Annotated in this window: 52 protein-coding genes (2 of these 52 only partly in view); 17 read left to right on the forward strand and 35 right to left on the reverse strand. The window is 73.3% G+C overall.

Translation table 11 applies throughout. From position 1 onward, the window contains the following. Window positions 1-828, reverse strand: the 5' portion of a protein-coding gene (locus tag O7607_RS05335; RefSeq protein WP_269701396.1) for a glutamine synthetase family protein. 537 nt of this gene lie to the left of the window's left edge; 828 of the gene's 1,365 nt are visible here — the first part of the coding sequence; its start codon is at window positions 826-828; its stop codon lies beyond the left edge, outside the window. A gap of 86 nt (window positions 829-914) precedes the next feature. On the opposite strand from O7607_RS05335, the gene O7607_RS05340 reads away from it, so the two are divergent. Further along, window positions 915-2,093, forward strand: coding sequence for a PQQ-dependent sugar dehydrogenase (locus tag O7607_RS05340; RefSeq protein ID WP_269701398.1), 1,179 nt, complete (start codon window positions 915-917; stop codon window positions 2,091-2,093). Between the two features lie 42 nt (window positions 2,094-2,135). On the opposite strand, the gene O7607_RS05345 is transcribed toward O7607_RS05340, so the two are convergent. Next, complete coding sequence (locus tag O7607_RS05345; protein WP_269701399.1) at window positions 2,136-3,095, reverse strand: ArsR/SmtB family transcription factor; 960 nt, start codon at window positions 3,093-3,095, stop codon at window positions 2,136-2,138. A 58-nt stretch (window positions 3,096-3,153) separates the two neighbouring features. Between O7607_RS05345 and O7607_RS05350 the strand changes: the two genes are divergently transcribed. Continuing rightward, window positions 3,154-4,434: an MFS transporter gene (locus tag O7607_RS05350; RefSeq protein ID WP_269701400.1), complete on the forward strand. Its 1,281-nt coding sequence runs from the start codon at window positions 3,154-3,156 to the stop codon at window positions 4,432-4,434. A gap of 33 nt (window positions 4,435-4,467) precedes the next feature. Here O7607_RS05350 and O7607_RS05355 read toward each other — a convergent pair whose 3' ends face one another. The 6 genes from O7607_RS05355 to pcaF form a co-directional block, all read right to left on the reverse strand. Beyond that, window positions 4,468-4,845 (reverse strand): nuclear transport factor 2 family protein, encoded by a 378-nt coding sequence (locus tag O7607_RS05355; RefSeq protein WP_269701401.1) that lies wholly within the window; start codon window positions 4,843-4,845, stop codon window positions 4,468-4,470. A 29-nt stretch (window positions 4,846-4,874) separates the two neighbouring features. Continuing rightward, window positions 4,875-6,449 (reverse strand): amino acid permease, encoded by a 1,575-nt coding sequence (locus O7607_RS05360; RefSeq protein WP_269701403.1) that lies wholly within the window; start codon window positions 6,447-6,449, stop codon window positions 4,875-4,877. Between the two features lie 262 nt (window positions 6,450-6,711). Next, complete coding sequence (locus O7607_RS05365) at window positions 6,712-7,212, reverse strand: DUF456 domain-containing protein (protein WP_269701405.1); 501 nt, start codon at window positions 7,210-7,212, stop codon at window positions 6,712-6,714. A gap of 9 nt (window positions 7,213-7,221) precedes the next feature. Then, window positions 7,222-9,372 carry a putative bifunctional diguanylate cyclase/phosphodiesterase gene (locus tag O7607_RS05370; protein WP_269701407.1) on the reverse strand — a complete coding sequence of 717 codons (2,151 nt, stop codon included), beginning with the start codon at window positions 9,370-9,372 and terminating at the stop codon, window positions 7,222-7,224. Between the two features lie 4 nt (window positions 9,373-9,376). Continuing rightward, entirely contained in the window at window positions 9,377-10,195 is an 819-nt protein-coding gene (locus tag O7607_RS05375) for an SAM-dependent methyltransferase (protein WP_269701408.1), read from the reverse strand. 116 nt (window positions 10,196-10,311) lie between these two features. Then, window positions 10,312-11,517, reverse strand: a complete 1,206-nt coding sequence (gene pcaF / locus O7607_RS05380; RefSeq protein ID WP_269701409.1) for a 3-oxoadipyl-CoA thiolase — start codon at window positions 11,515-11,517, stop codon at window positions 10,312-10,314. 99 nt (window positions 11,518-11,616) lie between these two features. Between pcaF and O7607_RS05385 the strand changes: the two genes are divergently transcribed. The 4 genes from O7607_RS05385 (at window position 11,617) to O7607_RS05400 (ending at window position 15,794) form a co-directional block, all read left to right on the forward strand. Next, window positions 11,617-12,582, forward strand: a complete 966-nt coding sequence (locus O7607_RS05385; protein ID WP_269696300.1) for a glutathione S-transferase family protein — start codon at window positions 11,617-11,619, stop codon at window positions 12,580-12,582. Further along, window positions 12,575-13,243 (forward strand): DUF998 domain-containing protein, encoded by a 669-nt coding sequence (locus tag O7607_RS05390; protein WP_269701410.1) that lies wholly within the window; start codon window positions 12,575-12,577, stop codon window positions 13,241-13,243. The genes O7607_RS05385 and O7607_RS05390 overlap by 8 nt, the downstream gene beginning before the upstream one ends. A 136-nt stretch (window positions 13,244-13,379) precedes the next feature. Further along, window positions 13,380-14,660 (forward strand): dicarboxylate/amino acid:cation symporter, encoded by a 1,281-nt coding sequence (locus O7607_RS05395; RefSeq protein ID WP_269706899.1) that lies wholly within the window; start codon window positions 13,380-13,382, stop codon window positions 14,658-14,660. A gap of 66 nt (window positions 14,661-14,726) precedes the next feature. Next, complete coding sequence (locus tag O7607_RS05400) at window positions 14,727-15,794, forward strand: NADH:flavin oxidoreductase/NADH oxidase (RefSeq protein WP_269701412.1); 1,068 nt, start codon at window positions 14,727-14,729, stop codon at window positions 15,792-15,794. A gap of 86 nt (window positions 15,795-15,880) precedes the next feature. Here the strand turns inward: O7607_RS05400 and O7607_RS05405 are convergent, their stop codons facing one another. The 6 genes from O7607_RS05405 to O7607_RS05430 form a co-directional block, all read right to left on the reverse strand. Then, window positions 15,881-19,366 carry an ATP-binding cassette domain-containing protein gene (locus tag O7607_RS05405; protein WP_269701414.1) on the reverse strand — a complete coding sequence of 1,162 codons (3,486 nt, stop codon included), beginning with the start codon at window positions 19,364-19,366 and terminating at the stop codon, window positions 15,881-15,883. An 89-nt stretch (window positions 19,367-19,455) separates the two neighbouring features. Next, a complete protein-coding gene (locus O7607_RS05410; RefSeq protein ID WP_269701415.1) occupies window positions 19,456-20,049 on the reverse strand; it encodes a TetR/AcrR family transcriptional regulator in 594 nt (197 codons plus the stop codon). 10 nt (window positions 20,050-20,059) lie between these two features. Beyond that, entirely contained in the window at window positions 20,060-22,210 is a 2,151-nt protein-coding gene (locus O7607_RS05415; protein WP_269701417.1) for a YhgE/Pip family protein, read from the reverse strand. Further along, complete coding sequence (locus tag O7607_RS05420) at window positions 22,207-22,923, reverse strand: ATP-binding cassette domain-containing protein (protein WP_269701440.1); 717 nt, start codon at window positions 22,921-22,923, stop codon at window positions 22,207-22,209. Before O7607_RS05420 ends, O7607_RS05415 begins: the two co-directional genes overlap by 4 nt. Before the next feature lie 93 nt (window positions 22,924-23,016). Further along, entirely contained in the window at window positions 23,017-23,856 is an 840-nt protein-coding gene (locus tag O7607_RS05425) for a GNAT family N-acetyltransferase (protein WP_269701441.1), read from the reverse strand. A 65-nt stretch (window positions 23,857-23,921) separates the two neighbouring features. Next, on the reverse strand, window positions 23,922-25,148 hold the full coding sequence (locus tag O7607_RS05430; protein ID WP_269701442.1) for an MFS transporter: 1,227 nt from the start codon (window positions 25,146-25,148) through the stop codon (window positions 23,922-23,924). Between the two features lie 120 nt (window positions 25,149-25,268). On the opposite strand from O7607_RS05430, the gene O7607_RS05435 reads away from it, so the two are divergent. After that, complete coding sequence (locus tag O7607_RS05435; RefSeq protein ID WP_269701443.1) at window positions 25,269-25,856, forward strand: PadR family transcriptional regulator; 588 nt, start codon at window positions 25,269-25,271, stop codon at window positions 25,854-25,856. A 48-nt stretch (window positions 25,857-25,904) separates the two neighbouring features. Here the strand turns inward: O7607_RS05435 and O7607_RS05440 are convergent, their stop codons facing one another. Then, window positions 25,905-26,723 carry a class I SAM-dependent methyltransferase gene (locus tag O7607_RS05440; RefSeq protein ID WP_269701444.1) on the reverse strand — a complete coding sequence of 273 codons (819 nt, stop codon included), beginning with the start codon at window positions 26,721-26,723 and terminating at the stop codon, window positions 25,905-25,907. Window positions 26,724-26,851: 128 nt separating this feature from the next. Here O7607_RS05440 and O7607_RS05445 point away from each other — a divergent pair, with 128 nt between their 5' ends. Then, entirely contained in the window at window positions 26,852-27,526 is a 675-nt protein-coding gene (locus O7607_RS05445; RefSeq protein WP_269701445.1) for a winged helix-turn-helix transcriptional regulator, read from the forward strand. Between the two features lie 57 nt (window positions 27,527-27,583). Here O7607_RS05445 and ispG read toward each other — a convergent pair whose 3' ends face one another. From ispG to O7607_RS05480, 7 genes are all read right to left on the reverse strand, one after another. Then, a complete protein-coding gene (ispG, locus tag O7607_RS05450; RefSeq protein ID WP_073830326.1) occupies window positions 27,584-28,759 on the reverse strand; it encodes a flavodoxin-dependent (E)-4-hydroxy-3-methylbut-2-enyl-diphosphate synthase in 1,176 nt (391 codons plus the stop codon). Window positions 28,760-28,768: 9 nt separating this feature from the next. After that, window positions 28,769-30,016: a M50 family metallopeptidase gene (locus tag O7607_RS05455; RefSeq protein ID WP_269701446.1), complete on the reverse strand. Its 1,248-nt coding sequence runs from the start codon at window positions 30,014-30,016 to the stop codon at window positions 28,769-28,771. After that, complete coding sequence (gene dxr, locus O7607_RS05460; protein ID WP_269701447.1) at window positions 30,013-31,227, reverse strand: 1-deoxy-D-xylulose-5-phosphate reductoisomerase; 1,215 nt, start codon at window positions 31,225-31,227, stop codon at window positions 30,013-30,015. The genes O7607_RS05455 and dxr overlap by 4 nt, the downstream gene beginning before the upstream one ends. Window positions 31,228-31,296: 69 nt before the next feature. Beyond that, window positions 31,297-31,701, reverse strand: coding sequence for a hypothetical protein (locus tag O7607_RS05465; protein WP_269701448.1), 405 nt, complete (start codon window positions 31,699-31,701; stop codon window positions 31,297-31,299). Window positions 31,702-32,044: 343 nt separating this feature from the next. Then, on the reverse strand, window positions 32,045-32,518 hold the full coding sequence (locus tag O7607_RS05470; protein ID WP_269701449.1) for a YcxB family protein: 474 nt from the start codon (window positions 32,516-32,518) through the stop codon (window positions 32,045-32,047). 75 nt (window positions 32,519-32,593) lie between these two features. Then, window positions 32,594-33,823, reverse strand: coding sequence for a PP2C family protein-serine/threonine phosphatase (locus O7607_RS05475; RefSeq protein WP_269701450.1), 1,230 nt, complete (start codon window positions 33,821-33,823; stop codon window positions 32,594-32,596). A gap of 62 nt (window positions 33,824-33,885) precedes the next feature. Continuing rightward, window positions 33,886-34,431 (reverse strand): GNAT family N-acetyltransferase, encoded by a 546-nt coding sequence (locus O7607_RS05480; RefSeq protein ID WP_269701451.1) that lies wholly within the window; start codon window positions 34,429-34,431, stop codon window positions 33,886-33,888. A gap of 51 nt (window positions 34,432-34,482) precedes the next feature. On the opposite strand from O7607_RS05480, the gene O7607_RS05485 reads away from it, so the two are divergent. Next, entirely contained in the window at window positions 34,483-35,325 is an 843-nt protein-coding gene (locus O7607_RS05485) for a YhjD/YihY/BrkB family envelope integrity protein (RefSeq protein WP_269701452.1), read from the forward strand. Between the two features lie 9 nt (window positions 35,326-35,334). Here the strand turns inward: O7607_RS05485 and O7607_RS05490 are convergent, their stop codons facing one another. Continuing rightward, window positions 35,335-36,504, reverse strand: a complete 1,170-nt coding sequence (locus O7607_RS05490; RefSeq protein ID WP_269701453.1) for an alkaline phosphatase PhoX — start codon at window positions 36,502-36,504, stop codon at window positions 35,335-35,337. A 104-nt stretch (window positions 36,505-36,608) separates the two neighbouring features. After that, complete coding sequence (locus O7607_RS05495; protein WP_269701454.1) at window positions 36,609-37,028, reverse strand: ribosomal protein L7/L12; 420 nt, start codon at window positions 37,026-37,028, stop codon at window positions 36,609-36,611. Between the two features lie 68 nt (window positions 37,029-37,096). Here O7607_RS05495 and O7607_RS05500 point away from each other — a divergent pair, with 68 nt between their 5' ends. After that, window positions 37,097-38,692 (forward strand): phytoene desaturase family protein, encoded by a 1,596-nt coding sequence (locus tag O7607_RS05500; RefSeq protein ID WP_269701455.1) that lies wholly within the window; start codon window positions 37,097-37,099, stop codon window positions 38,690-38,692. 56 nt (window positions 38,693-38,748) lie between these two features. On the opposite strand, the gene O7607_RS05505 is transcribed toward O7607_RS05500, so the two are convergent. Further along, complete coding sequence (locus O7607_RS05505) at window positions 38,749-39,387, reverse strand: TMEM175 family protein (protein WP_269706900.1); 639 nt, start codon at window positions 39,385-39,387, stop codon at window positions 38,749-38,751. Window positions 39,388-39,495: 108 nt separating this feature from the next. Next, window positions 39,496-41,076, reverse strand: coding sequence for a Rieske 2Fe-2S domain-containing protein (locus O7607_RS05510; RefSeq protein WP_269701456.1), 1,581 nt, complete (start codon window positions 41,074-41,076; stop codon window positions 39,496-39,498). Window positions 41,077-41,323: 247 nt separating this feature from the next. On the opposite strand from O7607_RS05510, the gene O7607_RS05515 reads away from it, so the two are divergent. Further along, window positions 41,324-41,548: a hypothetical protein gene (locus O7607_RS05515; protein ID WP_269701457.1), complete on the forward strand. Its 225-nt coding sequence runs from the start codon at window positions 41,324-41,326 to the stop codon at window positions 41,546-41,548. 79 nt (window positions 41,549-41,627) lie between these two features. Here the strand turns inward: O7607_RS05515 and O7607_RS05520 are convergent, their stop codons facing one another. The 8 genes from O7607_RS05520 to O7607_RS05555 form a co-directional block, all read right to left on the reverse strand. After that, window positions 41,628-42,863, reverse strand: a complete 1,236-nt coding sequence (locus tag O7607_RS05520; protein ID WP_269701458.1) for a DivIVA domain-containing protein — start codon at window positions 42,861-42,863, stop codon at window positions 41,628-41,630. Window positions 42,864-42,885: 22 nt separating this feature from the next. Next, window positions 42,886-44,031, reverse strand: a complete 1,146-nt coding sequence (gene rlmN / locus O7607_RS05525; RefSeq protein ID WP_269701459.1) for a 23S rRNA (adenine(2503)-C(2))-methyltransferase RlmN — start codon at window positions 44,029-44,031, stop codon at window positions 42,886-42,888. A gap of 104 nt (window positions 44,032-44,135) precedes the next feature. Further along, entirely contained in the window at window positions 44,136-45,443 is a 1,308-nt protein-coding gene (locus O7607_RS05530) for a phosphatidate cytidylyltransferase (protein ID WP_269701460.1), read from the reverse strand. Window positions 45,444-45,696: 253 nt separating this feature from the next. Further along, window positions 45,697-46,254 (reverse strand): ribosome recycling factor, encoded by a 558-nt coding sequence (gene frr / locus O7607_RS05535; protein ID WP_269701461.1) that lies wholly within the window; start codon window positions 46,252-46,254, stop codon window positions 45,697-45,699. Window positions 46,255-46,340: 86 nt separating this feature from the next. Then, window positions 46,341-47,108, reverse strand: coding sequence for a UMP kinase (gene pyrH / locus O7607_RS05540; protein WP_013284607.1), 768 nt, complete (start codon window positions 47,106-47,108; stop codon window positions 46,341-46,343). Between the two features lie 157 nt (window positions 47,109-47,265). Continuing rightward, the gene (gene tsf / locus O7607_RS05545; RefSeq protein WP_269701462.1) at window positions 47,266-48,093 is read right to left on the reverse strand and encodes a translation elongation factor Ts; all 828 of its coding nucleotides are present in this window, start codon (window positions 48,091-48,093) and stop codon (window positions 47,266-47,268) included. Between the two features lie 127 nt (window positions 48,094-48,220). Next, window positions 48,221-49,093, reverse strand: a complete 873-nt coding sequence (gene rpsB, locus O7607_RS05550) for a 30S ribosomal protein S2 (protein ID WP_269701463.1) — start codon at window positions 49,091-49,093, stop codon at window positions 48,221-48,223. Window positions 49,094-49,335: 242 nt separating this feature from the next. Continuing rightward, the gene (locus tag O7607_RS05555; RefSeq protein WP_442929465.1) at window positions 49,336-50,391 is read right to left on the reverse strand and encodes a hypothetical protein; all 1,056 of its coding nucleotides are present in this window, start codon (window positions 50,389-50,391) and stop codon (window positions 49,336-49,338) included. Between the two features lie 174 nt (window positions 50,392-50,565). Between O7607_RS05555 and O7607_RS05560 the strand changes: the two genes are divergently transcribed. The 4 genes from O7607_RS05560 to O7607_RS05575 all read left to right on the forward strand — a co-directional run bounded on the left by O7607_RS05560 (window position 50,566) and on the right by O7607_RS05575 (window position 54,335). Further along, entirely contained in the window at window positions 50,566-51,156 is a 591-nt protein-coding gene (locus O7607_RS05560) for a hypothetical protein (RefSeq protein WP_269701465.1), read from the forward strand. Window positions 51,157-51,275: 119 nt separating this feature from the next. Next, complete coding sequence (locus O7607_RS05565) at window positions 51,276-51,635, forward strand: YraN family protein (RefSeq protein WP_064447257.1); 360 nt, start codon at window positions 51,276-51,278, stop codon at window positions 51,633-51,635. Between the two features lies 1 nt (window position 51,636). Further along, window positions 51,637-53,157, forward strand: a complete 1,521-nt coding sequence (locus tag O7607_RS05570) for a YifB family Mg chelatase-like AAA ATPase (RefSeq protein ID WP_269701467.1) — start codon at window positions 51,637-51,639, stop codon at window positions 53,155-53,157. After that, window positions 53,154-54,335 (forward strand): DNA-processing protein DprA, encoded by a 1,182-nt coding sequence (locus tag O7607_RS05575; protein WP_269701469.1) that lies wholly within the window; start codon window positions 53,154-53,156, stop codon window positions 54,333-54,335. The genes O7607_RS05570 and O7607_RS05575 overlap by 4 nt, the downstream gene beginning before the upstream one ends. Before the next feature lie 5 nt (window positions 54,336-54,340). Here O7607_RS05575 and O7607_RS05580 read toward each other — a convergent pair whose 3' ends face one another. Further along, window positions 54,341-54,682: a hypothetical protein gene (locus tag O7607_RS05580; protein ID WP_269701471.1), complete on the reverse strand. Its 342-nt coding sequence runs from the start codon at window positions 54,680-54,682 to the stop codon at window positions 54,341-54,343. 430 nt (window positions 54,683-55,112) lie between these two features. On the opposite strand from O7607_RS05580, the gene O7607_RS05585 reads away from it, so the two are divergent. Together O7607_RS05585 and O7607_RS05590 are read left to right on the forward strand one after the other, a co-directional pair. Then, window positions 55,113-56,186, forward strand: coding sequence for a tyrosine recombinase XerC (locus O7607_RS05585; RefSeq protein ID WP_269701473.1), 1,074 nt, complete (start codon window positions 55,113-55,115; stop codon window positions 56,184-56,186). A gap of 88 nt (window positions 56,187-56,274) precedes the next feature. Further along, window positions 56,275-56,966, forward strand: partial view of an aminotransferase class V-fold PLP-dependent enzyme gene (locus tag O7607_RS05590; protein ID WP_269701475.1) — the 5' portion only. Its footprint extends 490 nt past the window's final position; only the first 692 of its 1,182 coding nucleotides appear in the window; the start codon lies at window positions 56,275-56,277; its stop codon lies off the right edge, out of view.

Genomic DNA, 56,966 nt, shown 5'->3' on the forward strand with positions numbered 1-56,966 from the left:
CGCCGACGAGCCGGAGGCGTCGCGCAGCGAGAAGTGGATGTGGCAGGAGTTGCCCTCCCGCTCGTTCGGCTTGGCCATGAACGTGATCGCCATGCCCTCCTGGGCGGCGATCTCCTTCGCGCCGTTCTTGTAGATGACATGGTGGTCGGCGCAGCGCACCGCCTCGTCGTACCGGAAGGCGATCTCGTGCTGGCCGAGGTTGCACTCGCCCTTCGCGCTCTCCGGGGTGAGCCCGGCGCCGGCCATCTCGGTGCGGATGCGGCGCAGCAGCGGCTCGACCCGGGCGGTACCGAGCAGCGAGTAGTCCACGTTGTACTGGTTGGCCGGCGTCAGGTCGCGGTAGCCGCGCTGCCACGCCTCCTCGTACGAGTCGCGGTAGAGCACGAACTCCAACTCGGTGCCCGCGTACGCGGTCAGCCCGTGCGCGGCCAGCCGGTCGAGCTGGCGGCGCAGGATCTGCCGGGGCGAGGCGACCACCGGGCCGGAGCCGTCCAGCCACTCCAGGTCGGCCAGCAGCAGCGCGGACCCGGGCTGCCACGGCATCCGGCGCAGCGTGTCCAGGTCGGGGCGCATGGCGAAGTCGCCATAGCCGCGTTCCCAGCTCGACATCGCGTACCCGTCGACGGTGTTCATGTCGACGTCCACCGCGAGCAGGTAGTTGCAGCCCTCGCTGCCGTGCGAGACCACCTGGTCGAGGAAGTAGGGCGCGTGGAACCGCTTGCCCTGCAGTCGGCCCTGCATGTCGGTGAGCGCGAGCACCACCGTGTCGATCTCACCCTCGGCGACGGCGACCCGCAACTGTTCCAGCGAGAGCGGCGTTTGCTTCATCAGGGGCCTCCATCACCAAGGTCTACTGGCAAACCGGATCACCGTCAATGCCCCGGCGAGGCCGGTGGCGAAACCGAGGAGCGCAGATGCGCCGTCGTACCGTCGCGGTCGTCGCCGCCGTCCTCGCGATCGTGCTGGCCGCCACCGACGCCCACGCGGGCAACCGGCCCACCGGGCAGCGCCCAGCAGACGGCCCGGACCGGCCGGTCCCCGCCGACGCACGACAGCGCCCGGTCGCGCTCGACCTGCGCGGCTTCGACGGGCGTGCCGGCTGGTCCGGCTACGACCTGACCCGTCCCCGCGTCGTCGCGACCGGGCTGGAGGCGCCGTGGGGGCTGGACTTCCTGCCCGACGGCAGCGCCCTGGTCGCGCAGCGGGACCGGGGCACGATCCTGCGCGTACGCCCGGGACGCCCGGCCCGGCAGGTGGCCCGGATCGCCGACGTGGCCGCCGGTGGGGAGACGGGCCTGCTCGGGCTGGCGGTCTCCCCCACGTACCGCCGGGACCGGTGGGTCTACGCCGCCTACACCACCGCGACCGACCTCCGGATCGTCCGGTTCCGCCTCGGCTCGGCCCGCGCGCCCCGGGTGCTGGTCAGCGGCATCGCCCGCAGCTCGGTGCACGCCGGCGGGCGGATCGCGTTCGGCCCCGACGGCATGCTCTACGCCGGGATCGGCGACGCCGGGGTGGCCACCCGCGCGCAGGATCTGACCAGCCGCAACGGCAAGATCCTGCGGATCCGCCCGGACGGCGGGGTGCCGGCGGGCAACCCGTTCCCCGGCTCGCTCGTCTACAGCTACGGCCACCGCAACGTGCAGGGCCTCGCCTGGGACCGGCACGGCCGGCTGTTCGCCACCGAGTTCGGGCAGAGCACCTGGGACGAGGTGAACCGGATCGTGCCCGGGGGCAACTACGGCTGGCCGCTCGTCGAGGGCGTCGCCGGTGATCCCCGGTTCCGCGACCCGGTCGTCGTGTGGCCGCCCGCCCAGGCGTCCCCGAGCGGCGCCGCGTTCACCAGGGGCACGCTCTACGTCGCCGCGCTGCGCGGCGCGCGGCTCTGGGCGGTGCCCGTCGACGCCGCAGGCCGCGTCGGCGTACCGGTGCCGGAGCTGGCCGGCACGTACGGCCGCCTGCGTACCGTCGAGGTCGCGCCGGACGGCGCGCTCTGGGTGGCGACCAGCAACCGCGACGGCCGCGGCACCCCGGCGGCCGGCGACGACCCCATCCTGCGCTTCCCGCTCACCCACCGCCGCCCCACGATCTGACCCCAGAGGTACGCGGACAGCGCGGCCCGGGATCGGTTCACGTCAGAACGATGAGGCACCGGCCACGAGCGCCCGGGCCGCGTCGGTCCACCAGTAGAAGACCTCGCGGCCCGACCGGCGCTTCTGAAGCAGGCCGGCCTCCGTCAGCACGCGCAGGTGACCCCCGACAGTGCCCAGTGGCAGTTCGGTCGCGGCGACCAATGCGGTGGTGCTGATCGGTTCGGCCGCCTGCACCAGGATCCGGCTCCGTGCGTCACCGAGCAGACGCCGCAGAGGATCCGGCGTGCCGAGAGGCGCCCCGGCGAAGATCCCCGTCACCGGATAGACGATCCCGAACCGGTCGGGCAACCTCCAGGAGACCCAGCCTCCCCGGCAGTGGGCCGCGAAGAAGGTCAGCTCCCCACCCCGCACGTCGCACGGCGGGTAGGGCCGTTCCTCGACCTGCAACCGGCCGTCGCCGAGCCAGCACATGCCCGGCCGCATGTCGTCGATGACCCCGGCCCATCCGTCCCTGCCCAGGCGGGAGATCCGGGACACCACGTCGGCGCGCAGTACCGATTGCCGGCGCGGCCAGTCCGCCTCGATCGTGTGGTGCCAGACCCAGCGCAGCAGAGCAGCAGCCCGGCCCGCCAACCCTGGACCGCGCAACTCGGGGGGCAGCGGGGAGCGTACGCGGGCCAGATCCGCGCGGATCCGCTCGTCCGGCAGCGATTCCAGCGCCACGATCTCGTCGTCGAGCGTCATGTTCGGACGGGCGGGAGGCACCGTCATGAAGTCGGCCATCCAGGAGGACGACATGGCGTGCGCCACGATGGCCGCGGTCACCGGGTCGTCGTCAAGGAAACCGTTGAATGCGTCGACGTGCTGGTCCCGCCAGGCCCGGTGCCAGGGAAGCGGCTGACCTCGGCGCAGGATGTTGAGCGCCCCCAACGTCTCGGTGAGTTGTGACGTGCCGAAACGTGCCTGCGCCATCACTTCGGCGTCGACCAGGAACACCGCCACGTTTCGCCTCCAGTCGAAACTCTAGGGTGGCACCGCGCGATACCTCAAGCTGCCGGCCATGCAGAGCGTCATTCAGTCGACCGGACCGCGGACCGTGGGCGCGCGGAACTTCAGGGCGTTGTGGGCCGGTGTCGGGATCACCAACCTGGCCGACGGTGTCGTCAAGCTGACCCTGCCCCTGGTGGCCGTGTCGATGACGGACTCCCCCGCGCTGGTCGCCGGCATCACTCTGGCCAACACCCTGCCCTGGCTGTTGTTCTCGCTGCCCGCCGGCGTCCTCGCCGACCGGGTCGACCGCCGACGCCTGATCATGGCCTCGACCGTCGTACGCTCCCTGATCCTGGCCGTGCTCGTCGCCGGCTTCCTCGCGGACGCGCTGCCGCTGGCCGGCCTGTACGCGGGAGCACTGGCACTCGGCATCGCCGAGGTGTTCACCGACACCACCCGGATGTCGGTGGTGCCGATGGTCGTCCCCCGAAACCGCATGGAGTCCGCGTACGCCAAGTTGACCGCGACCGAGACCGTCGCCAACGAGTTCATCGGGCCTCCTCTGGGCGGGCTGCTGGCTGCCGCCGGGCTGGCCGTCGCGCTCGGCGCCGGAGGCGCCGGCTACGCCGCGGCGCTGCTCGCCTTGGCGCTCATGACCGGTCCCTATCGCAGCAACCGCCACCCCGGCTCGACGCCGAGCGCGTCCGGCCTTCGCGCCGACATCCGGGAGGGCGTCCGGTACGTGTGGCGGGAGCGGGTATTGCGGACGCTGCTGCTGGTAGCCGGCGCGGCGAGTGGCTGCTGGGCGGCGTGGATGTCGGTCATCGCCGTCTATGCGGTCGCGCCCGGACCGCTGGACCTCAGCCACTCGGAGTACGGACTGCTGATCGGCGCCCTGGGAGTGGGCGGCGTGCTGGGCGCCAGTGTCGCGCCGGCGCTCACCCGCCGGCTGGGAAGGCCGGTCGTCCTCACCGCGTCGATGGCCTGTTTCGCCGTGCTGCTGGCGGCACCGGCGATCTCCTCGTCACCCCCGCTGATCGCCGTGACCACCCTCCTGGGCGGCGCCGGCAGCGGCGCCTGGAACGTCACCTACAGCTCACTGCGCGCGCTCGTCGTCCCCGACGCGATGATGGGGCGCTACAGCGGGGTGAGTCGCCTGACCAGCTGGGGATCGATGCCGCTCGGGGCTCTGCTCGCCGCCTTCACCGCGGAACTGATCAGCGTCCGAGCGGTCTTCTGGGGCGGGGCAGCGCTGTGTGCCCTGGTGATCGCGGTGACGTTGCGTACGGTCAGCTCGCCGGAGTTCCGGCGGTTGGAAGCCCGCGCGAACGCCTCCACGGATCGCGACTGACTCGCCGCGATCCGAGGTGCCGACGCTGACGCGTCACATCGGCTGGACCCAGGCGGACCGCCACTGCGGGGACGGGTCCGCGCCGAGGCTCGTCCAGTACTCGCGGCCGTCGACGATCCTCCCGTCGCGCACGGTCCAGAACGACGCGACCCGGTGCACGCCCATCCCCTCGTGCGGCACCTCCACCTCGGACACCACCGTGTCGCCCGCCGCCACCACCCGCAGTACCCGGATCGACCAGCCCTCCGGGTACTCGGCGTTGATCCTCACGTAGTTCTCGCGGCCCACGATCCGTTCCGCGCTGACCGGCCACTCGACCACCACGTCGTCGGCCAGCAGATCGCCGACTCCGGTCCAGTCCCGGGCCTGCATGCGATCCCACAACGCGCGTACCACCGTTTCCGTCTCCATCGGCGGATCATGGCAGTACCCACCGACAGCTACGACGGTTCGGCGGGCTCCGGCTCCGGTTCCGGCTGGTCGACGGTGCGGCGCGGGCCGGTGAACCACTTGCGGGCCGAGGCGTACCACCAGATGCCGACACCGAGCAGCACCCCGCCCACGGCGATCGGCGCGTAGTTCACCGCCGTCCAGCTGAAGTCGGGGTTGCCGGGCACACCCGCCGGGACGATCGGCAACACGAAGTAGATCGAGATGACAGCGATCTCGACCACCGCGATCCAGCCGAGCAGCTTGTAGCGCCGGCCGAGCGTCCACGGCCCCGGGTTGAACCGGTCGCCCATCCGCAGCCGCAGGAAGATCGGGATGATGAAGGACAGGTAGAGCCCGATCACCGCCACCGACACCACCGCGTAGAACGCGACCGGGATGCCGCCGCGCTGGTAGAGCGCGGGGAGCGTGAGCACCAGCCCGGCCAGCGTCGCCCCGATGATGGCGTTGACCGGTGTGCCGTTGCGGTTGACCTTCGACCACAGCCGCCAGCCCGGCACCGCCCGGTCCCGGCTGAACGCGTACGCCATCCGCGACATCGACGTCACGCAGCTCATCCCGCAGAAGAACTGCCCGATGGTGGAGATGATGATGACGGCCTTGAAGAAGAACGGCGTCAGTGCGCTCTCGAAGATCGCCCCGGAGAAGCCGCCCGCCTCGTTTATGGCGTCCACGTCGGTGGCCGCGAACAGGAACGCCAGCAGCAGGATCCAGCCGCCCACCGCGGAGTAGAAGATCGACCGCCACAGCCCCTGCGCGGCGGCCTTGGAGGCGCCCCGGGTCTCCTCGGAGACGTGCGCGCAGGCGTCGAAGCCGGTGATCGTGTACTGCGTGAGCAGGAAGCCCAGCGGCAGCACGTAGAACCAGAACGCCAGCCCGCCGGTGTCACCGTCGCCGAAGCCCGAGTTGTTGAACCGCTCGGTGAAGACGAACTGGAAGCTCTGGTGGTTGTCCGGGACCAGGACCAGGATCAGCACCACGGCGGCCGCGCCTGCCACGTGCCACCAGACCGAGACGTTCTGGAGTACGTCGATGATGCGGTGCCCGTAGATGTTGATCAGGCCGTGCAGCGCGAGGATCACCACGAACAGCCCGAACGTCTGGTGCCCGGTGCCGGCCCAGCCGTCGAACAGCGCCGACAGCGTCAGGTTGAGGAACGTGGCGCAGCCGTAGTCGACGGACGCGGTCACCGCCACCAGCCCGATCAGGTTGAGCCAGCCGGTGAACCACCCGTGCACCGGCCGGCCCATGGTCGCCGCCCACCAGTAGATCCCGCCGGCCGTCGGGTACGCCGACACCAGCTCGGCCAGGCAGAAGCCGATGATCAGGATGAACAGCGAGATCAGCGGCCAGCCCCAGGAGATCGCCACCGGGCCGCCGTTGTTCCACGCCTGGCCGAACGTGGTGAAGCAGCCGGCCAGGATCGAGATGATGGAGAACGAGATCGCGAAGTTGGAGAAGCCGCTCCACTTGCGGCGCAGCTCCTGTTTGTAGCCGAGTTCGGCGAGTCGTCGGGCGTCGTCGTCCATCGGCTGCTCGGCGGTCGGCGCGGGCGTCGTGGCCACTGCACACCTCCTCGAGGCGATGCTCGTGCGAGTGCTCGCAGTGTGCTCCCGGCCGATCAAGGTGGTCAATACGTAGCCCGGTAATTGCGTTGTCGCCCGATCCCACGAGGGGCATCATTGTGGGCGTGACCAGGCCCGACCCGACGGGCCGGCACCGGGCGCTCGGCAACGCCCGGTCCGCGGCGGCGCGCGGCGTCCACCTCTCTCTCACTGATGTACGGCGCTCGGCCGTACCCTCCGGACGCCCCGCGCCGCCGCACCTCTAGACGAACAGCAGCCCCGCGACCCACAGCGCGGCGATCATCAGGCCGGCGGTGAACTCCAGGACCATCGACAGCCCGGCCGCCTTGAGCGCCTGCACGGTGGCCGGCCAGGCCAGGCGGGTGTCGCCGAGCCGCAGCCGCTCCGCGCCGAAGATCCCGCCGACGAAGCCGATCGGCAGCCCGACCACCGGGATGACGAAGAACCCGACCACCCCGAGCAGCCCGCCCGCCAGCAGCGACGTGGTGGGCACGCCGGTCCGCTTCAGGTTCCGCCCCGGCCAGAGGTACTTGAGCACGGTGCCGCCCGCGGCGATCACCGTGGCGGCGGCGAGTACCGCCCAGCGGCCCGGTCCGGCGTCGCCGAACAGCGTCCACACCAGCACCCCGCCCCAGCACAGCGGCAGCGCCGGCAGCCCCGGCACGATCACCCCGGCCAGGCCGGCAACGATCGCCAGCGCGGCGACGACCGACACGACGGCCTGCGAATCGGTGAGGCTCACAGTTCTCTCCTACCCACCCAGGCGGGCGCGGATGCCGTCGGCGGGCATCGGTGCGCCGAACAGCCGGCCCTGCCCGGTGTCGCACCGTAGCGCCCGCAGCCGTTCGGCCTGCACCTCGGTCTCCACCGCCTCGGCCGTCACCGACAGCTCCAGCGCGTGCGCCAGCCGGACCAGCGCGTCCACGATCCGCTCGTCGCGGTGGTCGGCCACCGCGTCCCCGCCGTCACCCCGTATCCCCTCGACGAACGGACCGGCCAGCTTCACGCAGTGGATCGGCAGCCGCCGCAGGTACGCCAGGTTCGAGTAGCCGGTGCCGAAGTCGTCGATGGCCAGCCGCAGCCCGAGATCGGCCAGCTGGTGCAGCGTCCGCAACGGCTCACCGGCGCTGCCCATGACGGCGCTCTCGGTCAGCTCCAGTTGCAGCAGCTCCGCCGGCAGGCCGGTGTGCTGCAACGCCTCGGCCACCGTTTCCACGATGGCCGGGTCGTCGGCCTGCCGCGCGGCCAGGTTGACGCTCACCACTGGCGTGGTGTCCGGGTACGCGCGCCGCCACGACTCGGCGTCGCGGCAGGCCTGACGCAGCACCCAGGCGCCGAGGCGGACGATCAGGCCGGTCTCCTCGGCCAGCCCGATGAACCGGTCCGGCCCGATCAGCCCCAGTTCCGGGTGCTGCCAGCGGACCAGCGCCTCGACCGCCACCATCGTGCCGTCCAGCAGCGACACGATCGGCTGGTAGTGCAGCACGAACTCGCCCCGGTCCAGCGCGGCGGGCAGGTTCGCGGCCAGCGCGGAGCGGGCGATGTCGGCGGCGCTGCGCTCCGGGTCGTACACCGCCCAGCGGCCCCGGCCCTCCGCCTTGGCCCAGTAGAGCGTGGTGTCGGCGGCCTTCATCAGGTCACCGACGCTCGTCTCCGCCGCCGGGCACTCCACGATGCCGATGCTCGCCGACACGGCCAACTGCTGGTCGCCGACGTGCACCGGCGCGGACACCGCGGCCAGGGCCAGTTCGGCGACCTCCACCGCGTCGTCGATGCCGCCGTCGGAGTCGACCAGGATGACGAACTCGTCGCCGCCCATCCGGGCCACCAGGTGACCGCGCCCGGCCACGCAGTCGCTGAGCCGGCGGGCGATCACCTTGAGCAGCCGGTCGCCCAGGTCGTGGCCGAGGCTGTCGTTCACCGCCTTGAAGCCGTCCAGGTCGATGAAGCAGAGGCCGACGCGCTGGTCCGGGCCGGCGCCGTCGAAGACCTCACCGAGTTGTTCGAAGAACAGCGTCCGGTTGGGCAGGCCGGTCAGCGGGTCGTGCAGCGCCTGGAAGCGCAGCCGCTGCTGCAGCTCGTACCGCTGGGTGATGTCCTCCACCATCGCGACGGTGAACCGGGGCCGGCCGTCGTCGTGCCGGATCAGCGAGACCGCGAGGTCGGTCCAGACCACGCTGCCGTCCTTGCGGTAGTAGCGCTTCTCCACCCGGGCGCTGTCCCGCTTGCCCTCGATCACCTCCTGGTACAGCTCCCACATCCCGGCTGCGTCGTCGGCATAGGCCAGCGCCGACACGTTCATCCGCCGCATCTCCGCGACCGTGTAGCCGAGCATGTCCGCGAAGGCCTGGTTGACCTCGATGATCTGCCCGTCCACCCCGGCGATGCCGATGCCGATGACGGCCCCGGTGAAGACCGCCCGGAACCGCGCCTCACTGTCCCGCAACGCCTGCTCGACAGTGTCCCGGGCCTGCCAGGCGGACCTGGCGATCCGCTCCTGCTGGCTGAAGACCCGGTCGCGCAGCGCGCGGGCGAACCCGGCGGCGAACGCGCCCTGGAGCAACGCGACCCGTTCACGCAGCTCCGGCGACTCCGTCCGCGACGGCAGCACCCAGGGCAGGAACCGGTCGCCGAGTGCCTGCACCGACCAGTCGAGCACACCGGGCTCGGTGAGATGCGCCTGCACCAGGGCTCGCCCCACCTCCTCCGCCGGGCCGGCGGAGAAGGTGGGGGCGAGCAGGGCCTCGCCGAGCCGTTCGGTGAGCGGCACCAGCAGGCGCTCGGTCTCGGCCGCGCTCAACGGCACGAACCCGATGCGGCGCACCGCACGTGCCCACTCGGCGGCGTACGCGGCGGCGCCGGGCCGGCTGACGTCTCCCCCGTCGCTGTCCGGGGTGCGCATGGGCTCAGCCGGCGGCGCGGTCGTGCCGGGCGACGCCGCCGAAGGCTCCGAACCGCTCCGGGTGCTCGTCCACGTCGGACGGGGAGTCGGGCCGCCACAGCGGCATGTGCACCACGCCCGGTTCGAGGATCGTCCAGTCGCCGAAGAAGCCGGTGATCTCGGCCCGGGAGCGCAGCGTGATCTCGGTGGCGGTACGCGCCGACAGCCGCTGCGCGTCCAGCATCTCCTGCGGCTGGTCCTCGAAGGTGGAGTGGGAGATGACCAGGTAGCTGCCGGGTGCGGCGGCGGCGCGCAGCGTGGCCAGGATGTCGGCCGGGCGGTCCGCGTCCGGCACGAAGTGCACCACGCCGGCGAGCAGGATGCCCAGCGGACGGTCGAAGTCGATCAGGCCGCTGGCGCGGGCGTGGTCCAGGATCAGCTTCGGCTCGCGCAGGTCGGCCAGGACCGCGGTGGCCCGGTCGTTGCCGGCGAGCAGTTCGTGGCTGTGCGCCACGGCCACCGGGTCGATGTCGACGTACACGATGCGGGCGTCCGGGTCGGCGGTCTGGGCGACCTCGTGCACGTTGCCGACGGTGGGGATGCCGGAGCCGATGTCGAGGAACTGGTCGATGCCGGCGTCGAGCAGCACGCGTACGGCCCGGCGCAGGAACTCCCGCCCGGAGCGCATCGTGGCGGCCAGGTTCGGCGTCATGGCCGCGATCTGTTCGGCGAGCTGCCGGTCGATCTCGAAGTTGTGCGCCCCGCCGAGGAAGTAGTCGTAGACCCGGGCGGCGCTCGGCCGGCTCAGGTCGATCTCGGTGGGAAGGCTCTCCGGCGTCTGCATCGCTCGGTCCCCCAGGTCGTCGTCCGCCGTCGATGGCGGATCATGTGGTCTACACCACTCTAGGCGCGTACGGCCGGGTTCGGGAGATCCACCTGAGGCGATGCGGGCGCCTCGGTTCAGTCGGCCGACTCCAGCAGCATCGAGATGCCCTGACCGACTCCGATGCACATGGTGGCGAGCGCCCGCCGGCCGCCCCGGCGACGCAGTTCCAGCGCGGCGGTCAACGCCAGCCGGGCACCGCTGGCGCCGAGCGGGTGACCCAGCGCGATGGCCCCGCCGCCGGGGTTGACGTGCTCGGCGTCCTCCGGCAGGCCCAGCTCGCGCAGCACCGCCACCGACTGCGCGGCGAACGCCTCGTTCAGCTCGATCACGTCCACGTCGGCGAGCGACAGGCCCGTCCGGTCGAGCAGCTTCCGGGTCGCCGGAACCGGGCCGATACCCATGATCCGTGGCGGTACGCCCGCCGACGCGGCGCCGCGTACCCGGGCCAGCGGGGTGAGGCCGTAGCGCTCGACGGCGGCCGCGGACGCGACCAGCAGCGCGACGGCGCCGTCGTTGACGCCGGAGGAGTTGCCGGCGGTGACGGTGCCGCCCTCGCGGAACGGGGTGGGCAGCGCGGCGAGCTTCTCCAGCGTCGTCTCGCGCGGGTGCTCGTCGGCCTCGACCAGCTTCGTCTCCCGCTTGCCCGCGGGCACCGTCACCGGGACGATCTCCTCGGCCAGCCGGCCGTCGGCCTGTGCCTTGGCGGCCCGCTGCTGCGACCGGTACGCGAAGGCGTCCTGCGCGGCCCGGTCCACGCCGAACTCGGCGGCGACGTTCTCCGCCGTCTCCGGCATCGAGTCGACGCCCCAGCCCTTGCGCATCAGGGGGTTGACCAGCCGCCAGCCGATCGTGGTGTCGTACACCTCGGCGGTGCGGGCGAACGGCGTGGCCGCCTTCGGCATGACGAACGGCGCACGGCTCATGCTCTCCACGCCGCCGGCCACCACCAGGTCGGCCTCCCCGGCGACGATCGCGCGCGCGGCGGAGGCGAGCGCGTCCAGCCCGGAGCCGCAGAGCCGGTTGACGGTGCTGCCCGGCACCTCCTCCGGCAGGCCGCCGAGCAGCGCCGCCATCCGGGCCACGTTGCGGTTGTCCTCACCGGCCTGGTTGGCGCAGCCCAGGATCACGTCGTCGGTGCGGGCCCAGTCGACCGACGGGTGGCGGGACACCAGCTCGCGGACGACGTGCGCGGCCAGGTCGTCGGGGCGGACCCCGGCCAGGGCGCCGGCGTACCGGCCGATCGGGGTACGGACTCCGGCAACGAGATAGGCCACTGTCATCGCGCGTACGTCCTTCGGGGGGTGGGAAGGGGTCGGTCGGCGGGTCGCGGGAGTACCCGGCGCCAGGATATCCGTGACCCGAGCGGATAGGTTTGCCGCATGTCCGGGGCTCAGTTCAGCGCAGAGACCAGCGGCGGCGGCGCGTTCGTCCGCCAGCCCAACCGGTTCACCGGCCGGGTCACCCCGCACTCCACCTCACCCGAGGGCGGCGGGCCGGACGAGGCGGGGCGCTGGCCACTGGAGGCGGGCCGCTACCGGCTGATCTGGTGCCGGGCCTGCCCGTGGGCGCACCGGGCCCGGATCGTGCGCGGCCTGCTCGGCCTGGACGAGGTGATCTCGCTGGGCACCGTCGACCCGATCCGGGACGAGCGGGGCTGGCGGTTCGCGCTCGACCCGGACGGCTTCGACCCGGTGCTCGGCATCGGTTTCCTGTCCGAGGCGTACCTGTCCACCGACAGGGACTACACCGGCCGGGTGACAGTGCCGGCGCTCGTGGACACGCTCACCGGGCGGGTGGTGACGAACGACTATCCGCAGCTCACGCTGGACTTCTCGACCGAGTGGCGGCGGTTCCACGCGCCGGACGCGCCCGATCTCTACCCGGTCGAGCTGCGCCCGGAGATGGACGCGCTCATGGCGGAGATCCACCGGGACGTCAACAACGGCGTCTACCGGTGCGGCTTCGCCACCTCGCAGGAGGCGTACGACGAGGCGTTCACCGCGCTGTTCGCCCGCCTCGACGCGCTGAGCGAGCGGCTGTCCGGTCGGCGCTACCTGATGGGCGACGCGATCACCGAGGCGGACGTGCGCCTGTTCACCACGCTGGTGCGCTTCGACGTGGCGTACCACGGGCACTTCAAGTGCAACGAGCGCAAGCTCACCGAGATGCCGGTGCTCTGGGCGTACGCGCGGGACCTGTTCCAGACGCCGGGCTTCGGCGAGACGGTGGACTTCGACCACATCAAGCGGCACTACTACGCCACCCACGACATGATCAACCCGACCCGGATCGTGCCGCTCGGCCCGGATCTGTCCGGCTGGACCACCCCGCACGGACGTGGCTGAGGACACCGGCCGCCGGATCGCCGCCGCGTTCGCCGCCGTCTGCCTGGCCGCCGGCGTCGCCGCGGTGACCGTTGCGGTGGTCGCCGGTCCCGGTCCGGGCCCCGCCGGGTACGTGAGTGAGGCGGGCATCGCCGACAGCGGGTACGCCGGGGCGTACCGGATCGGGATCTTCTCGGTGGCCGCGTCGCTGCTGCTGCTCGCCGGGGCGCTGCCGCCGGGGTTACGGGCGGCGGCCGGGCTGCTCGGCGTCGGCGCGGTGGCCACGGTGCTCTCCGGCGCGGTCACGTGCAGCGAGGGCTGCCCGCTGCCGCCGTTCGAGGCGCCCACGGTGGCCGACCTGGTGCACGGCGGGGCCAGCATCGCGGCGACCGCCGTGGTGGTCCTCGCCATGCTGGCGCTGCTGTTCTCCCCGGAGGCGGACCTGGGGTTGCGGCGGATCGCCGCGGTCGGCGCGGCGCTGGCGTTACCGGTGGCCGCCGTGGTCGCGCTGGCACTGCTGCTGGTCGGCCGCAGCCCGCTGCTCGGGCTGTCGGAGCGGGTGCTGCTGGTCGTGGTCGCCGCGTGGGGGCTGGCCACCGCCGGTTACCTGGCTGTAAGGAGCCTCACGACCGACGGTCCTTCCATTCCGGCGCAAGAAGGGAGTAACGTGTCGCGACGATGACCAATGTCTGGTGCCTCACCGAGCGCCTGTACGTCGATCTGCGACGGCAGGCCAGCGGCGTCTGTCCGGCGTAGCTCCACGCCCTGACGCCCGCCTTCCCTCTCCAGACCTTGGATCCGTCCTCATGACTTCCGCCCTGCGCAGAATTCCCTTCTCCGTCCAGATCCTGCTCGGCCTCGTGCTCGGCGTGGCGCTCGGTTTCCTCGCCCGCGCCGCCGACCTCGCCTGGCTGACCAGCACGCTCGACACCGTCGGCGGCCTCTTCGTCCAGCTGCTCAAGCTCGCCGTGCCGCCGCTGGTCTTCACCGCCATCGTGGTCAGCGTGGTCAGCCTGCGCGGCGTCGCCAACGCCGCCCGGCTCGCCGTCAAGACGCTGCTCTGGTTCGCCGTCACCGCGCTGATCGCAGTGAGCATCGGCATCGGCCTCGGCCTGCTCACCGACCCGGGCCGGGGCGTCAACCTGGACCCGGCCGGCGCCACCGCGCCGAAGACCACCGGCTCCTGGATCGACTTCCTCACCGGCATCGTCCCGACCAACCCGGTCGGCGCGTTCGTCGAGGGCAACGTCCTGCAGATCGTCTTCCTCGCCCTGGTGGTGGGCGCCGCCGCGCTGCTCGTCGGCGACGCCGCCGAGCCGTTCGTGTCGCTCAACCGCTCGCTGCTCTCGATCGTGCAGAAGGCGCTCTGGTGGGTCATCCGGCTCGCCCCGATCGGCACGCTGGGCCTGATCGGCAACGCCGTCGCCTCGTACGGCTGGGACCTGCTGGCCCCGCTCGCGAAGTTCACCACCGCCGTCTACGTCGGCTGCGCGCTGGTGCTGTTCGTGGTCTACCCGGTGCTGCTGGCGGTGGCCGGCAAGCTCAACCCGCTGCGCTTCTTCGCCGGCGCCTGGCCCGCCATCGAGCTGGCGTTCGTCTCCCGCTCGTCGGTGGGCACCATGCCGGTGACCCAGCGCTCGGTCGAGCGCCTCGGCGTCCCCCGCGAGTACGCCTCGTTCGCGGTGCCGTTCGGCGCCACCACGAAGATGGACGGCTGCGCCGCCATCTACCCGGCGCTCGCCGCGATCTTCGTGGCGCAGGTGTTCGGCGTGAACCTGGGCGTCACCGACTACCTGCTCATCGCGTTCGTCTCGGTGGTCGGCTCGGCCGCGACCGCCGGCCTGACCGGCGCGATCGTCATGCTCACGCTGACCCTGAGCACGCTGGGCCTGCCGCTGGCCGGTGCCGGCCTGCTGCTGGCGATCGACCCGATCCTGGACATGATCCGTACCGCCACGAACGTGGCCGGCCAGGCGGTGGTGCCGACCATCGTGGCCGCCCGGGAGGGGACGCTCGACCGGGTCGCGTACGACTCGGCCGGCAAGCGCGACCTGATCGAGCCGGTCGAGACCGAGCGACTCGACCCCGTACCCGCCTGATCACACTCCGACGGGTGCGTCTCCCGCACGGAGGCGCACCCGTTGCCACGACCGGAGGATCCGAGAATGAGCGCCCTGTTCACCCCGCTCGCCCTGCGCGGCGTCACGCTGCCCAACCGGATCGCGCTGGCGCCCATGTGCCAGTACAGCGCCGGGCCCGACGGCCTGCCCACCGACTGGCACCGCGTCCACCTCGGCTCCCGCGCGGTCGGCGGGGCCGGGCTCGTCATCACCGAGGCGACGGCTGTGGTGCCCGAGGGCCGGATCAGCCCGCAGGACACCGGCCTCTGGTCCGACGCGCACGTCGACGCCTGGCGGCCGATCACCGCGTTCGTCGCCGGTCAGGGCGCGGTCCCGGCGGTGCAGCTCGCGCACGCCGGGTTCAAGGCGTCCACGTACCGCCCGTGGGCACCGGCGCGCGGCGGCGTGCCGGACGCCGAGGGCGGCTGGACCCCGGTCGGCCCCGGTGACCAGCCGTTCGTGCCGGAGTACCGCACGCCCACCGCGCTGGACGAGGCGGGCATCGCCGCCGTGGTGGACGCCTTCGCCGGCGCCGCCGGGCGGGCGCTCGACGCCGGGTTCGCCGCCGTGGAGATCCACGCCGCGCACGGCTACCTGCTGCACGAGTTCCTGTCCCCGCTGACCAACCGGCGCACCGACAGTTGGGGCGGTGACCGGGCCGCCCGGATGCGGCTCACCCTGGAGGTGGCCCGCGCGGTACGCGCCGCCGTCGGCGAGTCGGTGCCGGTGCTGACCCGAATCTCCGCCACCGACTGGGCCTACGACGGCTGGACCGTCGAGGACAGCGTGGTGCTCGCCGGTGAGCTGGCCGCCGCCGGCGTCGACCTGGTCGACACGTCCTCGGGCGGTGCGGCGGTCAAGGCGTCCATCCCGGTCGGGCCCGGCTACCAGGTGCCGCTGGCCGCCCGGATCCGCCGCGACGCCGGGGTGCCGACCGGCGCCGTGGGCCTGATCGTCGAGCCCGAGCAGGCCGAGCAGATCGTGGCCGGCGGCGAGGCGGACCTGGTGCTGCTGGGCCGGGAACTGCTGCGCGACCCGTACTGGCCGCGCCGCGCCGCCGCCAAGCTGGGCGCCACCCCAACTTGGCCCGACCAGTACGCCCGGGCCTTCTGACCCTGCGCGTCGATCATGAAGTTGGCGGCGTTCTGCGTCCGATTTGTCGCCGCCAACTTCATGATCAACGGGGTCGGGCCGGGTGGTCAGCCGGCCAGGTGGTTCCAGCGGGGTTCCAGGTCGGTCCAGGTGCCCTGGTCGGCCACCGTGCCGTCGATCAGCACGACCACTCGGTCGGCCCGTACCAGGGCGGCCCGCTTCGCGGTCGAGCCGACCACAGTCACCCCGTGCTCGCGCAGCGCCGCCCACAGCGCCAGCTCCGTGCTCACGTCCAGCGCCGACGACACGTCGTCGGCCACCAGCAGCTCGGTACGCGGTGCGAGCGCCCGGGCCAGCGCCAGCCGCTGGAGCTGACCGCCGGAGAGCCGGGTGCCCTTGTGCCCGATCAGCAGCCCGAGCCCGCCCCCGGCGGCGGCCAGGTCGTGTTCGAGCTGGGCGGTCGAGACCGCCCCGGCGGCGTCGACCTGGTGGCCGAGCGCGATGTTGTCCGCCACCGTGCCGGAGAGCACTCGCGGCAGCTGCCCGACGTACCCGACCTGGTTGGGGCGCAGGAACATCTCCGGCTCGGTGACCGGGTCGCCGTTCCAGCGCAGCTCGCCGACGTGGTGCACGATCCCCGCGAGCGCGCGCAGCAGCGACGACTTGCCGGACCCGACCGGGCCGACGACGAGCACCAGCTGCCCGCGCTCGACCACCAGGTCGACGTCGCGGACGGCGAGCGTGCCGTCGGAGTGCAGCGCGCCGAAGCCGGCCAGCTCCAGGCGACGCAGCGGGTGCCGTGGCGGCGCCTCGGGCGCGGGCGCGGTGCCCGCGACCAGGTCCAGGCCCGGCACCGGCGCCGCGTACACGGCCTCGCCGGTCATCGCCACCGTCCGCTTCGTCCACACGCGCGCCGACGGGTACTGCGAGACCAGTGACGCGGTGGTCCACGCGAACCAGCGGGCCGCGCCCAGCGTGGAGACGGCCACCAGCGCGGCACCGGCCGACAGCTCACCGGCCAGGTAGAGCGCCCACGCGCCGATCGGCAGCAGGCCGCTGGCGACCGACGGCGTGGACCGGGCCCACACCTGCATGGCGATCTCGCGTCGCTGCCGCTCGCTGCGTACCTCGTCCAGCCGGGCGAGGTGGCGCAGCACCGGGCGGGTGGCGCCGGCCAGCTTCACCGTCCGGGCGGCGGACAGCGCGGACACCAGAGCGGTGGCGAACGCGGCGCGCGCCTTCACCGTGCCGGCCGCGGTGCGTTCCAGCCGAGGCCCGAACAGCGTGGCCGCCAGCCCGGAGACCACCATCGTGCCGACGAAGAACAGAGCCGGTACGAGACTGCCGGTCACCAGCGTCATGGCGACCACGATGGTCAGCGAGATGAACTGGTCCATCAGGTTGTCGGCGAGGCGCACCACCCGGTCGGTGTCGCCGCCCTGGGCCACCACCTCGGCCGGGGTGTGCCCGCTGACCCGGCGAGCGCCGGTCTGCCCGTGCACCAGCCGGGCGCTGATCCGCAGCATCTGCCGGATCCACCACTGCGGGAACCACAGGTTCGTCAGGTACGGCAGCGGCAGCACCACGAGCAGCGCGGCCACGATGCCCAGCGCCGGCAGCCACGGGTCGCCGCCGCCGATCAGGTCGGCCCAGAGCCAGGGCAGCACCGCGCCGTCCATCCCGAGCACCGTCATCACGATGAACAGGCCGACCGAGAGCAGGCCGTACCGGGTGTCGTTGGTGCCCAGCCGGAAGATCTCCCGCATGGTCCGCGCGGGCGGCGTGGGCGGCGCGGGTGGCGGGTCGGTGCGCGGCGCGGCGGCCGGCCGGGTCGCGGGTGCGCTCGGCGTGGCCGGGGCGTCGTCCCAGGCGGGCGCGTCGAGCAGGTTCACGCCGCTGCCCCGGGCGCCCACTCCGGCGTACGCCCCGGCGTGGCTGGTGGCGAGCAGTTCGGCGAAGCGGGCCGACTCGCGCAGGGGGCCGGCCTCCAGTACCGCGCCGTCGGCCATCACCACCACCTCGTCGCAGCGGCGCACCGAGGAGAGCCGGTGCGCGATGACGATGCCGATCCGGTCGGTGAGCAGCCGTTCGGTGGCCTCGCGTACCCGGTTCTCGGTGACCGGGTCGAGCCGCGCGGTGGCCTCGTCGAGGATCACCACGTGTGGGTCCCGGACCAGGATGCGGGCGAACGCGACGAGCTGTTCCTGCCCGGCGGAGAGCACGTACCCGCCGTCGCCGAGCCGGGTGTGCACGCCGTCGGGCAGCTCGGCGATCCAGCCGGCCAGGCCCAGCTCGGCCAGCGCGCGCTCGGCGGCGTCCAGCAGCTCCGGGTCGAACAGCGCCACGTTCTCGGCCAGCGTGCCGGCCAGGATCTCGGTGCGCTGCGGCACCACGGCGATCCACCGGCGCAACTCCTCCACGTCCAGGTCGGCCAGGTCGGTGCCGCCGAGGAACACCGTCCCGCGCGGCACGTCCACCGCCCGGGTGAGCACCTTCGCCAGCGTCGACTTGCCCGAGCCGGTACGCCCGACGAGCGCGTACGAGCGCCCGCGGACGAAGTCGAGGTGCACGTCGCGCAGCGCCGGTCCGCGGTCGTCCCCGCCGGCCGGGTAGCGGTAGGTGAGCCCGCGCACGGTCAGGTCGCCGTCGACAGGGGTGGCCCCGCCCTCCGGCTCCTGCGGTGACCCGGCGAGCAGTTGCACCCGGCCCCACGCGCCGAACGCCTGCTGCAGGTGCGGCACCCAGCGCGCGATCTGCTCGACGGTCGCGCCGAACGCGATCACCAGCAGCCAGATCGCGGTGAGCCGGGCGGCGTCCACCCGGCCGGTGGAGAGCGCCCACGCACCGGCCAGCACCACGCCCGCGACGCCGAGCCCGACCGCGCCCGCGGCGATGGCGGTGACCCGCGCGGAGAGCCGGAAGACCCGGACGCACCGGGCGATCACCTCGGCCGCGCGGCGGGCGTAGAGGCGCAGCACGTACGGCCGGGCGAGGCTGGTGCGCACGTCGTCCTGCCCGTGCACCGCCTCCTCCATCACCGCCGCGAGGTCGGACCACGCCTCCTCCTCGGCCATCCGGGCCGGGGCGATCCGGGCGGTCGGGCGGCGCAGCGTCACCACGAGCAGCGCGATGAGCAGGATCATGCCGACGCCCGCGGGCCACCAGACGATCAGCGCGCTCACCGTCGCGAGGACGCAGACCGCGAGGCCCTGCGCGAGCCGTACGCCGGTGTTCCGCATCTCGGCGGCGACCTGGTAGACGTCGTTGTCGATCCGGTCGAGCAGTTCACCGACCGGCGTGGTCTCCAGGGTGGGCAGGTCCTGGCCGAGCGCGACGCGGCAGAGTCGCCGCCGCACGTCGGCCGACCAGTCGGCGGTGAGGCGGGCCATGATCAGGCCGATCAGCAGGTCGGTGACGACAGCGGCGACGAGCGCCACCGCGAGCGCGACGAACCAGCCGGACGAGCGGTGCACCAGCACCGGCCCGGCCAGCGCGGAGGCGGCGGCCTGACCACCGGCGCCGAGCACGATCAGCAGCAGGACCGCCGCCATGCGCCGGGGCGCCGTGGCCCAGAGATCTCGGAGCAGCCGCATGGAAGGTCCTCCGGACTCGGATCGTGGGGGCGGTGACCTCACCCTCACCCGTCCGGCGGTCCGGAATCAACCGAATTACCGACCGCTGGTCAGGTGCGGGCGACCCGCCGGACGATGCCGAGCAGCGACTCCTGCACCTCGTCGATCGGCCGCTCCGGCGAGAAGATCAGCCAGTCCACCGCCACCACGAGCCCCACGCCGAACAGCGCCGAACTGGCCGTACGCACGTCCAGGTCGGCGGGGAGATCACCGCTGTCCACGCCGGCCTGCACGGTTTCGGCGATCACCGCGATGGCCTCGCCGCGCAGCAGCCGCAGCGTCTGCTGCCACTCCCTGTTGGTGCGCCACATCTCCGAGAGCAGGAGCTGGGCGAAGGCGCGGTAGCGGCGGATGTACTCCAGCTGGGCGCGGACCAGCGCGCCCAGCGCCTCCAGCGGCGGCAGCCCGTCGACGGCGGCCCGGAAGTCGGCGGTGAGCAGGCCGATGCCGTGCCGCAGCAGCTCCTCGAACAGGACCGTCTTGGACTGGAAGTTGTAGTAGACGGTCCCCTTCGCCACACCGGCCCGGGCCGCGATGTCGTCCACCGTGGTGGCCGAGAAGCCCTGCTCGGCGATGAGGTCCACCGCCGCCACGAAGAGGCGCTGGCGGGTGTCCTCGCGCCGGCGCGTCCGTCCGTCCGTCACCGGCTCATCCTCACATGGTCAGTTCGGGGTGCAGCTTGGCCGGGGTCAGCCGGCGGGACCGGCGGGCCGCGCCGACGGTGAGCGCCATGGCGCCCAGCCCGAACGCGAGCAGCACCAGCGTGGCGGTGACCACGGGTGCGGTCGTACCGCCGTTGATGGTGTGCCGCAGGCCGTCCACCACGTACGTCATCGGCAGCCAGGGGTGGATCGCCTGGAAGAAGCCGGGCGAGGTCTGCACCGGATAGGTGCCGCCGGACGAGGTGAGCTGGAGCATCAGCAGCGCCAGCGCGGCCAGCCGGCCGGCCGGGCCGAGCGCCACGCCGAGCAGTTGCATGATCGCGGTGAACGCCAGCGAGCTGAGGGCGAGCAGCCCGAACGTGGCCGCGCCGTGCCTCGGGTCGAGCCCGAGCCCGAGCGTCACCACCGTGTAGAGCGCCGCGACCTGGGCCAGGCCGATGCCGGCGGCCGGGAGCCACCCGGCGAGCACGACCCGCCAGCCGGGCGCGCCGGACATCACGTGCCGCCGGTTGACCGGCCGTAACAGCATGTAGGTGATCATCGCGCCGACCCAGAGCGCCAGCGACAGGAAGTACGGGGCGAAGCCCACGCCGTACGAGCCGGCCGGGTTCTGCGAGTCGCGGATCAGGCCGACCGGATCGCCGAGCACGCCGGCGCGAGTGGCCGCGTCGTCGTACCCGGGCAGTTTCCGTTCCCCGGCGGCGAGCCCGTCGGCGAGTTCCCCGGCACCGCCCTCGAGCCGGGTCAGCCCGTCGACCAGGCGGTTGCTGCCGCTGCCGAGCTGGGCCAGGCCGCCGTCGAGCTGGCGGGCGCCGGTGGCGAGCCGGTAGAGGCCGCCGCGCAGCTCGTTCGCGCCGGTCGACGCGTCGCCCAGCCCGTCGCGGAGCTCGGCGCTGCCCTGGGCGAGTGTGGCGAGCCCGCCGGCCAGCTCGTTGACCTTGGCGCGGGCGGAGGCGACGTCGTCGGCCAGGTGCGGCGCGGCGGCGGCCACCTCGCGGGCGGTCTTCGCCACGTCGGTCATCTGCTTGCGCAGCGTGGCCATGTCGGTCTTGTCCAGCGCGGCCACCACGGAGCGGGCCTGCGTGACGGCCCGGTCGGCGGCCTTGCGGGCGGCGGCGAAGTCGGGGTTGTCGGCCAGCTCGGGGTGCTCCTTCGCGACCGCGTCGAGCCGGTCGCGGATCTCCTCGGCGGTCGCGACCACCTCGGCGGCCCTGCCGGGTAGCGCGTCCAGCCCGGCGGCGAGCTGCTGCGCGCCGTCGGCGACGAGCGTGGCCGCCTTCTCGATCTTGTCGGCGTTGCGGCGCAGCACCGGCTCGTACCTGTCGGCGGCGGCGTTCACGGTGGCCGCCGCGGCCTTGGTCTCGGTGGCGGCGCGCCCGGCACCGTCGGCGAGCTGGGCGGCGCCGGTGCGCAGCTGGTTCAGGCCCTTGGCGAGCTTGTCCGCGCCCTGGACGGACTGGTTCAGTCCACCGGCGAGCTGCCCGGCGCCGTCGGTGGCGTCCCCGAGCCCGTCGGCGAGCTGATCGGCGCCCCGCTGGGAGCTGCCGAGCCCGTCGGCGATCTTCCCGGCGCCGTCGGCGGCGCGGCCGGTCTCGGCCTTGGCGTCGGTGAAGCCGATCAGCATCTTGTCGAAGTACGTGGCGGCGGTGCTCTGCGCGGCGGCGGCCCGGATCTCGCTGAACGCCGACCGGGCGAGCAGCCCGGAGAGGTAGTTGGTGGCGTCGTCGTTGACGACCTTCAGTTCGCCCTGCCGGGCCGGACGGTCCGGTTCCGGGCCGGCGGCGAGCGTGGCGGAGAAGTCCTCCGGGATGGAGAAGATCAGGTGGTAGCGCCCGTCGCGCAGCCCCTTCGTGGCGTCGGCCTGGTCGGTGACGGTCCAGCCGAACACCTTGCGGTCGAGCAGCTTCTCGGTCAGGTCCCGGCCGGCGTGCACCTCGCTGCCGTCACCGGCGGTGGCCGGCCGGTCGGCGTTGACCAGGGCGACCGGGATGCGGTCCATCTTCCCGTAGGGATCCCAGAACGCGTACAGGTAGAGGGCGCCGTAGAGCAGCGGGACGACGGTGAGCACGGCGAGGGCGGCGCGCGGCAGCCGGCCCCGGGTCATCCGGCGCAGCTCGAACAGGGCCAGTCGCAGGACGCTCATGCGGGCACCTCGGCGGGAAGGGCGGGAGCGGGCTCGGTGGGAAGGGCGGGGGCGGGCACTGCCGGGTCGCCGATGCGGTGCACGGTGGCGGCGACGCCGGGTTCGACGGCGCGGGCGCTGGCGACGACCGCGTACCCCTGGTCGGCGAGGCGTTCCAGCGCGCCCCACATCCACTCCCGCTCGGGGCGGTCGGCGCCGGCGTCCACGTCGTCGGCGACGATCAGGCTGGGGCCGCCGAGGCTCGCCAGCACCAGCCCGAGCACCTGCCGTTCGACCGGGGTGAGGTCGCGGCCGTACCGGTCGGGGTCCAGCGGGGCGTCGGTGAGCCCGGCGCCGGCGATGGCGGTGGCGTAGGCGTCGCGGCGGTAGGCCCGGCGGGCCCGCACCGCGGCCACCGGCACGAGGCGGCGACGGCGGCGCGGCACCGGCCCGAGCAGCAGCAGGCGTTCGGTGATGTGCTCGGCGACGGTGAGCGTCGGGTCGGGTTCGTGCACGCCCGCCACCTGGCCGAGCGCGGCCGGGCCCCGGCGGCGCAGGTCGCCGTGGCTGTGCGGGAAGCGCCCGGCGAGGGTGAGCAGCAACGAGGTGCGCCCGCTGCCGGGCGGGCCGGTGAGCGCGACCAGCTCACCGCTCGCGGCGGTGAGGCCGACGTCCCGGTAGACCCAGCCCCGGCGGGTCCGCAGCCCCAGGCCGCTGGTCTCGACGATGTTCATCAGGACCCCGAATTCCGAACTGACTAGTCAGTATAAAAACATGCCCAGCCTAGCGCCGGTTGTCCGGTTCGGGACCTCTGGCGGGAGTGATCCTCAGAACAGCACTGTGGCGAGCGTGCCGACCGGGCGGAAGCCGCAGCGCTCGTAGACCCGCCGGGCGGGCAGGTTGAAGTCGTTGACGTAGAGGCTGACAGTGGGCGCGACCCGGTCCAGCGCGTCGCGGACCACGGCGGCCATCGCGGCGGTGGCGATGCCCCGGCCGCGCCACTCCGGCGCCACCCAGACGCCCTGCACCTGCGCGGTCCGGCGGGTCACCACCGCCAGCTCCGCCTTGAAGACCACCCGGCCGTCGACGAAACGGGCGTAGGCGCGGCCGGCGCGTACCAGCTCGGTCACCCGCCGCCGGTAGCCGCGCCCGCCGTCCTCGGCCAGCGGCGACACCCCGACCTCCTCGGTGTACATCGCCACCGCCGCCGGGAACAGCCGGTCGACCTCGTTGCCGCGCACCCGGCGCACGTGCGGGTCGGGCGCCACGGCGGGCAACGCGTCCGTCGCCAGCAGCGGCTGGTTCGGGCGTACGTCCCGAGCCGGCCCCCAGTGCGCGGAGAGGCGGTCCCAGAGCCCGAGCACCGCGTCGGCGCGGCCCACGATCGAGGAACAGAGCCGCTCCTCGGCACTCAACTGGTCGGCGAACGCGGTCACCGCCGACTCGGACGCGAGCACCGGGGTCAGGTTGCCGCCCAGCCAGCAGATCGACTCCAGGTGCCGGCGGGAGCCGTACCCGAGGATCCGCGCCTCGGCCCGCCACCAGGCCAGCCCGCGTGCCGCCACCCGCTCGGCGACCTGCGCGCCCGCGTACGGGTCGAGGTCGAGCAGCCGCTCGACCGCGCGGCGCTCCGACTCCCCCAGTTGGCGTACCGGCATCGTGAGCACGGCTACCAGCCTGCCAGATCCACCCCGGCGTGCGCGGGCCGACCGGGCACCCGGACGGGCGGCGCTCAGGCCGCCGGCACCGGCACCGGTTCGGGCGCGGACGGCCGGGTCCGGGCGGCCCACCGCACCACCGGCGGCACCAGCGCGCCGAGCAGCAGGAACACCACGCCGAGCACGAGCCAGCCGGGTACGCCCCACCCGATCGCGAGCGTGGTCACCACCACCGGGGCGACCATCGAGCCGAGTTGCATGCCCATCCCGTACGCGCCCTGGTACTGCCCGTGCGCGTGCGCCGGAGCCAGGCCGAAGGAGATGCCCCAGCCGGCCGCGGCGTGCCACAGCTCGCCCACGACGTGCACCAGCGCACCGGCCAGCAGCAGCGGCACCGCCACCGCCACCGGTACGCCACCTCCGGCCGCGAACAGCGCGCAGGCGCCGGCGAGCAGGACGCCCGCGCGCCGGGCGGCCCGGCCCGCGCCGGTCAGGTCCTCGGTGCCCCGCGAGGCGCGGACCTGGAACAGGATCACCACCACGGTGTTGACGAGCAGGCAGACCGAGATCAGCCAGTTCGGCGCGCTGGTGTGCCCGGCGATCCACAACGGCAGGGCGATGTTGATCAGCGAGAAGTGCATGGACATGAGCCCGTCCAGCACGGTGAAGGCGAGGAACGGGCGGTCCCGCAGCGCGATCAGGCGGGGCCCGTGCGCCGGGGCGGGCACCGGCGGGACCGGCGGGAGCCGCAGCAGCACCGCCGCCGCGAGCACGTAGGTGGCCGCGTCGAGCAGGATCAGCGTGACGTACGCGCCGCGGGTGTCGGCGGCGAGCGCGAACCCGGCGAGCACGGTGCCCACCGAGATGCCGACGTTGGTGACCGCCCGCAGGTAGGCGCGGGTGCGGACCCGCTGGTCGGGTGGGACGGCACCGGCGATCAGCGCGCCCCGGGCGCCCCGGGTGCCCGCGTCGGCGACCGCCATCAGCATGCCGACGACCAGGAAGCCGGTGAACGAGCGCACCGCGACCAGGGCGGCGGTGCACCCGGCCGAGGCGAGCAACGCGGCCAGCTGGAGCCCGCGCGGGCCGAGGCGGTCGGCCAGGTAGCCCATCGGCGTGCTCGCCACCAGGCTGACCAGCGCGGTGAGCGTGAGCGCCACACCGACCTGGGACACCGTGAGCCCGACCGACCGGGTGAGGAACAGCGCGCTGGCGGTGAGCCAGGTACCGCGCCCGACGGTGTTGACGAGCGTGGAGAGGGCGAGGATCCGGGACGGGCCCGGTTCGGGAAGCAGGCGCACCCCGGCAGCCTAACAGTACGCTCGTACGGTTTTCCGCCCGGTTTACCTGGCGTCTTGTCGGCGATGCATTGCCGATATATCGTTGATGCATCAGTGATACGACGTCAGAAGGAGAACACGATGGGTTTCCATCGACGCATGCACGCCATGCACGACGAGATGCGCCGCCGGGGCGGCTTCGGCTTCCCGCCCGTACCCCCGGGCCCGCCGCCCTTCTCCCCCGGGCCGCACGGTCGCGGGCGGGGCCGCGGCGGCCGAGGGCGCGGACGGCGGCCGAACGTGCGCGGTGCCGTGCTGGCCCTGCTCACCGAGCGGCCGATGCACGGCTACGAGATGATCCAGGAAATCGACTCCCGCACCGGCGGGGCCTGGCGGCCCAGCCCCGGATCGATCTACCCGACGCTGCAACTGCTGGAGGACGAGGGCGTCATCGCGACCGCCGCCGACTCCGAGGGCGGGCGCAAGCGGTTCGCGCTGACCGAGGCGGGGCAGGCCGAGGCGGCCGACGCGGCGCAGACCCCGCCCTGGGCCGAGTTCGCCGAGCAGACGGTCAACAGCTGGCACGACATCCGCGACGCCGGCGCGCAGGCCATGCAGGCGCTGCGGCAGGTGATGACCACCGGCACCGACGACCAGCGCGCCCGGGCCGCCCAGGTGCTCGACGAGACCCGGCGCAAGCTCTACGCCATCCTCGCCGAGTCCGAGTGAGGACCGCCGCCGCGACGGCACGCCGGCCGGACGACGGCCGGCGTGCCGTCAGGCGCGGCGCGCGGTGACGAGCAGGTACTCCCAGCGCATCACGCCGCCGTCCAGGTGCCGGGCGGCCAGGTCGGTCAACGCGCGGTCGAGCCCGGCCGTACGCTCCGGGTCGCCCGCGTTCGCCCGGTAGACCGCCACGGTCGGTCCGTAGTGGGTCGCGAAGAAGTCCCGGAACTGCGCGGGCGTGGCGAACCGGTTCACCACCACGGCGTCACGCCCCAGCCGGAGCGCGTCGACCCGATCGCCGAACAGCTCCCGGACGTGGTCCTCGTCGCCCCAGAGCGGGGGCGGCTGCGCGCCCGGCGGCGGTGCCGGCGCGTACGGCCGCATGGCCGCGAACAACTGGCCGACGAAGCCCTCCGGCGTCCAGTTGACCAGGCCGATCCTCCCACCCGGACGGCACACCCGCAGCAACTCGTCGGCGGCGACCCGGTGCCGGGGCGCGAACATCACGCCCACGCAGGACAGCACCGCGTCGAACGCGCCGTCGGCGTACGGCAGCGCCTCCGCGTCCGCCTCCTCCCAGGTGAGCGTCACGCCCTCCCGCTCGGCCGACGCCTGCCCGATCGCCAGCAGCTCCGGGGTGAGGTCACCGGCCACCACCTCCGCGCCGGTCCGGGCCGCCGGCAGAGCCGCGTTGCCGGTTCCGGCCGCCACGTCCAGCACCCGCATGCCCGGTCCCACCCCCACCGCCCGGACCAGCGTCGCCCCCAACTGCGGGATCACCTGCGCGGCCACGGCGGAGTAGTCGCCCATCGCCCACATCGCGCGGTGCCGGGCCTTCACCGCCGCGTCCCGCTCCCGTTCCTCGATCATCTGTTGCTCCTCCCAGTCGTCCCTACCCAGGACGCTAGGCAGCGGACGACCCGGCCCCCAGTACGAGATCTGTACCGCTCCCGACAGGCGCCTGGCCGGGCCGCCGGGCCGGGCGTAGCGTGCCCGCCATGGGGGCCTCCTACCACCAGTTCTGCCCCGTGGCGAAGGCCATGGAACTGCTCGACGAGCGGTGGACGCTGCTCGTGGTCCGGGAGTTGGTCAGCGGCTCGGAACGCTTCAACGAGCTGCGCCGGGGCCTGCCCCGGATGTCGCCCACGCTGCTGTCCCGCCGGCTGCACCAGCTCGTCCGCGCCGGAGTGGTGGAGCGGCGGGTCGACGGCGCCGACGTGCGCTACGTCCCGACCGCCGCCGGGCGGGAGCTGCGGCCCGTGCTGGAGGCGCTCGGCGCCTGGGGTGTGCGCTGGATCGGTGAGCTGGGCGACGCCGACCTGGACCCGAAGCTGCTGCTGTGGGACATGCACCGGCACGTCGACCACGACGCGGTCCCGCCGGGGCGTACCGTCGTGCGGTTCCGCTTCCGGGACGTGCCGGCGGCGCAGCGCGACTGGTGGATGGTGATCGCCGGGGGCGAAGCCGACGTCTGCGACATCGACCCGGGGCACGACGTGACGGTGACCGTCACGGCGGACCTGCGCGCCCTGGTCCAGGTCTGGATGGGCGACCTGGAGTGGGCCGTGGCGCTGCGCGGCGGCGCGGTGGAGGTGACCGGGCCGGAGGCGCTGCGGCGCGCCGCGCCCGGCTGGTTCACCCTCTCCCCCTTCGCCGCCGTGCCCCGCCCCTGAGACGGCGCGTGCGGCCGCCCCGGACGGGGACGGCCGCACGGCGACGCGGGAGTGCGATCAGTGCACGGTGACGGTGGCGCCGCCCGGCACCAGGTCGCGCAGCTCCTCGGGGATCTCGGCGCCCATCTCGTCGGCGATCCGCAGCGCCTCCTCGATCAGCGTCTCCACGATCTGCGCCTCGGGCACCGTCTTGACGACCTTGCCCTTGACGAAGATCTGGCCCTTGCCGTTGCCGGAGGCCACACCCAGGTCGGCCTCGCGAGCCTCGCCCGGACCGTTCACCACGCAGCCCATGACCGCGACGCGCAGCGGCACCGGCAGGCCCTCCAGACCGGCGGTGACCTCCTCGGCCAGCTTGTAGACGTCGACCTGCGCCCGCCCGCAGGACGGGCAGGAGACGATCTCCAGGCCGCGCTCACGCAGCCCCAGCGACTCCAGGATCTGGTTGCCGACCTTGATCTCCTCGACCGGCGGGGCGGACAGCGAGACCCGGATGGTGTCACCGATGCCCTCGGCCAGCAGCGCGCCGAACGCCACCGCCGACTTGATCGTCCCCTGGAACGCCGGGCCGGCCTCGGTGACACCGAGGTGCAGCGGGTAGTCGCACTGCTCGGCCAGCTGCCGGTACGCCCGGATCATCACCACCGGGTCGTTGTGCTTGACCGAGATCTTGATGTCCCGGAAGCCGTGCTCCTCGAACAGCGAGCACTCCCACAGCGCCGACTCCACCAGGGCCTCGGCGGTGGCCTTGCCGTACTTGGCCAGCAGGCGCTTGTCCAGCGAGCCCGCGTTCACGCCGATCCGGATCGGCACGCCCGCGTCGCCGGCGGCCCGCGCGATCTCCTTGACCTTGTCGTCGAACTGCCGGATGTTGCCCGGGTTCACCCGCACCGCGGCGCAGCCGGCGTCGATCGCCGCGAAGACGTACTTCGGCTGGAAGTGGATGTCGGCGATCACCGGGATCTGCGACTTGCGCGCGATCGCGGGCAGCGCCTCCACGTCGTCCTGCGACGGCACGGCGACCCGGACGATCTGGCAGCCGGACGCGGTCAGCTCGGCGATCTGCTGGAGCGTGGCGTTGACGTCGGCGGTGAGGGTGGTGGTCATGGACTGCACCGAGACCGGCGCGCCACCACCGACCGGCACCGAACCGACCATGATCTGGCGGCTGGCCCGGCGCGGGGCCAGCGGCGGCGGCGGTACGGGGGGCATACCGAGACTGACAGCGGTCACTTCAGGCACTCACCTTGAAAAGAGCGTGATGGGGTTGATGACATCGGCGGTGACTGTCAGCAGCGTGAACGCGCCACCGATCAGGATCACCGCGTACGTGAAGGGCATGAGTTTGAGGTAGTCGACCCGGCCGGGGTCCCGGCGGCCGATGCGCGCGTAGAGCCAGGACCGTGCCCGTTCGAACCAGGCGATGGCGATGTGTCCGCCGTCCAGCGGGAGCAGCGGCAGCAGGTTGAACACGCCGATAAAGAAGTTCAGCGACACGAACAGCATGAAGAACACCAGCCAGGCGTTGTTCTCCACGGCCTCGCCGCCGAGCCGGCTGGCGCCGACCACGCTGATCGGGGTGTCCACGTCACGCTCGCCGCCGGTGATCGCGTTCCACAACGCGGGCACCTTCTGCGGGATGCGCTGCATGGCGTGCGCGGTCTGCACGGCCATGGTGCCGGTGAAGTCGGCGGTGGCGCCGAACGCGGCGACCGGGCCGTACTCGACCCGGGTCGGAGTGGTGGGCGAGAGCGCCACGCCGAGCGCGGAGACCGACGAGGGGGCACCCTTCGGGTCGTCGAGCGGCGGACGCTGCACCGCGGCCAGGTCGACCCGCGCCTCCTGCGGCTTGTCGTCACGCACGAAGGCGACGGTGGCCGTACCGGGCGGGGTGGCGCGGACCACGTCGAGCATGTCGCCCCAGGTGGAGACCGGCTTGCCGTTCACCGCGGTGATCCGGTCGCCGTCCTGGAGCTGGGCCTTCTGGGCCGGGCTGGCCGGGTCGCCGGACTCGCAGGCGCGGGCCGCGTTCTCCACCACCACGCACGGCGCGATGGCGATCACCGCCGGCTCGGCCCGGAAGCCGGCCTCGGTGCTGGGGAACTTGGGGTTCGGCAGTCCGACCGACACCGCGATGATCCAGAGCGCGATCAGGGCCAGGGCGAAGTGGGTGATCGAACCCGCGGACATCACGATCGTCCGCTTCCACACCGGGTAGCGCCACATCGCGCGCTTCTCGTCCCCCGGCTCGACGTCGTCGTCCTGCGGGGTCATGCCGACGATCTTGCAGAAGCCGCCGAGCGGGATGCCCTTGACGCCGTACTCGGTCTCGCCCCGCTTGAACGACCAGAGCGTCGGGCCGAAGCCGACGAAGTAGCGGGTGACCTTCATCCCGAACGCCTTGGCGGTCAGCATGTGCCCCGCCTCGTGCAGGCTCACCGAGATGAGGATCGCCAGGGCGAACAGCACCACCCCGAGCAGATAGCTCATCGAGCTCCTTCCACCGACCCGACGATGATCTCCTGGGCGTGCGCCCGTGCCCACGACTCGGCGGCGAGCACGTCCTCGACGGTACCTGGTTCGTCGAAGTCGGGTGCGTCCTCCAGCACCCGCTGGAGGGTGTCGACGATGCCGAGGAACGGCAGCCGGCCCGCGACGAACGCGGCCACGCACTCCTCGTTCGCCGCGTTGTAGATCGCCGGGCGGCAGCGCCCGGCCTCACCCGCCGCTTTGGCCAGCGCGACCGCCGGGAACGCGGCGTCGTCGAGCGGGAAGAACTCCCAGGTGTGTGCAGTGGTCCAGTCCACCGCGGCGGCGGCGCCCGGCACGCGGTCCGGCCAGCCGATGCCGAGCGCGATGGGCAGCCGCATGTCCGGCGGGCTGGCCTGGGCGAGCGTGGACCCGTCGGTGAACTCGACCATCGAGTGGATCACCGACTGCGGGTGGACCATCACCTCGATGTCGGCGTACGGCACGTCGAACAACTCGTGCGCCTCGATCACCTCCAGCGCCTTGTTGACCATCGTGGCGGAGTTGATCGTGACGACCGGGCCCATGTTCCAGGTCGGGTGCGCCAGCGCCTGCTCCGGCGTCACGGCGGTCAGCTCGTCGCGCCGCCGCCCCCGGAACGGGCCGCCGCTGGCGGTGACCACGAGCCGCCGCACCTCGCCCCGGGCGCCGCCGCGCAGGCACTGCGCCAGCGCCGAGTGCTCGGAGTCGACCGGAACAATCTGCCCCGGCCGCGTCACCGCGGCCTTCACGAGGGGGCCGCCGGCCACCAGGGACTCCTTGTTGGCGAGCGCGAGGGTACGCCCGGCGTGCAGCGCGGCCAGCGTCGGCGGCAGGCCCAGCGAGCCGACCACCCCGTTGAGCACCACGTCGCACGGCCACTGCGCCAGCTCGGTCATCGCGTCCGGCCCGGCGACGATCTTGGGCAGCTTGAAGTCACCGCTGGCCCAGCCGCGCTTGCTCGCCTCGGCGTAGAAGGCGAGCTGAAGATCCTGCGCGGCGGACGCGCGGGCCACACCGACCGCCTCCACGCCCAGCTCCAGCGCCTGCGCGGCGAGCAACTCCACGTTGCCGCCACCCGCGCCGAGGGCGACCACCCGGAAGCGGTCCGGGTTGCGCTTGACGATGTCGATGGCCTGGGTGCCGATCGAGCCGGTCGAACCGAGCAGCACGAGGTCTCGGGGAGTGGTCACCGGACCATTGTTCCCCAGCGCCTCACCCCGGTTCGTCCCGGAGTGCCCGGCGACATGATCGACTCCACTTCACCGAGGTGACGCCGTTACGCCTCGGGCGACACCGGAGGCCGCGTACTCCCGCGGCCTGTCGATCACGTCGACCGGTGCGATCTCCCCCACCAGCAGCGCGTCCTGGATTGTGACGGCGCGGAGACCACCGGCCGGGCGTCGCAGCACGGCCAGGTCGGGAACGAACAGGTCGTCACCGGACACCAGGTTGACCGATCGACAGCCCCACCAGCCGGCGGCCCGGGCCGCCACCCCGATCCGGTACGCGAGATGGAGATGCGCCGTACGCCGGTCGACGCCGCTGCCCGGCGTGACGATCACGCAGCCGCGCAGCACCTCGATCCTCGGGCCGTTGTTCTCCAGCAGCAGGTCGAGTGCCGCCGCGGCCGTCCAGGGCTGGTCAAGGCACCCCAGAAGATCCAACGACCTACCGGACGAGTCGCGGTCAGGCCGGTCCGATGCCGCGAGGCGTCGAGGTCGGCAAGGAGAACCTCCAGTTCCTCGTCCGACCCGATCAGGTCCGGACGAGCCAAATCGTCGAGGCTGGTGACCGGCTCGGCGCCTTGGCGGCGTGCGAGTTCGCCGGCCGGGACGGCAGCCGTGCCGGGCAGGACGGGACTCCGCTCCGCGTCACTCGACGTGCCTCCGCTCACCGAAGACACCCTTTCTCCTCGACCAGGCCGAGCCGGATGCTCGGAGTCGAGCTTCACCCGTTCTCGTGCCGTCGCTCGCACAGATGGTGCGTCCCGGTGGCGAACCGACGCGCTCAGACGAGCAAGGTCCGGTCGTGGAGGAAGGCGAGAACGTCCTGTCTCTGCTGCGGCATGAGTTCTGCCAAGGGCACGATCAGCGCTCGCCCTCCCGACATTCGCACCAGCAACTGGCCGTGGACCTGTTCGACGGCGGACACGGCGGACCACCGCACCAGCGTGTGGCCGTCCGGGCTCTCGCACCGCAACCCCTCGTCCGAGAGGTTCCAGCGGGCCGCAACGGAGCCCCACTGCCAGGCCGCCCCCACCGCACGGTGCAGCATCACGGCCGGGGCGAGGAACCAGCAGAGCACGGCCCCACCCGCCAGCGCAGCGGCGACGAGGCGGGGCTCCGCGACGAGCGTGAAGACCGACAGCAGCGCCAGCGTGCCGCCCACCCATCGATAGGGCAGGACCACGCCCCGCAGGAGCCGGCGCCACGCCACGGTGAACGGGCCCCGCTCGGGCGCGGCCTCGAACTCGATCAGCACGACGTACGGTAAACCGCGCCCACGCCCGGCGATCTCCGCCGAACGGTCAGGCGGGGCTGTCGCTGCGGGATGAGGCTACGGGGACGCGATCGTCCCGTCTGGCGCGGTGAGGTGCTCCAGGTGCTCCAACGGCAGGTGCGAGGGCTGCCACTCCAGGAACAACGCGGTGGCGTCGTCGTCGAGCTGGTCCTGCTGGTAGGCGAGGACGGCACGCACCAGCCGGCGCATCGTCTCCGGGCTGGGCAGCCGCTCGTTGAGGGCACGCTCGACGAAGTCGACGAGCCGATCCAGCCCGAACCGTTCCCCGTCGTCGCCCCGGGCGTCGGTGATGCCGTCGGTGTAGGCGAGGATGCGGTCGCCCGGGTGCAGCGCCTCCTCGTGCGCCCGCGGGCGCCGCGTCGACAGGTTGCCCAGCCCGAGCGGCAGCGCGGTCGGTCCGGGCAGTGCCCGGACGGCCTTGCCGTCCCGCAGCAGCATGGCGCCGGGGTGGCCGGCGTTGATGGTCCGCAGCACGCCGGTCCGCCGGTCGAGTTCGGCGAGCAGCGCGGTCGCGAACAGCCCGGGGTGTTCGGAGCGGACCCACCTGTCGATGCTGATCGCCGTGTCGACCAGGTCGAGACCGGTGCGCCGGGCGTTGCGGTACGCGCTGACCACGAGCGAGGCCAACGCGCTCGCCTTGATCCCGTGCCCGCAGGTGTCGAAGAGCCCGACGCTGAGCACGTCACCGTTGAGCGCGTAGTCGAAGATGTCCCCGCCGACGTCGTAACACGGTTCGAGGATGGCGGTGATCACCAGCTCGTCCGTCGCGAAGGTCAGCGGCGGCAGCAGCCCCCACACGGTCTCGGCAGCGACCTGCATCGGCAGGCGGCGGCGGATCCGTTCCACGACGTCGCCGTAGAGCCGGCGGTTCACCAGGACCTGAGCGACGGCGACCGCCACCTCCCAGGCCGGCCGGTCCAGCGCGGGGTCACCGGCGCGCGACGACACGATTTCCAGCGCCCCCAGCCGTTCGCAGCCGAGCAGCAGAGGCACCCAGAGCCGATCCGGGCGGTCGGGGGCGCGCTGCACCTGCAGGCCGGTGAACGCCCGGCCGGCCAGCGTCGTCTCGATCGTGAGCTCGTCCCGGGGCGCGCCCACGCCGACCAGGGGTACGAGCGAGGACTGCGTGTAGTCGGCCAGGTAGATCACGATGTCGGTGGCCCCGATGACGGGCGCGACCCGGTTCACCAGGAGCGACAGGTCGTCCGGACCGCCCCGGGCGGCGTGGAGGTGCAGCCAACGCGCTGCGTCGCCACCGTCGACCATCCGTGCCTCCCCCGTGTCCCCACCACCGTAGGAGGCCGAGGGCGAACTGCCAACGGCACGGCTCAGGCCGGACGTTCCAGGACGAAGGTCTCCAGTTCGACCCCGCCGTACCAGTCGGTGCGTACGCCCACGTGCGTCATGCCGAGGCGCCGGGTCACCGCCATCGACGGGTCGTTCCCGGTCATCACCACCGCGTACACCCTCGGGGTGCCGGTGGCGAACTCACGTTCCAGCACCGCGCGGGCCGCCTCGGTGGCGTAGCCGTTGCCCTGGGCGTCGGGGTGCAGGTGCCAGCCGACCTCGATGTCGTCGGTGAGGGTGACGCCGTCGCGTCCCGGCAGCGGCTTGAGCAGGATGCTCCCCGCCACCGGTCCGCCGGCGCGCGGCTCGATCGCCCACAGGCCCCAGCGGCCGGCGTACGGCGCCCAGCGTTCGTGCCACATCCGGACCCGCTCGCGCGCCTCGGACGGGTCGGTCATCCGGCCCTTGCCGCCGCCCAGCCAGCGCATCACCTCGTCCCGGGAGTAGATGTCGTAGATCCGGGCCAGGTCGTCCGGTGACTCGGTCCAGTCCCGGAGCACCAGCCGGTCGGTCGTGGCGATCGTCATGCCGCCGGATCGTAATGCGTGGCGCGGGGCCGTACGGGGAACGAGAGGGCGATGGGCGACGGGTGGGATCGGGCGAAGCGGATCACGGCTGCGGCGTTCCGGCCGGTCCGCGGCCGGGATCTCTCCCTGCACGCCGCCGCGATCACGTTCTACGGCGCGATCGCCGTGGTGCCGGTGGCGCTGCTGGCGATCTGGCTGACCGGGCTGCTCGCCGGGGCGGACCGGGTGCGGCGGCTGACCGGGTACGCCATCGAGACGCTGCCCACCGAGATCGGCGCGCACCGGGCGGCGGCCGCGCTGGTCGAGGCCGGGCTGGGGCTGACCCCGCTGCTGGCGCTGGCCTCGCTGCTGCCGGCCTCCCTCTACGGGGAAGGGCTGCGCCGCGCGTTCGTCTCGGTGGCCGAGCCGCGCGCCGAGTCCGGTGCGCTGGTCGGCTGGCGCGGTCGCCTGCTGCTGCTCCCGCTGCTGGCGCCGGCCCCGGTGCTGCTGCTGTCGATCCTGCTCGGGCTGCCGATGACCACACGGCTGGTACGCCAGGGCGGCTGGGTCGGCGCGCTCGGTGTGGTGCTGTCGTTCCTCGCGGTGTGGCTGGTGCTCACGCCGGTGCTGATCTGGGTGTTCCGGGTGGTCGGCCCGGCCTCCCCGGACTGGCTCGCCACAGTGGCCCTGGGCTCGTTCACAGCGGCGAACCTGTCCGGCTTCCTGCACGGCTTCGTGCTGTTCTGCTCGCTGCCGCTGGACCTGGGCGTGCCGTTCGGCGGCTTCGACGAGATCGGCGGTGGCGTGGCGGTGCTGCTGTGGCTGTACCTGTTCCACGTGATCGTGCTGTCCGGCTATTCGGCCACGCTGGCGGCGAGCCGGTGGCGGGCCACCCGGGAGGCGGCCCGCGCCTGACGGCCGCCGTCAGCGCCGGAACGGGCCGCGCACCTCGTACGTGATGCCGCCGGTGCCGGCCCGGGCACCGCTGGTGCCGCGCTGCGAGGAGAAGTAGAGCCTGCTGCCGTCCGGGGAGAACGCCGGCCCGGTGATCTCCGACTCGGACTGCCCGAGCAACCGCACGAACGGCGCCACCACACCGGCCGGCGTGATCACGTTGATCTCCATGTTGCCGCCGTCCTCGGCCACGTAGAGGTCACCACCGGCGGCACCGGTGATGTTGTCGACGCCGGTCAGCGGCGCGGCGCCGGCCGGCACCAGCGAGTCGTCGTACGCGAGGTCGAGCCGCTGGTTCACCGCGTCGTACGCCCACACCCGGTTGTCCCCCTTGGTGGTGAACCAGCAGGTGTCGTCGGCGTACCAGCAGCCCTCGCCGCCGTCGAACGTCTGCGCCGCGGCCACCTGGTAGCGGGTGGGCACCGGGAAGCCGTCGCGGTCCGGCAGGTCCCGCCAGGTCACCGGCCCGGTCACCTGGCCGTCCGGGGCGCAGAGCACCTGCACCTTGCCGGTGCGCAGGTCGCCCCAGGTGTCCGGGACGAACCGGTAGAAGCAGCCGTCGCCCTCGTCCTCGGTCAGATAGACCACCCGCCGCTGCGGGTCGCAGGCCGCCGCCTCGTGCTTGAAGCGGCCCATCCGGGTCCGCTCCTCACCGGCCCGGCCGCCCTCCGGCCACGTCTCGAACACGCGGCCCAGCGGCACCTCCTCGCAGGACAACCAGGTCCCCCACGGGGTCGGGCCCCCGGCGCAGTTGACGTTCGTGCCGCCGAGGATCCGGTACGCGGCGGTGATCGCGCCGTCCGCGGCGAACCGCACCGCCGAGGCGCCACCGACGAGCGGCACCTCCGAGTTGGAGACGTAGATCCAGCCGTCGCCGGACGGGAAGCAGGCGCCGCCGTCCGGCGCCGGGTGCCAGGTGTACGAGGTGCCGGCGACCCGCTGCCCGGAACGGGCGATCACCCGGCTGGTGAAGCCGGCCGGCAACTGGAGGCCGTTGGCGTCGGCGGCCAGCAGGTCGCCGTACGGGCCGGGGCCGGGCTGGGCGGGCTGGGCCGGGGCGGCTGCGGCGGTCCAGAGACCACCGGCGAAAGCGGCGGCGCCACCGACGGCTGTGGCACGCAGGACGGTACGACGGTCCATCGGGGATTACCTCCCGGAGGCGGTGGGTGTCCCGTCGACGGTAGGACGGAAATGCATCGACAACTGCCACTATAGGGTGAACGCCCGGTGACGGCCGTCCGGCGTCAGAGGCCCTCGACGTACCGCTTGGCGTCGGCGAGCGACATGTGCGTGTGCTCCCGTACCACCTTGATCGCCTGGATCTTCTTCCCCTGGTACAGCAGCCGCGCGGCCTCGGCCCGGACCGCGTCGTCGACGGCCGTTCCCGGTGCCGGCGGGCCGGGCGACCAGGTGCCGCCGGACGCCAGCACGTCCACCGCCCGCTTCGCGTCCAGCAGCGACAGCCCGGTCTGCTCGCGCAGCACCTTGACCGCCTCGACCGTACGCCCCGCGCGGGCCAGCCGGAGCACCTCGGCCTGCCCGTCGCCCGCCGGGCGATCCGGGGCGACCAGGTCCCGGGGACGGTCGCGCCGCAGCACGAGCAGGAGCAGGAACACCACCACGACGAGCGCCACCGCGAGCGCGATCTGGACAGCCGGGGACATGCCGGGAACGGTAGCGCCTCAGCGCGAACCCTCCCGCCCGGCACCCGCCGCCGCTACGCTCCGTTCCCATGAGCGACGCGAGTGAGCTGCCGTCCCGCGCCGACGTCGTGGTGGTCGGCGCCGGGCACAACGGCCTGGTCTCGGCGATCCTGCTGGCCCGCGCCGGCCTCGACGTCCTCGTGCTGGAGGCATCAGGGGTGATCGGCGGCGCCACCCGCACCGAGAACCCGTTCCCGAAGGTGCCGGGGCTGCGTCACTCCAGCGGGTCGTACCTGCTGGGGCTGATGCCGCCGGAGCTGCTGGCCACGCTCGACGTGACCATCCCGGTGCTGCGCCGCGACCCGCACTACTTCCTGCCCACGCCGGGCGGGCTCGGCTCGCCGTACCTGCTGGCCGGCAGCGACGTCGCGGCGAGCCGGCGGCAGCTCGCGGAGATGTTCTCCCCCGCCGACGTCGCCGCCGACGACGCGCTGCACGCCGAGCTGGCCCAGCTGCGGGAGGACCTCGCCCCGGCGTGGCTGGCCGAGCCGCTGCCGGTCGAGGAGACCGCCGAGCGCTACGTGCGGCCCGCGCTGCGGCAGGTCTTCGTCGACCTGGTGCGCGGCTCGGTCGCCGACCACCTGGCCCGCTTCGACTTCCGCTCCGAGCTGCTGGTCAGCATGTACGCGGTCACCGACGGCCTGTCCGGGCTCAACGCCGGCCCGGACGACCCCGGCACCGGGCACAACTTCCTCGTGCACAACATGTGCCGGCTGCCGGGCGCGGACGGCACCTGGATGATCACCCGGGGCGGCATGGGCACCGTGTCGCGCACGTTCGCCGAGGCCGCCGTACGCGCCGGGGCGCGGATCGTGGCCGACGCGCCGGTGACCGCGATCCGGCTGGCCGGAGGCGCCGCCGCCGGGGTCACGCTCGCCGACGGGCGGGAGGTGGACGCCCCGGTGGTGCTCGGCGCCTGTGACCCGTACCGGCTGATGGAGCTGCTGCCCGACGGCGCGCTCCCGGCGGAACTCGGCGCGCGGATGGCGGCGGTCCGCCGCACCGGCACCACGCTCAAGCTCAACCTGGCGCTGACCGGGCTGCCGCGCTTCTCCTGCCTGCCGGACGACGCGCCGAGCCCGTTCGGATCGACCATCCACCTGCTGCCCGGCTCGGCCTCGCTCGTCGGCGACGGTGGCGAGTCGCCGATGGCGGCGCTGCGCGGCATGTGGGCGGACGTGCGGGCCGGGCGGCTGCCGGACGAGCCGACGATCGAGTGGTACCTGCACACGACTGTCGACCCGTCGCTGTCCGACGACGCGGGGCACCACTCGTCGGCGCTGTTCGTGCAGTCGGTCCCCTACGAGCTGGCCGGCACCACCTGGGAGGCGGCGCTGCCCGGCTACGTGGAGCGGCTGATCGCGATCTGCGAGCGGTACGCACCGGGCGCCGGTGACCTGGTCGCGGACGCGGTGCCGCTGCCGCCGCCCGGCATCGAGGCGCACTTCGGCATCACCGGCGGGCACATCCACCACGTTGACAACACGGTGTCGTTCACCGACCGGATGCCGTACGCGACGGGTGTGGACGGGGTGTACGCGGGCAGCGCCGGCTGTCACCCGGCGGGCAGCGTGATCGGCGCCGCCGGGCACAACGCCGCCCGCCGCATCCTCGCCGAGATGTAAGGAAGGGCCCCTTATTAACGCCTCCGGTAGAGGAAGGGCCCCTTCTTAACAGCCGCTCACGGCGTCTCGGGCGCCTCCTGGCCCGCGGGCGGGAGATCGCCCGGCCCGCGCACCAGGTGGACGCCGACCAGCAGCAGGTACGCCAGCAGGCTCAGCACCGGGTCCACGAACACGATCGCGAACGCGACCAGGTAGAGCAGCGGACCGAGGCGGAACCGCCGGGCCACCGCCCGCGCCAGCCGCGGGTCCAGACCGGGGTGCAGCAGCCCGCGGCGGCGTGCCCACCACCAGCTCAGGTTGAAGAAGAGCGCCTCGCCGAGCACCACGCCCACGTACAGAGCGGCGGTCAGCCGCTGGTCGCGGACCGTGCCGCGCAGGTTGTCCGCGAGCAGGTCGGCGGTGAACGGGATCGCCGCCACGAACATCAGCAGCAGCAGGTTCAGCACCAGCAGCATCTGGTCGACCCGGCGGACGTAGCGCCACATGTTGTGGTGGGTCAGCCAGACCTGGCCGACGATGGCGAAGGTGATCACGTACGCCAGGTAGGCCCGCCACTCCTGCACGAGCACCGCGGCCAGCCCGTCGTCCTGCGGCAGGTCCGGGTCGAACGCCAGCAGCTCGACGGCCATCAGGGTGAGCACGATGGCGATCACCGCGTCGCTGAACGCCTCCACCCGCGAGGCGTCGCGCGCCATCTCGCTGCCGCGCCCGAACCGGTACGCCGGTTCCCTGTCCGCACCCGTCACGCCGCCCCCTCACGACCGATGGTCGCGTGCCGGGGGCGGCGGGCGGGGCGGAACTCGTCAGATGGCCGCTTCCCCGGCCGGCGCCGGGGTCTCCGCGTCGGCGCGGTGCGCCCGGATCTTGTGCCCGACGCTGGTCAGGCAGCGCCCGCTGGCCAGGTCGAACTTCCAGCCGTGCAGCTGGCAGGTGAGCTGGTCGCCATCGACGATGCCGAACCGGCTCAGGTCCGCCTTCAGGTGCGGGCAGCGCCGCTGCACCACCCAGCCGTCGAGCGTGATGTCCTCGGCGTCGACCGCCCGCTCGTGCTCGTCGTACCAGCCCTCGGCGTACTGGAGACGCTCCTCGGACAGGCACTTGAAGAAGGCGTAGACGAACTCGTTGTACTGGCCGATCCGGGCCGCGGAGAAGCGGCAGGAGAGGAACAGCGAGTTGACCCAGTCCACCTCGCCGATGTGCAGCAGGTGCTCGATCAGCGCCCGCTCGGTACGGAAGCGGTAGCGCACCTTCTCGTCCGCGTACGGCCGGACCTCCTTGCCCGGGAAGTCCACCACGATCGACTCGACCTCGGACCCGTCGTAGCCGACCAGGTCGAAGCGGACCGGCCCGCCGACACCCTTGGCCAGGTAGATCGACTCGTCCAGCAGCGGCTCGATCCGGCGCTTCATCTCGCCCAGCACGTCGACCTCGGGGTGCCGCCAGGACGCCTTCTCCGCCTCGATGACGCCGCGCTTGCGCTCCCGCATCTCCTCCAGGTGGGCGACCTTGTTCGCGAAGAACTCCTCCACCGGCACCGGGTGCGTGGTGGTGGCGCCCTCGGTGGTGATCTCCGATACGCTGCCCGGCAGCAGCACGATGCCGTTGGTGCCGCCGACCTTGGCGTACTCGGAGAGGAACACCGACTGGTCGGGGAAGATGTTGCCCTCGTCGCCGAAGATGTCGTTGAACTGCCACAGCTCGTCGTCGAGGAAGCACGGCGGGCCGGCGATCGGGAAGACGTGGTCGGCCTTCAGGTCGTCGATGTAGCGCCAGGTGCGGTCGAACTGCCGGTCCCGCTTCTGCTTGCCGAACGCGGTCTTCGCCGCCTGCGGCAGCTCGTAGACCATCGGGTACCAGATCGCGCCGGAGAACTGCAGCATGTGCGCGTGCACGTGGCCCAGCTCGGCGAACACGCTCAGGTCGGTCGGGCGGGCGTCGTTCTGGTTGAGCAGCCGGACGCCGTCGTACTCGACCCAGAGCGAGGAGTCGCCGATCGGGCCGTCGGTCGGGCTGGTCAGCGCCTGGATCATGATCTTCAGGCCGCCGGGCAGCTCCACGACCTGCTCGTTCGGGGCCTTGAGGAACTTGGTGAAGCCCAACTCCCGGAACTCGTCCTCCATCTCCGAGGTGGGGAACTCGGGGAGCAGGACGGTGGCGTCCTTCGACACGAAGTCACGCAGGTGCTTCGCGTCGAAGTGGTCCCGGTGCAGGTGCGACACGTACAGGTAGTCGACCTGGCCGAGGGTCGCCCAGTCGAGCAGGGAGTTGTCCGGGAAGGGGAACCACGAGGCGAAGTAGGCGGGGTTGACCCACGGGTCGCACAGGATGCTGCCCGCAGCCGTGTCGATCCGCATGCTGGCATGCCCCGTACCGGTCACTCGCACCGCAGTCCTCCTCAAAAAGACATCAAGGTGTACGTCAAGACGCTACCGGAGGCAGTGTGCTCGCCGTTCCGCGACGCCGGTAGTGCCCTTCCGCCCCGGCCGCTACGGGACCAACGGCCCGGGCCGGCCGGCGTGCCGCTGTCGCCCGGCCGGGTCATCCCCGGCACAGGAGGTCGGACCCTGCGCCGGGCCCGGTTGGGGGCGTGCCAGACTGATCGGAGATCCGATCGCGAGGGAAGGACCGACAGTGGCAGGAGACGAGCCGGTAACCGCGCCAGATCAGCACAAGCCCGGGCACCGCAAGTCCGGACGGATCGGTGCGGTGCTGTCGGCAGTGGCCTTGGTTCTGATGGCGTTCTGCGGGATCGAGGAGGGCCGGGTGGAGCACCTCTGGCTGTTCGGGATCGCCGGACTGCTGATCGCCATCGTCATCGGCGACGCCGTGCTGCGCCGCAACGGCCTGCGGTCCTGACGCGCGGCGCCCACGGTAGTGCGCGAAGGGCCCGCCCCCTCGTCGGGGGCGGGCCCTTCGTCGTCTCGTGCGGGCGGGGTCAGCGGCCGAGCAGGATGTCCTGCACGTCCTTGAGCGCGGCGTCGACCTCGGCCTCGAAGTAGCCACCGGGCACCAGCCCGAAGCGCAGCGTGTCGAGTTCCTTCGGGTTCACCGGCATCGGGTTGCGCCCCTGCATGCCGCCGAGCAGCGTCTCGAAGAACCGGTCGACCTGGTCCGGGTCGTACCCGCTGCCGAACCGGCGGACCTGGAAGCTGCGGCGGATCTGGTCGACCCGGTGCAGGTCGCTGCCGGGCGGGCCGGCCATCGGCGGCCCCACCATGGGGGGACCGGCGACCGGCGGGCCCACGAGCGGAGGGCCGGTCATCGAGGGGCCCGGGCCGTAGCCCTGGTCCGGCGGCCCGTAGCCCGGGTCCGGCGGACCGTAACCCGGGTCGGGTTGGCCGTAGCCGGGCTCCGGTGCGCCGTAGCCCTGCTGCGGCAACGCCGGCGGACCGCCGGGGCCACGACCGCGCAGCTCGCGGTCGGGCATGCGGATCTCCGCGGTCATGTCGGCACGCCCGCGCCGGCCGGCCTCGAACCCGTCGAAGCGCTCCTCCTGGCCGTACCCGCTGTCCGGTGGGCCGTAGCCACCCGGGCCGCTGTCCGGCGGGCCGTACCCACCGGGACCGTTGTCGGGGCCGTACCCGCCGGGGCCGTTGTCCGGGCCGTAGCCGCCCGGGCCGGGCGGCAGGCCGCGCGGCGGCGGGCCGCCGTGCCCCATCGGCGCGCCCGGGCCCATCGGGCCGGGACCACCCGGGCCGCGCGGGCCGTCGTAGCCGCCGCGCGGGCCGTCGTAGCCGCCGGCGAACGCCCCGGTCGGTTCGTCGTAGCGGTTGCCGTAGCGGTCGGCCGGCGGGCCGGGCTGAGGCGGCATCTGCCGGGGCGGCATCGGCGGCTGCGGCACCGGCGACAGGCCCCTGTCGTCGCGCATCGGCGGGCCGAGCCGGTCGGCCATCCGCGGGTCGCCACCGCGCCCGGCGGGTGCGCCACCGCGCTCCTCCAGCTCGGCGAGCTGCCGCTCGACCCGGTCGAGGTGCAGGTCGACCTGCCACTCGTCGTAGCCGTTGAACCGGACCCGGAAGACGACGTCGTGGACCTCCTGGGAGGCCACGGGCGCGCCCACCGGCTGGCCGTCGAGTGTCGCCTCGACCCGGTCCAGGAAGGCGTCGACCTCGTCGACCTTGTAGCCCCGGCGGAGCGCCTTACGCCGGAAACGCTGACCCTGACTCGCCACTATGTCTCCTGGTCTCGTACCGCTACGCCGTTGCCGCGCGTGAGTCGCCGTCCGTGTCCTCGGCGGCGGCGAGCTGCCCACAGGCCCCGTCGATCTCGCGCCCCCGGGTGTCGCGCACCGTGGTCGACACCCCGGCGTCGCGCAACCGCCGGACGAACTCCCGCTCGACCCACTTCGGGCTGGCGTCCCAGCGGCTGCCCGGAGTCGGGTTGAGCGGGATCAGGTTCACGTGGGCCAGCTTGCCGGCCAGTAGCCGCCCGAGCAGATCGGCTCTCCACGGCTGATCGTTCACGTCCTTGATCATCGCGTATTCGATGGACACGCGACGCCCCGTCGTGGCCGCGTAGTCCCACGCCGCGTCCAGCACCTCGGACACCTTCCAGCGCTGGTTGACCGGGACGAGTTCGTCGCGCAGCTCATCATCGGGGGCGTGCAGCGACAACGCAAGGGTCACCGAGAGGTCTTCGCTGGCCAGTCGGCGGATCGCCGGCACCAGGCCGACCGTCGAGACGGTGATGTGCCGCTGCGACAGCCCCAGCCCTTCCGGCGCCGGGGCGACCAGCCGGCGGATCGCCGCCACCACCCGCGAGTAGTTCGCGAGCGGCTCGCCCATGCCCATGAACACCACGTGCGACAGCCGCGGCGGCGACCCGGCCACCACGCCGGAGGCGGCCACCCCGGCCAGGTAGACCGCCTGGTCGACGATCTCGGCGGTGGACAGGTTGCGGGTCAGCCCGGCCTGGCCGGTGGCGCAGAACGGGCAGGCCATGCCGCAGCCGGCCTGGCTGGAGATGCAGACGGTCACCCGGTCCGGGTAGCCCATCAGCACGCTCTCCACCAGCGAGCCGTCGTGCAGCCGCCAGAGCGCCTTGCGCGTCGCGCCGTCGTCGCAGGCCAGCTCGCGTACCGGGGTCAGCAGGGTGGGCAGCAGCGCACCCGCCAGCCGCTCCCGGGTCGCCGCCGGCAGGTCGGTCATCCGCTCCGGGTCGCGCACCAGGCGGCCGAAGTAGTGGTTGGAGACCTGCTTGGCGCGGAACGCGGGCTCGCCCAGCTCGGCGACGAGCGCCTGCCGGCCCGGCAGGTCCAGGTCGGCGAGGTGGCGGGGAGGCATCGCGGGCTTGCGGCCGCGGGCGTCGGGGTCTACGGAGATCAGCGGGAGGCTCGTCATGGCGCGTCCAGTCTGACACGCTCCCGCCCGGACGCACCCGTCCGTACGTGTCGAATCGCCCCCGGCCGGCCGGGCCGCGTCGGCTCGCCGCCGTGATTCATGCCTCAGCCCACCACCGGGACGAAGACCGCGAGCAGCAGGTACGCCACCGGCACGGCGAACAGGATCGAGTCGAGCCGGTCCATCAGACCGCCGTGCCCGGGCAGCAGGTTGCTCATGTCCTTGACGCCGAGGTCCCGCTTGATCATCGACTCGGCGAGGTCACCGAGCACCGCCGAGACGGAGATCGCCATCCCGAACAGCGCCCCCCACCAGGGGGCCACGTCGAACAACGCCCACAGCAGCGCCGCGCTGCCCGCAGCCGCGGCGGCCACCGAGCCGGCGAAGCCCTCCCAGGACTTCTTCGGGCTGATCGTGGGCGCCATCGGGTGCTTGCCGAACGACACGCCCGCGGCGTACCCGCCGGTGTCGGAGAGCACCACCGCCGCCAGCGTCACCAGCACACGCAGGTGCCCGTCGCCGGGCGCCGCCGCGAGCATGGCCGCGAACCCGGCGAGGAACGGCACGTACACCGCGATCAGGGTGGCCGCGGTGAGGTCGCGCTGGTAGTTGCCGGGCCCGTCGCCGAGCCGCCAGATCATCGTGCCCAGCACCGTCACCAGCAGGCCGAGGCAGAGCGCGTCGGGGCCCGCGTACCAGGCCAGGCCCACGGTGATCACGCCACCGGCGACCAGCGGCGCCAGCGGCGGGTGGGCACCGGTGCGGCGGACCGCGCGGGCCATCTCCCAGATGCCGATCCCGACAGCGGTCGCCAGCACGGCGAGGAACGCCGGCATGAAGAAGAACAGCGGCACCACGACCGCCGCGCCGAGGGCCACCCCGACGCCGATCGCGGCCGGCAGGTTACGCCCGGCCCGGGACGTCGTCGGCTCGGTGGTCGGCGGACGCTCGGCGCTCGCCCGTCGGCGTCCCGGCCCGCGGCGGCCGGCCAGCGGCTCCGGCGCGGGCTCGTCGCGTACCGCCGGGATCTGCTCGGTGGGCTCGTCGCGCACCGGCGCGATCTGCGCGGTCGGGTACTCGTCGTCGCGGGCCGGCTCACCCCACGGGCCGTCGTGCCGCGGCTCGTCGCGCCGGCCGCGGTCGCCGGCCGGCGGTCCGTCGTACCGGCCCGGGCCGTCGTGGTGCCGCGAGGTCGTCGGGTACGGCCCGGCGTACGTGTCCGGGCCGGCGTACGTGTCCGGGCCTCCGCCGGGGCGGGCGTAGGTGTCCGGCTCGGCGGGGTGGGTGTGCGCGGCCGGGCCGGGCCGCCAGGGGCCGGGCTCCAGGTCGGTGTCCGGCCAGGGCAGGGCCGGGGCGGCCGGGCGGTCCCAGCCACGCGACTCGGTGTTGCCGTAGGGGTCGGGGTGGGACATCACGCACCGGCAGCCGGTACGAGAGCCACCACATGACGCAAGACCAAGACCATCCCCTACCGGCGTGAGACTTTCTGTTTACCGACCGACGGCCGGGCGACTCCCGCCGTTCACCCCGTGGTGGTCGGGAATCGTGCCGAGCCTACTGCACCCGCCGCGACGCCGAGGGTGTGCGCCGCCGGGCACGACGACGGCACCGGGCCGCCGCCCCGGCGGGCGACGGCGCGCGGTGCCGTGCGAGGTACGCGGGTGCTCAGACCTCGAGCAGCTCGCTCTCCTTGTGCTTGACCAGCTCGTCGACTCCGCCGACGAAGCGCTGGGTCAGGTCGTCCAGCTCCTTCTCCGCGCGCCGGCCCTCGTCCTCGCCGACCTCGCCGTCCTTGACCAGGCGGTCCAGCTCTTCCTTGGCCTTGCGGCGGATGTTGCGGACGGCGACCTTGGCCTCCTCGCCCTTCTGCCGGGCGACCTTGATCATGTCGCGGCGCCGCTCCTCGGTCATCTGCGGCAGGACGATGCGGAGCTGGTTGCCCTCGTTGTTCGGGTTGGCCCCGAGGTCCGAGTCGCGGATCGCCTTCTCCATGGCGCCCAGCTGCGAGTTGTCGTACGGCTTGATGATCACCATGCGCGGCTCGGGCACCGCGATGGACGCCATCTGCGGCAGCGGGGTCGGGCTGCCGTAGTAGTCGATCACGATCCGGGAGAACATGGCGGCGTTGGCGCGTCCGGTACGGATACCGCCGAACTCCTCCTTGGCGTGCTCGATGGCACGCTCCATCTTCTCCTCCGCCTCGAGGAGGGTGTCGTCGATCACCGGTCTCCTCGCCTCCTTCTGTCGCTCGTCGGGTGTGGTGCGGGTGCTGCCGTGGCAGAGGGACCGCTGCCGGTCCGGCGGGCCGGTCAGGCGGTGATCAGGGTGCCGATCTTCTCGCCGCCGACGGCCCGGACGATGGTGTCGTCGCCCTGGGCGCCGAAGACCAGCATCGGCAGGCCGTTCTCCATGCAGAGGCTGAACGCGGCGGCGTCAGCCACCCGAAGGTTACGGCGCAGCACCTCGGAGAAGGTGATCGAGTCGAGCTTGCTCGCGGTCGGGTCGATCCGGGGGTCGGCGGTGTAGACCGCGTCCACGCCGTTCTTGCTCATCAGCACCACGTCCGCGCGGATCTCCAGCGCCCGCTGGGCGGCCACCGTGTCGGTGGAGAAGTACGGCATGCCGGCGCCGGCACCGAAGATGACCACGCGGCCCTTCTCCAGGTGGCGGATCGCGCGCAGCGGGATGTACGGCTCGGCGACCTGGGCCATCGTGATGGCGCTCTGCACCCGGGTCTCGATGCCCTCCTTCTCCAGGAAGTCCTGGAGGGCCAGGCAGTTCATGACCGTGCCGAGCATGCCCATGTAGTCGGCGCGGGCGCGGTCCATGCCCCGCTTCTGCAGCTCGGCGCCGCGGAAGAAGTTGCCGCCGCCGACCACCACCGACACCTGCACGCCGCGGCGTACCACGGTGGCGATCTGGCGGGCGATGCCCTGCACGACGTCGGGGTCGACGCCGATCGCGCCGCCGCCGAAGACCTCACCGGAGAGCTTCAGCACCACCCGGCGGGACCGACCGGGCGGAGGGGCGGTCGGGTCCTCCGCCGCCAGGCTCCGGTCACTCACAACCTGCGTCATCCGCCCCGCCCCTTCTCCCCGCGCATCGCGCGAGCGTCGCGTACGTGCCCCTGCCGACCCTATGTGACGAGGAGGCCGCGGTGCCTGTCGCGTACACCGGCGGCCTCCTCGTCGACGTTCTCCCCTGTGCCCGGGCCGGACGGCCCGGTGCGGCGGCTCAGGCCTGGCCGACCTCGAACCGCAGGAAGCGGGTCACCTCGATGCCGGCGTCGGCCAGCACCTGCTTGACGGTCTTCTTGTTGTCGGCGACCGACGACTGCTCCAGCAGGACGAAGTCCTTGAAGAAGGCGTTGACCCGGCCCTCGACGATCTTCGGCAGCGCCGCCTCGGGCTTGTTCTCCTCGCGGGCGGTCTGCTCGGCGATGCGCCGCTCGGACTCGACGGTCTCGGCCGGCACCTCGTCGCGGGTGAGGTACTTCGGCCGCATCGCGGCGATCTGCATGGCCACGGCGCGGGCGTCGGCGTCGGCCGCCTCGTCCGACTTGCCGGTGAACTCGACCAGCACGCCGACTGCCGGGGGCAGGTCCTGGCTCTTGCGGTGCATGTAGACCGCGGTGGTGCCGTCCAGCTTGGCGAAGCGGTTGAGCACCAGCTTCTCGCCGATCTTGGCGGACTGCTCCTGGATCAGGTCGGCCACGCTCTTGCCATCGATGGTGCTGGCGAGCAGCTCCTCGGCGTTGGTGGCGCCGCTGGCCACGCCGTGCTCGACCAGCTGCTGGGCCAGCGCGATGAAGGCGTCGTTCTTGGCGACGAAGTCGGTCTCGCAGTTGAGCTCGAGCAGCGCCTGGCCGGAGTGGGCGATCAGGCCGTTGGCGGCGGTGCGCCCGGCCCGCTTGCCGACGTCCTTGGCGCCCTTGACGCGCAGGATCTCGACGGCCTTGTCGAAGTCGCCCTCGGCCTCGGTCAGCGCCTTCTTGGAGTCCATCATGCCGGCGCCGGTGAGGTCGCGGAGCTTCTTGACGTCCGCGGCGGTGAAGTTGGACATGACTCTCTCTTCGGTGTCAGTGAGGTGGTCTGGGGTGCTGGTTACCCGGTTCCGGGCCGGTTCTGCCCGGCGTACCCGTCGCGTCCCCACCGCCGGGAGTCCGGACGGTGGGGACGCGACGGCGAGATCACTCCGCGGAGGCGGTCGCCGGCTGCTCGGCGGCCGGCGCGGCGGCGGGCTGCTCGGCGGCGGCGGGCTGCTCGTCGGCCTTCTTCGGCTCCTCGAGCAGCTCGCGCTCCCACTCGGCCAGCGGCTCGTCGGCGCCGACCTGACCGGCCTCGGGCTTCTCGTCCGCGCCCCGGTTACGGCCGGAACGGGCGATCAGACCGTCGGCGACGGCGGCGGCGACGACCTTGGTCAGCAGCTCGGCCGAGCGGATGGCGTCGTCGTTGCCCGGGATCGGGAAGTCGACCTCGTCCGGGTCGCAGTTGGTGTCGAGCACCGCGATCACCGGGATGCCCAGCTTGCGGGCCTCGTCGACGGCGATGTGCTCCTTCTTGGTGTCGACGATCCAGACCGCGGCCGGGAGCTTCTGCATGTCCCGCAGACCACCGAGGGTCTTGGTGAGCTTGATCTTCTCGCGGGAGAGCTGGAGCGTCTCCTTCTTGGTGTAACCGGCGGCGGTGCCGCTCAGGTCACCCAGGGCCTCCAGCTCCTTCATCCGCTGCAGCCGCTTGTACACGGTCTGGAAGTTGGTCAGCATGCCACCGAGCCAGCGGTGGTTGACGTACGGCTGGCCGACCCGGGTCGCCTGCTCGGCGATGGCCTCCTGGGCCTGCTTCTTGGTGCCGACGAACAGGATGCTGCCGCCACCGGCGACGGTGGTGCGGACGAACTCGTACGCCTTCTCGATGTAGTCGAGCGTCTGGCGCAGGTCGATGATGTAGATACCGTTGCGCTCGGTGAAGATGAAGCGCTTCATCTTCGGGTTCCAGCGCCGGGTCTGGTGCCCGAAGTGCACACCGCTTTCCAGCAGCTGACGCATGGTCACGACGGCCATGGTGGGTTACTCCTACTTTGTCCCTGGTTGTCCGTCCGGCCGGCGGCCGGACGCCTGGCGCCCGATCGCCGGCCAGGGTGGGCCCGATACGTCAGACCGGGACCAGGGAGGCCGTCGCCCCACGGAGAAGACCGTGGAGAGGGCACGCGAGGTCGACCGCGCGAGGCGGTCGCCAGTCGACCAGTGTACGCGCCCTCTCCGCTGCCCGGCCCCCGGGTGCGGAGCACGCCCGCGCGGCTCGGTCAGCCGGCGGCGAGCGCGGCGGCCAGGAACAGCACCAGGCCGACGGTCAGGTATGCCGTCGGCGGGCGAAGCCAGCCCCGGCTGCCGTCGGCCAGCGCCAGCCCGCCGGTGCGCAGCCCGTACAGGCCGGTGCCGAAGATCGGCAGCCCGACCACCAGGAACATGCCCACCACGACGTGCGACGTCGACACCGGGTCACCGAACAGACCGTGCAGCAACACCCGCACCGCCGGCACCTCCAGCACCAGCACCAGCACCGCCAGCAGGATCGCCAGCGCCGGACGACGCGTCCGGTAGACACCGTCGCCGAGCGGCGGCCCGTCCGGACGCGGCAGCACCGCGGGCATCGGACCGGTCGGCATCTCGAGGGGGTTCGGGGTCGCCGCCGGCTGCGTGGGGCCGCCCGGCCGCTCACCGATCCGCAGCGGGGTGGCCTCGCCGGGGTTCAGCCGTGCCGCGGCGGTCGATTCGGCTCCGCCGTCGATACCCGGCGCCGGCTCGACGACCGGGTAGCCGCCGATCGGGCTGAGCCGGGGCTTGTCGACGCCGCCGACAGTGCTCCGGGTGTCGGCGCCCACGCCGCCGGCCGGGTCGCTGCCGTGAGCGATGAGGCCGTACGGGTCGGCGCCCACCGGTGCGGCGCCGGTCAGCGGGGCGGTCGCCGGCGTACCCAGCGAACTCGACAGCGGGTTGCCGTGCGCGGCGGTGCCGAGCGCGTCCACGCCGCTGCGGGACACCGCGCCGAGCGGGTCGGCCGCCGCCTCGCGCGCCGCGCGACGGCCGGCGCGCGATCCGGGCAGCTCGCCGGAGACCTCCGGGTCGTCCGGCCGCTGCGACCGCCAGCTGCTCGTGTCGTCCACCAGCGGATCGGCGGCGGAGTACCGGCCCGGCTCGGCGTACCGGCTGTCACCGGCGCGCTGCTCGGGGGTGCGGTAGTCGTCGTCGCGGTAGCGGGGCTCGCCCGAAGCGCGCCAGTCCGACTCGTATCCGCGGTCGCCCCATCGCGACCCCTGCTCATCCTCGGAGTAGTTCCGTCGTCCGTCCACGACCGGCACGGTATGCGACGGGCACCAGCCGCGCCATTCGGGTCGCCTGCGGATCGGCCCAGGTCAGCGCCGACATCGCCGGGTCGCCGACGGGACACGGTCAGTAGCCGTACGGCGCGAAGGTCGGCGCGGCGGCGCGTGTTCGGGATACCGTGCTCCGGCTCACCGCACGAGAACGGGGTAATGGCGATGACGGCACGACCCACTACGCGCCTGCTGCTGGCGGCCACGACACTGATCCTGATCGCCGGGTGCGCGCCGGAGCCGGCGACGCAGCCGAAGTCCGGTGCTTCTCCGGTGGGCGCGCCGTCGCCGGTCACCCGCAAACTGCGGATGCCGGAAACGCTGCTCGGCCTGACGAAGAACATGGATCGCGTGGCCATCGAAGGGGCCAAGCGGCACCTCGACACCCTGAAGCGTGAAGTCGACCCGGCCACCAGTGCCGTCGGCTGGGCGTACGGCGGGCACGGCCCGGACGCGGACATGGTGTTCATCACGGGCGTGTCCGGCACCGTCACCGACCAGCAGGGGTTGGTCGAGCGCGCGCTGAGCCCGTACCGCGTCGGTGCCCGCGAAGATGTCGATGCCGGCCGGCTGGGCGGCACGGCCCGCTGCGGCCAGGGGCGGACCGAATTGAAGAGCTACCTCGTCGTCTGCGCCTGGGCCGACCCTCAGACCCTGGGTGTCGTCGCTTTCCTCTCGTCCCGCCCGATCGGCGACCGGACAGCGCAGTTCCTCGACGTGCGCGAAGCGATGACCGAGACCGCCGGGTGAACGGCACGCGCTAACACATCGGACGGGTGATCGCGAGCCCGTCCACAGGCGGCACCTTGTCCACAGGGAGCCCCTTCACGGCGCCCCTGACCCCAGCCTCCGGTCGCATCCTGGCCGGCATGACGAACCGGAACCGAGCCGTCGGGGCGTACGGCGAGCGGTGCGCGCTACGGCACCTGATCGAGACGGGCCTGCGCCCGGTCGCCCGCAACTGGCGCTGCCCCGAGGGCGAGATCGACATCATCGCCTGGGAGGGCCCGGTCCTCGCCATCTGCGAGGTCAAGACCCGCCGCACCGAGCAGTTCGGCTCGCCCGCCGAGGCCGTCGTACCGGCCAAGGCCCGCCGGCTGCGCGGCCTGGCCGCGCGCTGGCTCGCCGAGACCGGAACCACCGCCGACGAGGTCCGCTTCGACGTGCTCTCCGTCCGGCTCCCGCTCACCGGCCCCGCCCGGGTCGAGCACCTCCGCGGCGCGTTCTGACATGGGGTACGCGAAAGTGCTGAGCGTCGGCCTGGCCGGAGTCGCCGGTCATCTCGTCGAGGTCGAAGCCGACCTGGCTCCCGGACTGCCCGCCGTGATCATCTCCGGCCTGCCCGACACCGCCCTGCACGAAGCGCGCGACCGGGTCCGCGCCGCGATCGTCAACTCCGGTCAGAAGTGGCCCAACCGCCGCATCACCCTCAACCTCCTCCCCGCCACCCTGCCCAAGTACGGCTCGGCGTTCGACCTCGCCATCGCGCTCGCCGTCCTGGCCGGGTCGGGCGAGCTGCCACCGGTCGCCCTGGACGCCACAGTGGTGCTCGGCGAACTCGGCCTCGACGGCGCGGTACGCCCCGTCCGCGGCACGCTGCCGATGGTCGCCGCGGCCGCCCGCGCCGGGCACACCCGCGTCGTCGTACCGGCCGGCAACGCCGCCGAGGCGGCGGTCATCCCGGGCGTACGGGTGCACGCGGTCGACACCCTGCACCGGCTCGTCGCCCACGTCCGCGACGGCATCCCGCTGCTCGCCCCACCCGCCCACGTTCCGGCCGACGGGCCGGCCGGGCCCGACCTCGTCGACGTGGCCGGGCAGCCGCTCGGGCGGCGTGCCCTGGAGATCGCCGCCGCCGGTGGCCACCACCTCGCGCTGTTCGGTCCACCCGGCGCCGGCAAGACCATGCTCGCCGAGCGGTTGCCGTCGATCCTGCCCGCACTGGACGACGAGGCAGCCCTGGAGGTCACCGCGCTGCACTCGATCGCCGGCCTGCTGCCACCCGGCGGCGGGCTGCTGCGCCGTCCCCCGTTCCAGGCGCCGCACCACACCGCCACCGTGCCCGCGCTCGTCGGAGGCGGCTCCGGGCTGGCCCGGCCCGGCGCGGTGTCGCTCGCCCACCGCGGGGTCCTGTTCCTGGACGAGGCGCCCGAGTTCGGCAAGGGCGCGCTGGAGGCGTTGCGGCAGCCGCTGGAGAGCGGCCGGGTCCGGGTGGCGCGAACCCGAGGCGCCACCGAGTATCCGGCCCGCACCCAGCTGGTGCTGGCGGCCAACCCCTGCCCCTGCGCTAAACCCTCCGGTGACGTCGACTGCGAGTGCGCGCCGCTGGCCCGGCGACGCTACCTGGGGCGGTTGTCGGGTCCGCTGCTCGACCGGGTGGACGTGCAGGTCCAGCTGAAGGCGGTGCGCGCGGCGGAGCTGCTGAGCACCGACTCCGCGCACGAGTCCTCGGCCACCGTCGCCGCCCGGGTCGTCGCCGCGCGGCATGCCGCCGCCGATCGCTGGGCTGCCACCGGGCACCGGGTGAACGCCGACGTCCCCGGCCCGTACCTGCGCCGGCCGCCGTGGCACCTGCCCGCCCGGGTCAGCCGGGATCTGCGCCACCGGCTCGACACCGGTTCGCTGTCCGCGCGCGGCTACGACCGCGTACTCCGGCTCGCCTGGACCATCGCCGACCTGGACGGGCGGGACCGGCCCGGCCGCGACGACGTCGCGGAGGCCGTCCAGCTCAGGACCGGGGAGGTCGCGTGAGCGCCGACGAGCGGCGACTGGCGCGGGTCGCGCTCACCTGGCTCGCCGAGCCCGGCACCCGGTCGGTGTACGCCCTGGTCGAGCGGATCGGCCCGGTCGCCGCGCTCGACCTGCTGCTTTCCGGCGGGGCGCCGGAACGGTCACTGCGCTCGGCCGTGGCGGCGCGGGGCGCCTCCGGTGACGCCCGCGCGGTCGCGGCCGAGGCGCTGGCCCGTGGCGAACGGCTCGGGGCCCGGCTGGTCACCCCCGACGACGACGAGTGGCCGACCCAGGTCCGCGACCTGCGCCGCCTGGCGCTGTCAGGGGCCACCCGGCGGGTCGACGTGGAGACCGACCCGCCGCTCTGCTTCTGGGTACGCGGAGCGTGGCCGCTCGGTGAGGCGCTGGCGCGCTCGGTGGCGGTGGTCGGCGCCCGGGCGGCCACCCCCTACGGCGCGCACATCGCCACCGAGCTGGGCTACGGCCTGGCCGACCGGGAGTGGACAGTGGTGTCCGGTGGGGCGTTCGGCATCGACGCCGCCGCGCATCGCGGGGCGCTGACGGCGGGCGGGCGCACCGTCGCCGTGCTCGCCTGCGGCGTGGACCGCCCGTACCCGATGGGCAACGCCGCGCTGTTCGACCGGATCGCCGAAACCGGCCTGCTGGTGAGCGAGTGGCTTCCGGGCGCGGAGCCGCTGCGGCCCCGGTTCCTCATCCGCAACCGGGTCATAGCGGCGGCGACGAACGGCACGGTCCTCGTGGAGGCCGCCGCCCGCAGCGGCGCCACCCAGACGCTCAACCGGGCGCTCGGCCTGCGCCGCCCGGCGATGGTGGTGCCCGGGCCGGTCACGTCAGCGATGTCCGTCGGTGGGCACGAGGTGCTGCGGGAACGGCCGGAGGCCCGGCTGGTCACGAACGTCGCACACGTGCTGGAGGAGGTGGGACGCATCGGATACGACCTCGCCCCGCCCGCCCGGGCACCCGAACGCCCCCGGGACCGGCTCGACGAGGAGGCCACCCAGGTGCTGGAGGCGCTGCCCCGCCGCCGGGCCCTCGACCTGGAGAGCATCGCCGCGCGGGCAGGCGTCGACCTGCGTACCGCCATGCGCAAACTGTCCATGCTGGAGGAGCTGGCGATGGTGGTACGCCGCGACGACGGATACGCGCTCGCGCCACCATCACCGACCGCCCGCACGTGAACGCGTCAGTCGCCCTCGAACCGGATCTCGGCGTCGCGGCGCTCGGCACATCGGCGGACGAGCCGGGCCAGCCGGTGGACGTGGTCGACCTCCGCCGGCGCCCGCGCCACCTCCGCCAGGCACCGCAGCTCGGCGAGCAGGTGCGGCATCCGTTCGGCGCCCACTGTGAGCTCACCGAGCGGGTCGACGCGGTCCAGCAGCGGGGTCCGACCCCCGCCGCGGACACGTTTGAGCAGGTCGAGCAGGACATCCTGCGGGTCCGCCACGACCTCGATCGAGACGTACACGGGACGGCGACGGTGGTCACCCGCCGACACCTGCCGGTAGAGGACGGCGTCCACTCCCACTCTCGGCCCTCCTCGTACCGGGCGTCACCGTCGCGGGGGACGCACTGGCCTGATCGCGGCCGGATCTACCCTCCGTCGGGGCCGGCTCGGCCACGCTGCCCGCCGGTTGCCGCACCGGAGCGTGCCGCAGCACGAGTTTCCCCTGTCCAGACCCGCTTCTGCTACCCCGCTCAGCGCGCCGTCACATATCCCTGGCCGGAACCCAAGCGGCCGACGGCACACGGCTGTCGCCGGCCGATGCCCGAAGGCGGAGCGGCGGCCGGGCGACGGCACGACCGGGCGACGGCACGACGAGGGCGGCGCGTCGGCGGCGGCACGGCGAGGCGGGGCCGGCGGCACGGCGAACGGCGGCGCTTCGGCCTTACCCTGAGGCGGTGATCGGTGTCCGCCTCCCGCGCCGCGACCGCGTACGCCCGGACCGGGTGCCGCGATGAGCAAGCGGCAGCGCGGCACGCGGGACGCGCACGAGGAGCTACCCGCCTCGATGCGCGAGGCGGTGGACGACTTCGCCGACCACCTGTCGCGGGTCCGCAACCGCTCCGTCCACACCGTCCGGGCGTACGTCACGGATCTGGTGTCGCTGCTGGACCACGCGGTCCGGATGGGCTGTGCCGAGCTGCCCGAGCTGGACCTCGCCGTGGTGCGCAGCTGGCTGGCGAAACAGCGGACCATGGGTGCGGCCCGGACGACGATGGCGCGGCGCGCGGCCGCAGCCCGGACGTTCAGCGCCTGGGCACACCGGACCGGCCTGCTCGCCGACGACGTGGCGGCCCCGCTGGCCAGCCCTCGCGCGCGGCGGGAACTGCCCACGGTGCTGCGCGCCGACCAGGCGGCCGCCCTGGTGGAGGCCCCGTCTCGGCAGCGCCCGGGCCAGCCCGGGGCCGACAGCTCGACGGTCCACCCCGACTGGGCCGGGCTCGGACCCGACCACGGAACGGCCGCCGGACGGGCAGCCGGCGAACGGGCATCCGCCCGCCCGGCCGGCGACGGCCCGCCTGACGCGGTCCTGCTGCGCGACCGGCTGCTGCTCGAACTGCTCTACGGCACCGGGGTACGCATCAGCGAGGCGTGCGGTCTGGACGTCACCGACGTCGACCAGGCCCGCCGGGTGGTACGCGTGCTGGGCAAGGGCGGACGGGAACGCTCGGTGCCCTACGGGGTGCCGGCCCAGCGGGCGCTCGACGCCTGGCTGCGCGACGGGCGACCCGCCCTGCTGGCCCCGGGCTCGGGCCGGGCGCTGCTGCTCGGGGCGCGAGGCGGGCGGCTCAACCCGACCACCGCGCGGCGGATCGTGTCCGGGTGGGCCGGGGCCGCCGGGGTGCCGAGGGTGACTCCGCACGGGCTGCGCCACTCGGCCGCGACGCACCTGCTCGAAGGCGGCGCGGACCTGCGCGCCGTGCAGGAGCTGCTGGGGCACTCGTCGCTCGCCAGCACCCAGATCTACACGCACGTCTCGGTCGAGCGGCTCCGCGCCGCGTACCGGCAGGCCCACCCCCGCGCCTGACCGCCACGGGCGCGCAGGCAGCGTCGGTGGAACGGTCAGCGGGCGGAATCCGGCCGGCGCATGATCCATCTCGGGCTAGGATCGGTGGATGACGGTGCCGCAGCCGCCCGAGCCGATTCCCGGGGCTCGGCTGCTCTTCTCCCTCGATCCGTCCGTCAGCCATCTCAACCACGGCTCGTTCGGCGCCGTACCGATCGCCGTGCAGCGTGCCCAGCAGCGCCTGCGTGACGAGATGGAGGCCAACCCGCTGCGGTTCTTCACGCAGGGCCTGGTCGACCGGATCGCCCACGCCCGGCGGCACCTGGCCGCGTTCCTCGGCGCCGACCCGGACGGCACCACGCTCGTCGGCAACGCCACCACCGGTGCGGCGGTGGTGCTGCAGTCGCTGGCGCTGCGCCCCGGCGACGAGATCGTGACCACCGACCACGGGTACGGGGCGGTGGCGCTGTCGGTCGCCCGGGAGTGCGCCCGCACCGGAGCGGTGTCCCGCACCCTGCCGGTGCCGTTGACCGCCACCGACGAGGAGGTGGTCGAGATCGTCCGCGACGGGCTGCGTCCGGGGCGTACCAAGCTACTGATCGTCGACCAGCTCACCTCGCCGACCGCCCGGCTGTTCCCGACCGCGGCGATCGTCGCGGTGGCCCGGGAGCGGGGCGTGCCGGTGCTGGTGGACGCCGCCCACGCGCCGGGCATGCTGCCCGCCACCGTCGCGTCCGTCGGCGCCGACTTCTGGGTCGGCAACCTGCACAAGTGGGCGTACGCGCCACGCGGGACCGCCGC

Origin of the sequence: Micromonospora sp. WMMA1949 (assembly GCF_027460145.1) — a bacterium.
GTDB lineage: Bacteria > Actinomycetota > Actinomycetes > Mycobacteriales > Micromonosporaceae > Micromonospora.

Coding starts and splice junctions, on each gene's coding strand:
- O7607_RS05340 (WP_269701398.1), top strand. CDS start 915: ATGCGCCGTCGTACCGTCGCGGTCGTCGCCGCCGTCCTCGCGATCGTG.
- O7607_RS05350 (WP_269701400.1), top strand. CDS start 3,154: ATGCAGAGCGTCATTCAGTCGACCGGACCGCGGACCGTGGGCGCGCGG.
- O7607_RS05355 (WP_269701401.1), bottom strand. CDS start 4,845: ATGGAGACGGAAACGGTGGTACGCGCGTTGTGGGATCGCATGCAGGCC.
- O7607_RS05370 (WP_269701407.1), bottom strand. CDS start 9,372: ATGCGCACCCCGGACAGCGACGGGGGAGACGTCAGCCGGCCCGGCGCC.
- O7607_RS05375 (WP_269701408.1), bottom strand. CDS start 10,195: ATGCAGACGCCGGAGAGCCTTCCCACCGAGATCGACCTGAGCCGGCCG.
- pcaF (WP_269701409.1), bottom strand. CDS start 11,517: ATGACAGTGGCCTATCTCGTTGCCGGAGTCCGTACCCCGATCGGCCGG.
- O7607_RS05385 (WP_269696300.1), top strand. CDS start 11,617: ATGTCCGGGGCTCAGTTCAGCGCAGAGACCAGCGGCGGCGGCGCGTTC.
- O7607_RS05400 (WP_269701412.1), top strand. CDS start 14,727: ATGAGCGCCCTGTTCACCCCGCTCGCCCTGCGCGGCGTCACGCTGCCC.
- O7607_RS05405 (WP_269701414.1), bottom strand. CDS start 19,366: ATGCGGCTGCTCCGAGATCTCTGGGCCACGGCGCCCCGGCGCATGGCG.
- O7607_RS05415 (WP_269701417.1), bottom strand. CDS start 22,210: ATGAGCGTCCTGCGACTGGCCCTGTTCGAGCTGCGCCGGATGACCCGG.
- O7607_RS05420 (WP_269701440.1), bottom strand. CDS start 22,923: ATGAACATCGTCGAGACCAGCGGCCTGGGGCTGCGGACCCGCCGGGGC.
- O7607_RS05435 (WP_269701443.1), top strand. CDS start 25,269: ATGGGTTTCCATCGACGCATGCACGCCATGCACGACGAGATGCGCCGC.
- O7607_RS05440 (WP_269701444.1), bottom strand. CDS start 26,723: ATGATCGAGGAACGGGAGCGGGACGCGGCGGTGAAGGCCCGGCACCGC.
- O7607_RS05445 (WP_269701445.1), top strand. CDS start 26,852: ATGGGGGCCTCCTACCACCAGTTCTGCCCCGTGGCGAAGGCCATGGAA.
- O7607_RS05455 (WP_269701446.1), bottom strand. CDS start 30,016: ATGAGCTATCTGCTCGGGGTGGTGCTGTTCGCCCTGGCGATCCTCATC.
- O7607_RS05475 (WP_269701450.1), bottom strand. CDS start 33,823: ATGGTCGACGGTGGCGACGCAGCGCGTTGGCTGCACCTCCACGCCGCC.
- O7607_RS05480 (WP_269701451.1), bottom strand. CDS start 34,431: ATGACGATCGCCACGACCGACCGGCTGGTGCTCCGGGACTGGACCGAG.
- O7607_RS05485 (WP_269701452.1), top strand. CDS start 34,483: ATGGGCGACGGGTGGGATCGGGCGAAGCGGATCACGGCTGCGGCGTTC.
- O7607_RS05490 (WP_269701453.1), bottom strand. CDS start 36,504: ATGGACCGTCGTACCGTCCTGCGTGCCACAGCCGTCGGTGGCGCCGCC.
- O7607_RS05495 (WP_269701454.1), bottom strand. CDS start 37,028: ATGTCCCCGGCTGTCCAGATCGCGCTCGCGGTGGCGCTCGTCGTGGTG.
- O7607_RS05500 (WP_269701455.1), top strand. CDS start 37,097: ATGAGCGACGCGAGTGAGCTGCCGTCCCGCGCCGACGTCGTGGTGGTC.
- O7607_RS05505 (WP_269706900.1), bottom strand. CDS start 39,387: ATGGCGCGCGACGCCTCGCGGGTGGAGGCGTTCAGCGACGCGGTGATC.
- rlmN (WP_269701459.1), bottom strand. CDS start 44,031: ATGACGAGCCTCCCGCTGATCTCCGTAGACCCCGACGCCCGCGGCCGC.
- O7607_RS05530 (WP_269701460.1), bottom strand. CDS start 45,443: ATGTCCCACCCCGACCCCTACGGCAACACCGAGTCGCGTGGCTGGGAC.
- pyrH (WP_013284607.1), bottom strand. CDS start 47,108: ATGACGCAGGTTGTGAGTGACCGGAGCCTGGCGGCGGAGGACCCGACC.
- tsf (WP_269701462.1), bottom strand. CDS start 48,093: ATGTCCAACTTCACCGCCGCGGACGTCAAGAAGCTCCGCGACCTCACC.
- rpsB (WP_269701463.1), bottom strand. CDS start 49,093: ATGGCCGTCGTGACCATGCGTCAGCTGCTGGAAAGCGGTGTGCACTTC.
- O7607_RS05560 (WP_269701465.1), top strand. CDS start 50,566: ATGGCGATGACGGCACGACCCACTACGCGCCTGCTGCTGGCGGCCACG.
- O7607_RS05565 (WP_064447257.1), top strand. CDS start 51,276: ATGACGAACCGGAACCGAGCCGTCGGGGCGTACGGCGAGCGGTGCGCG.
- O7607_RS05570 (WP_269701467.1), top strand. CDS start 51,637: ATGGGGTACGCGAAAGTGCTGAGCGTCGGCCTGGCCGGAGTCGCCGGT.
- O7607_RS05585 (WP_269701473.1), top strand. CDS start 55,113: ATGAGCAAGCGGCAGCGCGGCACGCGGGACGCGCACGAGGAGCTACCC.